53 protein-coding genes (2 of these 53 running past the window's edge) are annotated in these 57671 nt (G+C 69.4%); 40 read left to right on the forward strand and 13 right to left on the reverse strand.

The window, feature by feature from the left end; genetic code table 11:
* Together ACIPVN_RS14545 and ACIPVN_RS14550 are read left to right on the forward strand one after the other, a co-directional pair.
* Positions 1-849, forward strand: the end of a protein-coding gene (locus ACIPVN_RS14545; RefSeq protein ID WP_400444156.1) for a hypothetical protein. It extends 1137 nt beyond the left edge of the window; 849 of the gene's 1986 nt are visible here — the last part of the coding sequence; the start codon falls outside the window, past its left edge; its stop codon occupies positions 847-849.
* A gap of 43 nt (positions 850-892) precedes the next feature.
* The gene (locus ACIPVN_RS14550; RefSeq protein ID WP_400444159.1) at positions 893-1903 is read left to right on the forward strand and encodes a hypothetical protein; all 1011 of its coding nucleotides are present in this window, start codon (positions 893-895) and stop codon (positions 1901-1903) included.
* Here ACIPVN_RS14550 and ACIPVN_RS14555 read toward each other — a convergent pair.
* Positions 1833-2444: a flavodoxin family protein gene (locus ACIPVN_RS14555; protein WP_400444161.1), complete on the reverse strand. Its 612-nt coding sequence runs from the start codon at positions 2442-2444 to the stop codon at positions 1833-1835. The genes ACIPVN_RS14550 and ACIPVN_RS14555 overlap by 71 nt on opposite strands.
* A 109-nt stretch (positions 2445-2553) precedes the next feature.
* Here ACIPVN_RS14555 and ACIPVN_RS14560 point away from each other — a divergent pair, with 109 nt between their 5' ends.
* A complete protein-coding gene (locus ACIPVN_RS14560; RefSeq protein WP_400444163.1) occupies positions 2554-2757 on the forward strand; it encodes a hypothetical protein in 204 nt (67 codons plus the stop codon).
* A 21-nt stretch (positions 2758-2778) separates the two neighbouring features.
* Here ACIPVN_RS14560 and ACIPVN_RS14565 read toward each other — a convergent pair whose 3' ends face one another.
* From ACIPVN_RS14565 to ACIPVN_RS14575, 3 genes are read right to left on the reverse strand one after another with little or no spacing between them, the layout of a single operon-like run.
* The gene (locus tag ACIPVN_RS14565) at positions 2779-3381 is read right to left on the reverse strand and encodes a GNAT family N-acetyltransferase (RefSeq protein WP_400444166.1); all 603 of its coding nucleotides are present in this window, start codon (positions 3379-3381) and stop codon (positions 2779-2781) included.
* Positions 3382-3389: 8 nt separating this feature from the next.
* Positions 3390-3770 carry an ImmA/IrrE family metallo-endopeptidase gene (locus tag ACIPVN_RS14570; RefSeq protein ID WP_400444169.1) on the reverse strand — a complete coding sequence of 127 codons (381 nt, stop codon included), beginning with the start codon at positions 3768-3770 and terminating at the stop codon, positions 3390-3392.
* 7 nt (positions 3771-3777) lie between these two features.
* A complete protein-coding gene (locus ACIPVN_RS14575) occupies positions 3778-4155 on the reverse strand; it encodes an XRE family transcriptional regulator (protein WP_400444172.1) in 378 nt (125 codons plus the stop codon).
* A 94-nt stretch (positions 4156-4249) separates the two neighbouring features.
* Between ACIPVN_RS14575 and ACIPVN_RS14580 the strand changes: the two genes are divergently transcribed.
* From ACIPVN_RS14580 to ACIPVN_RS14595, 4 genes are read left to right on the forward strand one after another with little or no spacing between them, the layout of a single operon-like run.
* On the forward strand, positions 4250-4477 hold the full coding sequence (locus ACIPVN_RS14580; protein WP_400444175.1) for an XRE family transcriptional regulator: 228 nt from the start codon (positions 4250-4252) through the stop codon (positions 4475-4477).
* Positions 4478-4517: 40 nt separating this feature from the next.
* Positions 4518-5447: an aldo/keto reductase family oxidoreductase gene (locus ACIPVN_RS14585; RefSeq protein WP_400444178.1), complete on the forward strand. Its 930-nt coding sequence runs from the start codon at positions 4518-4520 to the stop codon at positions 5445-5447.
* A 14-nt stretch (positions 5448-5461) separates the two neighbouring features.
* Positions 5462-5848, forward strand: a complete 387-nt coding sequence (locus tag ACIPVN_RS14590; protein WP_400444181.1) for a PLDc N-terminal domain-containing protein — start codon at positions 5462-5464, stop codon at positions 5846-5848.
* Position 5849: 1 nt separating this feature from the next.
* Positions 5850-6866: an epimerase gene (locus tag ACIPVN_RS14595; protein WP_400444184.1), complete on the forward strand. Its 1017-nt coding sequence runs from the start codon at positions 5850-5852 to the stop codon at positions 6864-6866.
* On the opposite strand, the gene ACIPVN_RS14600 is transcribed toward ACIPVN_RS14595, so the two are convergent.
* Genes ACIPVN_RS14600 through ACIPVN_RS14610 form a run of 3 tightly spaced genes read right to left on the reverse strand, consistent with a single transcriptional unit; the run spans position 6779 to position 9621 of the window.
* Complete coding sequence (locus tag ACIPVN_RS14600) at positions 6779-7789, reverse strand: epimerase (RefSeq protein ID WP_400444186.1); 1011 nt, start codon at positions 7787-7789, stop codon at positions 6779-6781. The two genes, ACIPVN_RS14595 and ACIPVN_RS14600, sit on opposite strands and share 88 nt — an antisense overlap.
* Complete coding sequence (locus tag ACIPVN_RS14605) at positions 7786-8415, reverse strand: DUF4166 domain-containing protein (protein WP_400444189.1); 630 nt, start codon at positions 8413-8415, stop codon at positions 7786-7788. Before ACIPVN_RS14605 ends, ACIPVN_RS14600 begins: the two co-directional genes overlap by 4 nt.
* A 9-nt stretch (positions 8416-8424) precedes the next feature.
* Entirely contained in the window at positions 8425-9621 is a 1197-nt protein-coding gene (locus tag ACIPVN_RS14610) for an ROK family protein (protein WP_400444190.1), read from the reverse strand.
* A 116-nt stretch (positions 9622-9737) separates the two neighbouring features.
* Here ACIPVN_RS14610 and ACIPVN_RS14615 point away from each other — a divergent pair, with 116 nt between their 5' ends.
* From ACIPVN_RS14615 to ACIPVN_RS14655, 9 genes are read left to right on the forward strand one after another with little or no spacing between them, the layout of a single operon-like run.
* Entirely contained in the window at positions 9738-10844 is a 1107-nt protein-coding gene (locus ACIPVN_RS14615) for a Gfo/Idh/MocA family protein (protein WP_400444193.1), read from the forward strand.
* 51 nt (positions 10845-10895) lie between these two features.
* Positions 10896-12389, forward strand: a complete 1494-nt coding sequence (locus ACIPVN_RS14620; RefSeq protein ID WP_400444196.1) for a GMC oxidoreductase — start codon at positions 10896-10898, stop codon at positions 12387-12389.
* Between the two features lie 28 nt (positions 12390-12417).
* On the forward strand, positions 12418-13740 hold the full coding sequence (locus tag ACIPVN_RS14625) for an extracellular solute-binding protein (RefSeq protein WP_400444199.1): 1323 nt from the start codon (positions 12418-12420) through the stop codon (positions 13738-13740).
* An 8-nt stretch (positions 13741-13748) separates the two neighbouring features.
* Positions 13749-14717, forward strand: coding sequence for a carbohydrate ABC transporter permease (locus ACIPVN_RS14630; RefSeq protein ID WP_400444202.1), 969 nt, complete (start codon positions 13749-13751; stop codon positions 14715-14717).
* Complete coding sequence (locus tag ACIPVN_RS14635) at positions 14714-15541, forward strand: carbohydrate ABC transporter permease (protein WP_400444205.1); 828 nt, start codon at positions 14714-14716, stop codon at positions 15539-15541. Before ACIPVN_RS14630 ends, ACIPVN_RS14635 begins: the two co-directional genes overlap by 4 nt.
* Before the next feature lie 34 nt (positions 15542-15575).
* Positions 15576-16520: a sugar phosphate isomerase/epimerase family protein gene (locus tag ACIPVN_RS14640; protein WP_400444208.1), complete on the forward strand. Its 945-nt coding sequence runs from the start codon at positions 15576-15578 to the stop codon at positions 16518-16520.
* A gap of 4 nt (positions 16521-16524) precedes the next feature.
* Complete coding sequence (locus ACIPVN_RS14645) at positions 16525-17499, forward strand: sugar phosphate isomerase/epimerase family protein (protein WP_400444211.1); 975 nt, start codon at positions 16525-16527, stop codon at positions 17497-17499.
* Positions 17496-18503 carry a sugar phosphate isomerase/epimerase family protein gene (locus ACIPVN_RS14650; RefSeq protein ID WP_400444214.1) on the forward strand — a complete coding sequence of 336 codons (1008 nt, stop codon included), beginning with the start codon at positions 17496-17498 and terminating at the stop codon, positions 18501-18503. The genes ACIPVN_RS14645 and ACIPVN_RS14650 overlap by 4 nt, the downstream gene beginning before the upstream one ends.
* Positions 18500-19774, forward strand: coding sequence for an MFS transporter (locus ACIPVN_RS14655; RefSeq protein ID WP_400444217.1), 1275 nt, complete (start codon positions 18500-18502; stop codon positions 19772-19774). Before ACIPVN_RS14650 ends, ACIPVN_RS14655 begins: the two co-directional genes overlap by 4 nt.
* On the opposite strand, the gene ACIPVN_RS14660 is transcribed toward ACIPVN_RS14655, so the two are convergent.
* Genes ACIPVN_RS14660 through hrpA form a run of 4 tightly spaced genes read right to left on the reverse strand, consistent with a single transcriptional unit; the run spans position 19755 to position 26706 of the window.
* Positions 19755-20729: an NYN domain-containing protein gene (locus ACIPVN_RS14660; protein WP_400444220.1), complete on the reverse strand. Its 975-nt coding sequence runs from the start codon at positions 20727-20729 to the stop codon at positions 19755-19757. The genes ACIPVN_RS14655 and ACIPVN_RS14660 overlap by 20 nt on opposite strands.
* 2 nt (positions 20730-20731) lie before the next feature.
* Positions 20732-21754, reverse strand: a complete 1023-nt coding sequence (locus ACIPVN_RS14665) for a Gfo/Idh/MocA family protein (protein WP_400444222.1) — start codon at positions 21752-21754, stop codon at positions 20732-20734.
* A gap of 40 nt (positions 21755-21794) precedes the next feature.
* Positions 21795-22736, reverse strand: coding sequence for a zinc-binding alcohol dehydrogenase family protein (locus tag ACIPVN_RS14670; protein ID WP_400444225.1), 942 nt, complete (start codon positions 22734-22736; stop codon positions 21795-21797).
* Positions 22737-22755: 19 nt separating this feature from the next.
* Positions 22756-26706 carry an ATP-dependent RNA helicase HrpA gene (hrpA, locus tag ACIPVN_RS14675; RefSeq protein WP_400444228.1) on the reverse strand — a complete coding sequence of 1317 codons (3951 nt, stop codon included), beginning with the start codon at positions 26704-26706 and terminating at the stop codon, positions 22756-22758.
* A gap of 44 nt (positions 26707-26750) precedes the next feature.
* Here hrpA and ACIPVN_RS14680 point away from each other — a divergent pair, with 44 nt between their 5' ends.
* From ACIPVN_RS14680 to ACIPVN_RS14705, 6 genes are all read left to right on the forward strand, one after another.
* The gene (locus tag ACIPVN_RS14680; RefSeq protein WP_400444231.1) at positions 26751-27941 is read left to right on the forward strand and encodes a heparan-alpha-glucosaminide N-acetyltransferase domain-containing protein; all 1191 of its coding nucleotides are present in this window, start codon (positions 26751-26753) and stop codon (positions 27939-27941) included.
* Positions 27938-28774: an aldo/keto reductase gene (locus ACIPVN_RS14685; RefSeq protein ID WP_400444234.1), complete on the forward strand. Its 837-nt coding sequence runs from the start codon at positions 27938-27940 to the stop codon at positions 28772-28774. The genes ACIPVN_RS14680 and ACIPVN_RS14685 overlap by 4 nt, the downstream gene beginning before the upstream one ends.
* Before the next feature lie 89 nt (positions 28775-28863).
* Positions 28864-29433, forward strand: coding sequence for an FMN reductase (msuE, locus tag ACIPVN_RS14690; protein ID WP_400444237.1), 570 nt, complete (start codon positions 28864-28866; stop codon positions 29431-29433).
* Positions 29434-29602: 169 nt separating this feature from the next.
* Complete coding sequence (locus tag ACIPVN_RS14695) at positions 29603-30619, forward strand: hypothetical protein (protein WP_400444240.1); 1017 nt, start codon at positions 29603-29605, stop codon at positions 30617-30619.
* Positions 30616-32427 carry a thioredoxin domain-containing protein gene (locus tag ACIPVN_RS14700; protein WP_400444242.1) on the forward strand — a complete coding sequence of 604 codons (1812 nt, stop codon included), beginning with the start codon at positions 30616-30618 and terminating at the stop codon, positions 32425-32427. The genes ACIPVN_RS14695 and ACIPVN_RS14700 overlap by 4 nt, the downstream gene beginning before the upstream one ends.
* A gap of 9 nt (positions 32428-32436) precedes the next feature.
* Positions 32437-33807, forward strand: coding sequence for an amino acid permease (locus ACIPVN_RS14705; protein WP_400444245.1), 1371 nt, complete (start codon positions 32437-32439; stop codon positions 33805-33807).
* A 15-nt stretch (positions 33808-33822) separates the two neighbouring features.
* Here ACIPVN_RS14705 and ACIPVN_RS14710 read toward each other — a convergent pair whose 3' ends face one another.
* Entirely contained in the window at positions 33823-35394 is a 1572-nt protein-coding gene (locus ACIPVN_RS14710; protein ID WP_400444248.1) for a dolichyl-phosphate-mannose--protein mannosyltransferase, read from the reverse strand.
* A gap of 22 nt (positions 35395-35416) precedes the next feature.
* Between ACIPVN_RS14710 and rsmI the strand changes: the two genes are divergently transcribed.
* From rsmI to ACIPVN_RS14765, 11 genes are all read left to right on the forward strand, one after another.
* A complete protein-coding gene (gene rsmI / locus ACIPVN_RS14715) occupies positions 35417-36238 on the forward strand; it encodes a 16S rRNA (cytidine(1402)-2'-O)-methyltransferase (protein WP_400444251.1) in 822 nt (273 codons plus the stop codon).
* An 8-nt stretch (positions 36239-36246) separates the two neighbouring features.
* Positions 36247-36933 carry a class I SAM-dependent methyltransferase gene (locus tag ACIPVN_RS14720; protein WP_400444254.1) on the forward strand — a complete coding sequence of 229 codons (687 nt, stop codon included), beginning with the start codon at positions 36247-36249 and terminating at the stop codon, positions 36931-36933.
* 43 nt (positions 36934-36976) lie between these two features.
* The gene (locus ACIPVN_RS14725) at positions 36977-38077 is read left to right on the forward strand and encodes a LacI family DNA-binding transcriptional regulator (protein ID WP_400444257.1); all 1101 of its coding nucleotides are present in this window, start codon (positions 36977-36979) and stop codon (positions 38075-38077) included.
* A gap of 110 nt (positions 38078-38187) precedes the next feature.
* A complete protein-coding gene (locus tag ACIPVN_RS14730) occupies positions 38188-39852 on the forward strand; it encodes an ABC transporter substrate-binding protein (protein ID WP_400444259.1) in 1665 nt (554 codons plus the stop codon).
* Positions 39849-40829: an ABC transporter permease gene (locus ACIPVN_RS14735; RefSeq protein ID WP_400444262.1), complete on the forward strand. Its 981-nt coding sequence runs from the start codon at positions 39849-39851 to the stop codon at positions 40827-40829. The genes ACIPVN_RS14730 and ACIPVN_RS14735 overlap by 4 nt, the downstream gene beginning before the upstream one ends.
* Positions 40826-41740: an ABC transporter permease gene (locus ACIPVN_RS14740; RefSeq protein ID WP_400444265.1), complete on the forward strand. Its 915-nt coding sequence runs from the start codon at positions 40826-40828 to the stop codon at positions 41738-41740. The genes ACIPVN_RS14735 and ACIPVN_RS14740 overlap by 4 nt, the downstream gene beginning before the upstream one ends.
* Entirely contained in the window at positions 41737-43461 is a 1725-nt protein-coding gene (locus ACIPVN_RS14745; RefSeq protein ID WP_400444267.1) for an ABC transporter ATP-binding protein, read from the forward strand. Before ACIPVN_RS14740 ends, ACIPVN_RS14745 begins: the two co-directional genes overlap by 4 nt.
* Before the next feature lie 43 nt (positions 43462-43504).
* On the forward strand, positions 43505-44674 hold the full coding sequence (locus ACIPVN_RS14750) for a glycoside hydrolase family 1 protein (protein WP_400444711.1): 1170 nt from the start codon (positions 43505-43507) through the stop codon (positions 44672-44674).
* Positions 44675-44707: 33 nt separating this feature from the next.
* Positions 44708-46294: a molybdopterin-dependent oxidoreductase gene (locus ACIPVN_RS14755; protein ID WP_400444269.1), complete on the forward strand. Its 1587-nt coding sequence runs from the start codon at positions 44708-44710 to the stop codon at positions 46292-46294.
* Between the two features lie 30 nt (positions 46295-46324).
* The gene (metG, locus tag ACIPVN_RS14760; protein ID WP_400444272.1) at positions 46325-47902 is read left to right on the forward strand and encodes a methionine--tRNA ligase; all 1578 of its coding nucleotides are present in this window, start codon (positions 46325-46327) and stop codon (positions 47900-47902) included.
* 2 nt (positions 47903-47904) lie between these two features.
* A complete protein-coding gene (locus ACIPVN_RS14765; RefSeq protein WP_400444275.1) occupies positions 47905-48777 on the forward strand; it encodes a TatD family hydrolase in 873 nt (290 codons plus the stop codon).
* Here the strand turns inward: ACIPVN_RS14765 and ACIPVN_RS14770 are convergent.
* Positions 48756-50039 carry an MFS transporter gene (locus tag ACIPVN_RS14770; protein WP_400444278.1) on the reverse strand — a complete coding sequence of 428 codons (1284 nt, stop codon included), beginning with the start codon at positions 50037-50039 and terminating at the stop codon, positions 48756-48758. The genes ACIPVN_RS14765 and ACIPVN_RS14770 overlap by 22 nt on opposite strands.
* Positions 50040-50094: 55 nt before the next feature.
* On the opposite strand from ACIPVN_RS14770, the gene rsmA reads away from it, so the two are divergent.
* The 7 genes from rsmA to ACIPVN_RS14805 all read left to right on the forward strand — a co-directional run.
* Positions 50095-50955, forward strand: coding sequence for a 16S rRNA (adenine(1518)-N(6)/adenine(1519)-N(6))-dimethyltransferase RsmA (rsmA, locus tag ACIPVN_RS14775; protein ID WP_400444281.1), 861 nt, complete (start codon positions 50095-50097; stop codon positions 50953-50955).
* Positions 50952-52019: an L-glyceraldehyde 3-phosphate reductase gene (gene mgrA, locus ACIPVN_RS14780; protein WP_400444284.1), complete on the forward strand. Its 1068-nt coding sequence runs from the start codon at positions 50952-50954 to the stop codon at positions 52017-52019. The genes rsmA and mgrA overlap by 4 nt, the downstream gene beginning before the upstream one ends.
* Before the next feature lie 4 nt (positions 52020-52023).
* The gene (locus tag ACIPVN_RS14785; protein ID WP_400444287.1) at positions 52024-52956 is read left to right on the forward strand and encodes a 4-(cytidine 5'-diphospho)-2-C-methyl-D-erythritol kinase; all 933 of its coding nucleotides are present in this window, start codon (positions 52024-52026) and stop codon (positions 52954-52956) included.
* 113 nt (positions 52957-53069) lie between these two features.
* Complete coding sequence (locus ACIPVN_RS14790; RefSeq protein WP_400444290.1) at positions 53070-54101, forward strand: LacI family DNA-binding transcriptional regulator; 1032 nt, start codon at positions 53070-53072, stop codon at positions 54099-54101.
* A 153-nt stretch (positions 54102-54254) separates the two neighbouring features.
* Positions 54255-55775, forward strand: coding sequence for a multiple monosaccharide ABC transporter ATP-binding protein (gene mmsA / locus ACIPVN_RS14795; protein ID WP_400444714.1), 1521 nt, complete (start codon positions 54255-54257; stop codon positions 55773-55775).
* Positions 55772-57127, forward strand: coding sequence for a multiple monosaccharide ABC transporter permease (gene mmsB, locus ACIPVN_RS14800; protein ID WP_400444293.1), 1356 nt, complete (start codon positions 55772-55774; stop codon positions 57125-57127). Before mmsA ends, mmsB begins: the two co-directional genes overlap by 4 nt.
* A gap of 59 nt (positions 57128-57186) precedes the next feature.
* Positions 57187-57671: the 5' end (the start) of a substrate-binding domain-containing protein gene (locus tag ACIPVN_RS14805; RefSeq protein ID WP_400444296.1), read on the forward strand. Its footprint extends 634 nt past the window's final position; only the first 485 of its 1119 coding nucleotides appear in the window; the start codon lies at positions 57187-57189; the stop codon falls past the right edge of the window.

Below are 57671 nucleotides of genomic sequence, written 5' to 3' on the forward strand. Positions count from 1 at the left end.
CTGGTGAAGACCGTGACTCCGACCACCGCGGCCGTGGGCGACACGGTCGTATACGACTTCGCGGTCACGAACGACGGCGACCTCCCGGTCGACGGCCTGGCGATCGACGAGACGGCGTTCTCGGGTTCGGGCGAGCTCGGCGAGATCGTGTGCCCCGTCACAGCGCTGGCGGTCGGCGAGAGCACGACGTGCCAGGCGCCGTACGAGATCACGCAGGCCGATGTCGATGCCGGCGGGGTGAGCAACGAAGCCGTCGCGACGGCGCTGATCGCCGACACCACGGTGTCGTCGGCATCCGCCGCGTCGACCGCTCTCGTCGCGGTCGAGGGCGAATCCGCTCTCGCCGTGACCAAGACCGTATCGGTACCGACCGCCGCGGTCGGCGACGACGTGCTCTACACGCTCACCGCGACGAACACGGGCGCCATGACCCTCTCCGACGTCACGCTGACGGACACCGATTTCTCGGGGTCGGCTCCGCTGGGAGACCTCGACTGCGATACGGCCGCACCCGTGACGCTCGCCCCCGGCGACGTCCTCACCTGCACCGTGTCGTACGAGGTGCGCGCCGCCGACGTCGGCACGCTGACCAACGGCGCGGCCGGTTCCGCCGTCGACCCCGATGAGAATCTGCTCACCGGGACGGCATCCGCCGCCGTGACCATCACCGCACCCGTCACCCCCGGTGACACGACCCCGCCCGCGACCGGCGGGAACGCGGCCGGCCAGGCCGGCGCCGGCCTCGCGATCACCGGAGGCGACGTGCCCTGGTACGCCGCCGGGTTCGGGGTGATGCTGCTGCTCGCGGGAGCGGCGACGATGGCGGTGCGCCGCGCGCGCCGGAGCTGATCGCAGGCGCGGCACGGGGCGGGCTTGATCCTAGGCTTGTCCCGTGCTGCGCCGTCCGCTCTTCTGGGGAGTCGTCCTCCTCGCCACCGCCCTCGCGGCGACCCTGGCCGGCGATGACCTGAGCTTCTTCCCGTTCCTCCTCATGCTGGTGGGCGGGTGGTGCTTCGGCTTCGCCTTCGTGGGCCTGACGTTGCGGATGCCGCCCCGCACGGGTGTTCCCCTGCACATCGGGGTCGCGGTCGTCCTCGCCGCATTCATGATCGTCGTGGTCGAGTTCGCCGGCCCCTGGCTCGGAACGCTGCCCGAACCGGTGCGCGCGGTCGTGGTGGTGCTGCAGATGTCCGCGATCCCTGCGGCGGGATGGATCTGGCTCGGACTGCTCTCACGCGTGACCTCGGCGATGGGCCATCGGGATTCCGCGAAGCGTCCCCCCGCCGTTCCGCGCACCTGGGAGCGTGCGCCCAGCGGCGACGGCTCGGAGCTGCACGTCGAGGCGGTAGAGATGCGTATGCGCGCGCTGACCCTGGCGATCATCGGGATGGTGGTACCGGCCGGGCTCGTGGCGTTCGTGCTGATGGTCGCGTTCGACGATCTCGCGATGAGGCTGGGGCCCCGTATCGTGATCGTCGCGCTGGGCCTGATCGTCGGGTTGCCCGTGTACGTCGTGTTCACCGCCCTCGCACGGCGTCGGTCCGTTCCCACCGTCATCGCCTTCGGAAACGACGAGCTGCGCCTCGCGGTCGGCTCGGTGCACCATCGCATCGCCTATCGCGACCTCGACCATCTGCTCTGGAGACCGCGCAGCGACTACGCGCGCATCGAGGTGCGCGCCGACGGCGTCGACCTGTCTCTGCTCCTGGGGCTCGTGAAACCTGCGCGCGGCGTGGAGCGCGGGCTGCCGGATCTGCCGAAGCGCGTGTTCCGGCGTCTGGAGCTCTCAGGGCTCTCGGTCGAGCGCTCTCGCCGTGACGAGGTGGTGACGTTCAGCCGGCCGGGTAGGCGCTCACCTTCAGAGCGCGGGCGAGGTGGGCGGCGTTCCGCGTCGCGGTCGTGATCGTCTCGACGACCTTCTCGGGCGTCTCGTCGAGATCCTTGTAGTCGACACCCTGCATCGCTTCGCCGTTCCAGTAGACCGATGCCTGGGCGGGCACCGTGTACCCGACGTCGTTGAGCGACTGGAAGAGGATCGCGGCGATGTGGTGCGCACCGTCCTCATTGCCCACGATTCCGGCGATCGCGACCTTGTCGAAGAGGATCGGGCGCCCCTCGGCATCCGTTTCGGCGAGCTCGGCATCGAGGCGCTCGAGCACCCGCTGGGCGACGCTCGAGTGCTGCCCCATCCACGTCGGGGTCACGAGCACGAGGATGTCGGCACCGAGCACCTTCTCGCGGATGGCCGGCCATTCGTCGCCGTCGCCCATGTCGGTCTCGACGCCCGGCTTCACGGCGATGTCGACGGCGCGCACCAGGTCTCCGGTGACCCCGTGGTCGGCCAGCGCGTCGAGGATCTGCGTCGCGAGCAGGTCGGAGCTCGATTCGGCGGGGGAGGGCTTGAGCGTGCAGGTGATGGCGAGGGCGGTGAGCGCGGTGTCCATGATCCCGAGTAGACCAGCGGATGCCGGGCACGCGAAGGGGCTTCCGCTGAGCGGTGCCCTGCGCTACGGACGGTAGGCTGGAGGGGCGGCCGCTACGACAGGAGATCCCGTGATCCTCAGCTTCATTCTCTTCCTGATCCTCTTCCTCGGAGGGATCTACCTCATGGCCTTCGCGCAGACCGCCGAGGACTACCAGGCGATCATCTTCGTCGCGGGGCTCCTGATCACGATGCTGTCGCTGGCCTTCGTGATGCGCGAGCGCGGCTCGGCCACGCGGCGCTCGAAGAACTGGTCGGGCCCGTCCACCGACTGACCCGGATCAGCGCCGGCGCCCTCAGGCCCGGCGCGACAACCGCATCTCGAGGTTCGCACGCACGGCGGGCCACTCCGGCTCGATGATCGAGTATTCGACGCTGTCACGGAGTGCGCCGTTGCGGTAGCGCGATATCGCGCGCATGACGCCGTCCTGCTTGGCGCCGAGGCGCTCGATGGCCGCCCGGGACTGGAAATTGACCCACTGGGTCGTGAGTCCGACGCGGAAGACGCCGAGCGTCTCGAAGGCGTGGCGCAGCAGCAGCAGCTTCGACTCCGCGTTCGTGCCCGTGCCGTGGGCGGACGGGCGGTTCCACGTGTACCCGATGTGCAGGCGCGGCACGTCTGCGGCGAGGTCGTAGTAGGAGGTCATGCCCAGGACACGACCGGCCGCGTCGACGGCCACGAACGGGATCATCTCGCCCTTCGCGCAGAGGTCGAGCCGGCGGTCGATCTCCGCGGCGACGCCGTCGGGCGCCGGCACCGAGGTGTACCACGCAGCCTGCCAGAGATCGCCCTCTTCGACCGCCTCGATCAGGGCGTCGCGGTACGACGGGTCGAGAGGTCGCAGCTCGACGAGGCGGCCGGTGAGAGTGACGGGAGCGGGCGGAGCGAGGAAAGCCATGTGCTCATTCAATCAGCGCGCCGCAGGAGCGCCTGGTACGCGGCGACGAGCTCGACGGTGACGTCGAGCTCGAACGCGAGACTCGCCGGATGCGGCCCGCGGAGATGCTCGGCGGCCGCGTACGCCTGCGGGGAGATGAGGAGGCGCGCGGCCCACGCATCGGCCTGACGCTCCTGGCGGGCGCGCAGGCGCGTGTGCGTCGTCGGCGCGTGACGCAGCGTCGCGTGCCCGAGCTCATGGGCGAGGACGCTGCGGGTCGTGCGGGCGCTCATGCCGGGTTCGACGCGGATGATGCTGCGCGCTGGGTCGAAGCCTCCACGCGTGGGCCCGGAGCGTTCGACGATGCGCAGACCGCGCTCCTCGGCGAGGCGGAGGAGCTGCGGGTCCATGTCGTTCCTACGAGTAGAGGTCGTCGGTGTCGCGATCGTGCGGGAGCGAGGAGTCGAAGGCGACTTCAGGGACATCCTGGCCGAGGGGTGCGACATCGGAACGGGGGCGCAGGGGCGTGATCGTGGCGGGGCTGCTCGCGGTGTCGGCGCTCAAGCGCTCTTCCGCACGTGCGAGGACGAGATGCGGGGCGACGTTGATGATGGCGCAGACGGTGTAGACGACCGGTACGGGGATCGCGCGCTTGCCGGTGACGTAGTTGTCGAGCGCGCTCCGCGCGACTCCCGCATCGCGCGCCATGGCGGCGATGCTGCTCCCGGCCGCGGCGATCTCGGCTCGCAGTTGACGACCCACGGCCGCGTTGAACAGCTCCGCTGATGTCTTCACACGAGTCACGATAGCACCGCCATGGCTGCAGTATGCCGTCATATTGGACACATGCGGTGTTGCATGTCGTCAATCGGGAGGATACTGTCTACGTGTGACGGCAGATGATCGACAATTGGTAGCATCCGCGATCGTCTCCGCCCTGCGCGAGAGCCAGCGCTCGAAGAGATGGCTCGCCGCGCAGTCCGGGATCGCCTACTCCACCCTACGTCGCAAGCTCGACGCGCAGGCCGACATCAGCGTCGTCGACCTGGCCCGCATCGCCGAAGCGCTCGATCGCTCGCCGGCATCCCTCCTCCCCGACCTGAGCTCGGGCCGCTGACCACTGACGCGGGCGCCCGCTGCCGCGATATCGTGGCGCCATGAAGACCGTGCCTTTCGGAACCACCACCGCACCCGCCGTCGTCGCCGGGATGATGCGCATCGACGACAAGGACGACGCCCACATCCGTTCGCTGTACGACACGGCGCGCGCCGCCGGGATCGATTTCTTCGACCACGCCGACATCTATGGCGGACGCATGCACCACTGCGAGTCCCGGTTCGCCGCCGCCCTGCGCCTCACGGCGGCCGAGCGCGATGAGATCGTGCTGCAGACCAAGTGCGGCATCGTGCCGGACAAGGGGATGTTCGACTTCTCGTACGAGCACATCGTCACCCAGGTCGAGGGATCGCTGCGTGCGCTGCGCACCGACCGCCTCGATGTGTTGCTGCTGCACCGCCCGGACGCGCTCGTCGAACCCGAGGAGGTCGCGCGCGCGTTCGACGAGCTCGAAGCCGCGGGCAAGGTGCGGGCATTCGGGGTGTCGAACCACACGCCGCGCCAGATCGACCTGCTGCGCACCGCTGTGCGCCAGCCGATCGTCGCGAATCAGCTGCAGCTCTCGATCACGCACGCGCCCATCATCGCCCAGCCGATCGCGATGAACATGGCGGCCGAGGAACAGAGCGTCGTGCGCGACGGCGGGGGGATCGTCGAGTACTGCCGCATCAACGGCATCACGGTCCAGGCGTGGTCGCCGTTCCAGGGCGGCTTCTTCACCGGCGTCTTCCTCGGCAACCCGCAGTACGCCGAGCTGAACGCGGTCATCGGCCGGCTCGCCGCCGCGCACGGCGTGACGCCTATCGCGATCGCGACGGCGTGGATCATCCGTCATCCGGCGCGTATGCAGGTCGTGCTCGGCACCACGACGCCCGAGCGAGTGACGGATGCCGCGGCCGGCGCGGACGTCGAACTCAGCCGCGAGGAGTGGTACGAGCTGTTCCGGGCTGCCGGGCACCTGCTTCCCTGATCTACTCTGAGTTCATGCCGTTCCTGTTCACGATCCTCACCATCGCGCTGACGATCGGCGCGGTGGTCGACATCGTGCGGCGCGATGACTCGCAGGTGCGGTTCCTGCCCCGCCTCGTCTGGCTGATCGTGGTGATCCTGCTGCCCCTCCTCGGAGCGCTGCTCTGGTTCGGCCTCGGTCGGGACTACGGCGACGCGGGGATCGCCATCCCGCGTCTGCGGCGGGCCCCTCGCACGGCGCCGTCGGCGGGTGCCGCGGCACCCCCGGCGCCGCCCCGCGACACCCGCACGACCGAGCAGCAGATCGCCGACCTCGACCGCGAGATCGAGGAGTGGCGCCTGCGCCAGGAGATCGAGAAGCGTAGGAATCAATCCGACGAACACGGCCAGGACGGAGTCTGACATGACGGGGTCCGATCGGGTGAAGCGTGCCGTCATCGGCGGCGGCAGCGGATTCGTGGGCACGGCGCTGACCCGGGCGCTCGAGGACGACGGCTACGCGGTGAGCGTGATCGGCCGCCACGGTCCGGACGCCCGCTGGGACGACCCCTCGTCGATCCTGCGCCTCGTCGACGGCGCGGACCTGGTCATCGGCCTCGCGGGCAAGAGCATCAACGCACGGTTCACCGATCGCAATCGCGAGGAGATCCTGCAGTCGCGCGTGGACACGACCCGCGCGCTCCACGACGCCATCGCGCGAGCCGAGCATCCGCCCGCCGTCTGGATGAACGCGTCGAGCGCAGCGGTCTACCGCTACGCGCTCGACCGTGCGCAGACCGAGGCCGACACCGAACGCGACACCGGTTTCCTGCCGGACGTGACCCGGGCCTGGGAGACCGAGCTGTTCCGGGGCGATCTGCCGTCGACGAGGCGCGTGGCGCTGCGGATCACCTTCGTGGTCGGCGACGGTCCCGCGCCGGCTCTGCTCTTCCGCCTCGCTCGTTTCGGCGTCGGCGGGCCGCAGTTCGACGGCTGGTGGTTCCCGCACCGGCGCTATCGCGGTATCGGCCCGCACCCGACCGAGCCGCGGAAGCCGCTGGGACGGCGGTCCCGTGGGCATCAACGGTTCAGCTGGATCCACATCGACGACCTCGTGGGTGCCGTGCGGTTCATCCGCGACGATGCGGGCATCTCGGGCGCGGTGAACATGTCGGCACCGGGGGTCGTGGAGAACCGCGGTCTGATGCGGGCGCTGCGCCGTGTCGTCGGGATGCCGATCGGGCTGCCCTCGTGGCGGTTCATGCTGGAGCCGGCGATGTGGGTGCTGCGCGCCGAGCCGGATCTGGTGCTCAACAGTCGGTGGATCGCTCCCGGAGTGCTCGTGGACGCCGGCTACTCCTTCGCCTTCCCCGAGCTGGAGCCGGCGCTGCGCGACGTGCGAGAGAAGGATTCGCGGACCGCGCCCTCGAGCTCCGGATAGGCGAAGGCGAATCCGGCGGTCGTCAGCTTCTCGGGGATGACCCAGCGGCTCTTCAGGACCAACTCGGTCTCGGTGCGGATGCCGACGGCGCCGAGTTCGAGCATCCATCGGGGGAGCGGCGGCCCGAAGCCGACGCCGAGCGCTCGGCGCACGGTGGCCATGAACCCGGCGTTGTCCGAGGGGTTCGGGGAGGCCGCGTTCACCGGGCCCTCGATCGAGGGGCTGACCTCGAGGAAGTCGATGATCCGGGCGACGTCGTCGACGTGCACCCAGCTGAACTTCTGCGTGCCGTGGAGTGCTCCCGGGAAGTGGCCGGTACCGGCGGCACGGCGCGCCCGGCTGACGGGCCAGCGACCGTCGTGCTGTGCACCACCCAGCCCGAGTCGCGCCAGGCGTTCGAGGGGAGCGAGCACACCGCCGTGCCCGAGCACGATGGCGCTGCGCAGCGCGACCCGTCGGGTGCGCGGCAGATCATCGGCGAACAGAGCGCGTTCCCAGGCCTTCGCCACTTCCACCGAGAAACCGGCGCCGAGATCCCCGGATGACTCGGTCATCGGTCGATCCTCGGCATGGCGGTAGATCGTCGCGGTCGAGGAGTTGATCCACAGGGGCGGCGGGGCCGTCGCCCCGGCGATCGCCGAGCTCAGCGACGAGGTGGTGTCGAGCCGGGACCGGAAGATCTCGGCACGGTTCTCCGGGGTGTATCGGCAGTTCACGCTCTTGCCGGCCAAGCCGATCACGAGGGACGCGCCGTCGACGGCGCGATCGATCGCGCGCTGGTCGCCCCAGGTGATGTCTGCTCCGGATCGCGAGATCGTGATGACCTCCCGTCCGGCGGATCGCAGGCGGGGAACGAGGTGCCGGCCCATGAACCCCGTGGAGCCGCCGATGACGACGGGGCCGGGGGGAAGGGGCGCGGTCATGCGGTGTCGCTCTCGATCGCGTAGTCGAAGTAGCCGGTGTACTCGTAGACGCGACCGAGGAGCGGCGCGTCGATCGTCATGTTCACGTGGTGCTGCTCCCGACCGTCGTCCCAGCGTTCGACGAGCGCGATGCGTGGACGCACGATCCGCGGAGCGGCGATGCGCAGTCGGCCGAACCGCATCCCGACCCGCCGGATGGTGAGCACGACCGCGCCGTCCCGCACATCGATGTCGAAGGTGGTCACGACGGTGCGGTGCGGACCGATCTCGTTGCGGAGGATGCGGTTCGCGCCGAGCGAGACGGTGTCGGGCATGACCCAGGTGCGGCCGGGGAGGTCGAGATATCGTACCGCGACGGCGGTGCCGCCGATCGTGCGGTTCTCGATGCGGAACGGCACGTCGCGCTCCCACCCGGCGAAGGCGACGCCCAGGGCTTCTGCGATGCGGAACACGGGCCGGAGCCAGCGATGCCGCGACCCGGCCCGGGTGAAGACCCCGGTGCCGATGCCGACGTGGCCCTCCGGGATCGTGCGGAAGTACCAGGCGGTCTTCGGGTGGAGCTCGGAGATGCGCTCGCCGAGCGCGCGCTCATAGGGCGATGCGGATGCGGATTCCGGCGCTGTCACCCGGCCACACTATCGGGACGACGCCGCGACGCGCGCGTCGACGTTGGCGGGGGAGAGCACCTCGCGGGCGACCATGATCGCCGCGCCCAGCACCGCGGCGCGCTCCCCGGTCGGGGACTGCACGATGGCGAGGTGCTGCGTGGCGAGGGGGATCGAGCGGCGGTAGACGACCTCGCGGACGCCGGCCAGCAGGTGTTCGCCCGCTCGCGCGATGCTGCCGCCGAGGACGACGATCGACGGGTTGAGCAGGTTCACGACGGTGGCGAGCACCTCGCCGACGTCACGGCCGGCCTGGCGCAGCGCTTCGATCGCCGCGGTGTTTCCCGCTCGCACCAGCTCGGTCACGTCTCGGCTGGTCTCGGCGTCGATGCCCTGCGCGCGCAGCGACGCGGCGATCGCGCTGCCGCTGGCGAGGTCCTCGAGGTCGCGCTCCTCGTCGGCGGCGTGCGTGGACTCGGCTGAGTGGGGCACGCGGACGTGCCCCATGTCGCCGGCCGAGCCCTGCGCGCCGCGTTGCAGCCGGCCTCCCGCGATGATGCCGGCACCGATACCGGTGGCCACCTTCACGAAGATGAGATCGGTGGTGTCGGGGAAGCTGGTGGTCTGCTCGCCGAGGGCGAGCACGTTCACGTCGTTGTCGACGAGCACCGGCACGTCGAACGTGCGCTGCACGTACTCGGGAATGTCGAAGCGGTCCCATCCCGGCATGATCGGCGGGTTGTAGGGGCGGCCGGTGGAGTGCTCCACCGGGCCGGGCACGCCGATCCCGACGCCGACGAGCGCGCTCGTCGGCGTCTCGAGGTCGGAGAGGAGGCTCTCGGCTTCGACGAGCATCCGATTCAGCACGGGCTCGGGGCCGCCGGCGATGTCGAGCGGATGCGTGGTGGAGCCGAGGATCCTTCCGCCGAGGTCGGCGATGGCGACCGTGGCGTGGGAGGCGCCGAGGTCGACGGCGAGGACGAGGCCCGCGCGCGGGTTGAAGGCCACGCGCGACGGGGGTCGGCCGCCGGTGGAGGCGGCCTCGCCTGCGGCGACGAGCAGTCCGGCGGAGAGGAGCGCATCGACGCGCGCCGACACGGTGGAACGGGCGAGGCCGGTGAGATGGACGAGGTCGGCCTTGGTGCGGGCTTGACCGTCCAGCAGGAGCTGGAAGATGTCACCCGCGCCCGTCGAGGCGTTCGGGAGGTTGCGTTCCGCATCACTCATAGGGGTCAGTAAATCACAGGACTTCCATTGCTCAGCCGAAGGAGATCTGACGCGTAAGAAAAATCTTTTGACGAAGATCTAGCAAAAGTGGGAGCGCTCGTGTCAGAATCATCGACATGACAACGGACGTCACAGCTACCGGCGTCGGGACGATCCGATCCGGATTCCTCGGCGGAGGATTCATGGCCCAGGTGCACAGCCGCGCAGCGCGCGCCGCCGGTGCCGCCACCGCAGTGCTCGCGAGTTCCTCGCGGGAGCGGGCCGTCGCCGCCGCCCAGGACCTCGGGATCGAACGCGCCGCCGATGATCTCGCCGAACTCCTCACCCAGGGCGTGGACGTGGTGCACGTGTGCACGCCCAACGCCACCCACGCCGCCTTCGCCCGTGCGGTGATCGAGGCGGGCGTGCACGTGATCTGCGAGAAGCCGCTCGCCACCCACGTCGACGACGCGCGCGCCCTCGCGGCCGCGGCCGCCGAGCACGGCGTGGTCGCCGCGGTGCCCTTCGTCTACCGGTACCACCCGATGGTGCGGGAGGCTCGCGCACGTGTCGCCGCCGGCGAGATCGGCGACCTCCTCACGGTGGACTGCGGATACCTGCAGGACTGGATGCTCCTGCCCGGCGACGACGACTGGCGCGTGACCTCGGCCGACGGCGGACCCTCGCGCGCGTTCGCCGACATCGGCTCGCACCTGTGCGACCTGCTCGAGTTCGTCGCGGGGGAGCGGATCGTGCGCCTCACCGCCCGTACTCGTCGCGTCTACGCCGAGCGTGCCGGGCGCGCCGTCACCAACGAGGACGCCGTGTCGATCCTCGTCGAGATGGAATCGGGTGCGATCGGCACCCTCTTGATCTCTCAGATGGCCGCCGGCCGCAAGAACTCCCTCACCCTCGAACTTCACGGTGCGCAGGCGAGCATCCGCTTCGACCAGGAACGCCCGGAGGAACTGTGGATCGGGGAGCGCGAGGGCAGCAGGCACCTCTTCCGCGACCCGCAGACCGCTCACCCCGGAGTCGCCCGGTTCTCGGCCGTTCCCGCCGGTCACGCGCAGGGCTATCAGGACGCCTTCAACGGTTTCGTCTCCGACGCCTATGCGGCGATCCGCGGTGAGGAGCCCGACGGCCTGCCCACCTTCGACGACGGGGTGCGCGCCGCTCAACTCACCGAGGCCGTGCTGATCGCCGCCGACGAGCAGCGGTGGGTCGATACCCCCGCACGCTGACCGCCGGCACTCGCCCGTCTCCTGATTCAACGCAGAACAGAAGGAACACAGATGACTGACAGCTTCGACCTCGTGATCGTCGGTACCGGTCCGAACGGCGCGATCATCGCGCAGCAGGTGCACCGGCAGGTGCCCGAGGCCACGATCCTGGTGCTCGAAGCCGGCCGCGAGATCACCTCCGTGCCGGGCGAGCACCTCGTCGAGGCCGACGAGAGCGCGATGAACGCCTCGTACGACGACCTCATGCGCCGCGCGCGCCAGATCGAGTACGTCAAGGACGCGGTCTCGATGAGCGCGATCGAGGGGGACGGCTGGGATCCCGAGTCGTCCGGCGTGTTCCCCGCCGCGTTCTTCGGACACAACTTCGCCGCCTTCCCCGGGGCATCCGTGGCCTGGAACATCGGGGGGATGGGTGTGCACTGGACGGCCGCGACCCCCTGGCCCTACGCCGAGGAGATCCCCGCCTTCCTGCCGCGTGCGGAGTGGGATGCCGACCTCGAGACGGCGCGCGGTCTGCTGCGCACGTACGTCGGTCCCCTCGTTGCGGGCGTGCCGAACCCGTTCGAGAAGCCACTTTTCGCGGCCCTCCGCGAGGCCGTGCCGAGTCCCGATCCCGCTCGCGAGTTCGGGTACATGCCCATGGGCGGCGTGCCGCGCGTCGGCGAACCCTTCGCGCGCACCGGTCCGCGGGACATCGCCCCCTTCGTGTTCGACGGCAGCGAGCCGAACGTCACGCTGCGCAGCGGCGTGCTGGTGCACCGGATCGACCACGACGGCTCGCGTGTCACGGGCCTCGCCTACCGCGACCTCGTCACCGGCGAGGAATCGACCGCGCGGGGCGCGCAGGTGCTGATCGCGGGAGACGCGCTGCGCACTCCGCAGCTGCTCTGGGCCTCCGGCATCCGCCCCACCGCCCTCGGCGCCTACCTCAACGAGCATGCGACGATCGATGGCGAGGTCGACATCGACGCCTCCCGCTTCGGCCTGACGGATGCCGACATCATCCAGCCGCCCGCGGGGGAACCGTTCATCGGCTCGTTCTGGAGCCCGTCGATCGGTGCCGCCCGCCCCGCGCACGGCCAGCTCATGGAGCGCGAGTTCGAGGGGCGCCACAAGCTCAGCGTGGGCTGGTACTGCGCCACCGAGATCCGCGCCGAGAACCGCATCGAGTTCTCCGACGAGCTGACGGATGCCCTCGGTATGCCGCACATGACCGTGCACTTCTCGTACTCCGGCGCCGACCTCGAGGAGATCCGTCGCACCCAGGAAGTGCAGCGGACGGCAGCGGCCGTGATCGGGGACTTCCCGACCGAGGACCGCGAGGTGCAGCCCCCCGGGGCATCCCTGCACTACACCGGCACCGTCCGGATGGCCCCCGACGACGACGGCACGAGCGTCGTCGACACCGACGGCCGTGTCTGGGGCTTCGACAACCTCTATCTCGCCGGCAACGGCGTGATCCCGACCGCGTTGACATGCAACTCGACGCTCACCGGAGCCACGCTCTCGGTGCGCATCGCGCGCGCGGTCGCCGCTTCCCTCTGACCCTGCAGTACCCCTACCCACCAAGGAGATGATCGCGATGCACTTCCACACCACTTCGCGACGCCGGGCGACGATGCTCGGAATCGCGCTGGTCACGTCCAGCGCCCTGCTGCTCACCGGCTGCGGCCGCGGCGGCGACAGCGGCGGCGGCGACGCCGGCGCATCCACGAAGGTCGACGACAAGCCTGCGACCGGAACCCTGGAGATCTGGACGCAGGGCGCCGACGGTGCCGAACTGCCCCAGATGTTCGAGGAGTTCACGAAGGACAACCCCGACGTCGAGATCAACATGACGCAGATCCCGGAAGCGGAGTTCGCGTCGAAGATGACCGCGGCGATCACCGCGGGCACCGTGCCCGACCTGATCTACGCGTTCACCGAGACGCAGTCGTCGCTGATCTCGACCGGAGGATTCGACGCCGTGCCCGACGGCCTCGTCGACCCCGACGACTTCTTCGAGGTCATCTGGGACAACTCGGTCTACGACGACGTCGCCTACGGTGTGCCGTGGTATGCCTACGCCGACATGGTCATCTACCGCACCGACCTGGCCGAGGCCGCGGGTGCCGAGGCTCCCACCGACTGGGACAGCCTGCGCACCTTCGGCGAGGACCTCAAGGCCTCCGGTGTCGAGTGGCCGCTCGCGCTCTACGCGGCCTACGACTCGTACACCGCCCGCCAGCTGCTGACCTTCGCGAAGCAGAACGGCGGTGGGTTCATCTCCGACGACCTCTCGACGTGGACGATCAACTCGCCCGAGAACGTCGAGGCGCTCGAGTACTGGGCGGGCCTGATGGCCGACGGCCTGGCCTCGCCCGACGGCCCCGCCTTCCTCGACACGGTCTCGTGGTCGACCACGGGCAAGAACGCCGCGATCATCGACGGCGGGCCCTGGTTCGTCGGCTGGTTCGACGACGCGAACGGAGAGGGCTGGGCGGACGAGCACCTCTCGCTCACCACGATGCCGGTCGGCCCCGACGGCGACGCCGCGACCACGGTCGGCGGCGGCAGCTGGTTCGTGCCCTCGGACTCCGAGAACAAGGACGCGGCCTGGAAGTTCGCCCGCTTCATGTCGGAGCCTGAGAGTCAGGTCAAGTGGTTCGAGATCTTCAAGAACATGCCGGCCGTGAAGTCGGCGTGGGACGACCCGGCGCTGGCCGGGGACCGCCTGCTGCAGACGGTCGAGGCCGGTCTCGAGACCGGCGTCACCCTGCCGAAGGTCTCGACCTGGAGCCAGGTGGGCACCGTGATCGGTGAGCAGATGGAGAAGGTCGTGCGCGGCGGAGTCTCGGCGCAGGACGCTCTCGACGAGGCTCAGGCGCAGGCCGAGTCCATCGGGACGGGTAACTGACCGCGATCATGTCCACCACTGCGACCCGCACCATGGTCACCTCGGGGGCGTCCTCGCGACGCCCCCGAGGCACCGGTCCTCGACGGATCAGGAAGGTGCACGAGGGATCGCGGGCCGAAGCCACCACCGCGTGGCTGTTCCTCGCCCCGTTCCTCGCGATCTTCCTGCTCTTCACGGGCATCCCCGCCGTGCTCGCGATCGGGGCGAGCCTGACCGACATCAGCGCCCGCGACATCCGCGATCCGTTCAATGTCAACTTCACCGGATTCCAGGGCTTCGTCGACATCATCAACAACCCCGGATTCCAGAGCGCGTTCCTGAACACCGTGATGTTCGTGGTGATCTGCGTGCCGATCAGCATGGCCCTCGGCCTCGCCCTGGCGCTCATGCTCAACAACGGCATCCGTCGTCTGCGCAACTTCTTCCGGGCTGCGGCCTACGTGCCGGTGATCACCAACATCGTCGCCGCCGCCGTGATCTGGCAGTACGCCTTCTCGATCACGGGGCCGGTGAACACGACGCTCACGGATCTGGGTCTCGGGGCGCCGAACTGGCTCGGCGAGCCGGGCTGGGCCGTCACCACCGTCGTGATGATGGGCGTGTGGCGCACGACCGGAACCTGCATGATCCTCTTCCTCGCCGGCCTCCAGGCCGTACCGGAGGAGATCTACGAGGCCGCCCAGACAGACGGAGCGGGCGCCTGGCGCCGGCTCTGGTCTATCACGCTGCCGCTGCTGCGCCCGACGACACTGCTCGTCACGGTGCTGCAGACGGTCTCTTTCCTCAACATCTTCGAAGAGCCGTACCTGCTCACCAAGGGCGGCCCGCTCGGATCCACCAAGTCGATCGCCGTCTGGGTGTACGAGCAGTTCGGGTTCGGCAACGTCTCCGCCTCGATGGCGGGATCGGTGCTGCTGCTCGTGCTCGTCGGAATCGTCGCGATCGTCCAGTTCAGAATCCTGAGGCCGAAACATTGAAAACTCTGTCTCCGACGCGTCAAGCGCTGAACTACACGGCGCTCACCGTCATCACCGTCTTCATGCTCCTGCCCTTCGTCTGGGTGTTCTTCGGATCGTTCAAGACGCAGGCCGAGTTCCTCGGCAACCCGGGGGCGTGGTTCCCGGAGTCCTTCCAGATCCAGAACTACATCCAGCTGTTCGCCGACCGCGGCTTCGGCACCTACATGCTCAACAGCATCGTGGTCTCGAGCGTGGCGATCGTGGGCAACGTGCTCTTCAGCGCGATGGCCGGGTATGCGCTCGCGAAACTGCGCTTCCGCGGACGCGGCCTCGTCTTCCCGCTCGTGATCGCGTCGATGATCGTGCCGTACGTGGCGCTCTTCGTGCCGCAGTTCGTGATCGTCGTGCAGATGGGCCTGGTGAACTCGCTCATCGCGATCATCCTGCCGGTGCTCGTGCTGCCGCTGTGCGTGTTCATCATGCGGCAGTTCGCGCACGGCGTGCCGTTCGAGCTCATGGAGGCAGCGCGCCTGGACGGAGCGGGGGAGAGCCGGATCTTCTTCCGGGTCTTCCTGCCCCTTACCGGCCCCGGCCTCGCGACCGTCGCGATCCTGTCGTTCCTCACCTCGTGGAACAACTTCCTCTGGCCGCTCGTCGTCGCCCAGTCGCAGGACACCTACACCGCGCCGGTCGGCCTCTCGGTCGCGTCGCAGGCCTCCAACACCATCTCGTTCGGTCTGCTGCTGGCCGGCGCCATGGTGGTGCTGCTGCCCATCCTCATCCTGTTCCTCTTCCTGCAGAAGTACTTCATCCAGGGCGTCGCCGCCACGGGGCTGAAGTGACCGCCCCGACGTGCCCCTCGAAAGGACCCCTCCCATGGCCGTGAAGGACCTGAAGTTCGCCCTCAATGCGATCCAGTGGATCAACGTGAAGGAGGACCCGGAAGACCTGGAGAGCGCGAGCCTGTGGCGCTTCGCCGATCCCGCGTTCGTCGCCGAGTACCCCGGTGTGCTCCGAGAGATCCGGGATGCCGGGTTCGGGGCGACGATGATGGAGGTGCTCGACACGCAGACCCTGCAGAACTATGCGGCGATGGTACGGGAGTCGGGGCTGACCCTCGCCCCGGGCTACGTGCAGGTGCCGCTGGCGAGCGACCACGGCGGCCGATTGGAGCGCGGCACCTTCGAGCGCATCCACTGGTTCGACGCCGTGCGTCGCAAGGCCGAGGAATCGAACTACTTCGGGATCGGCACGATCTTCCTCGCCGCCGAGGTCGACCAGACGGCGATCCGCTGGCAGAAGCCGGCCATCGGGGCCGACTTCTCGCAGGATCGCCTCGACGAGCTCACCGATCTGATCGACGAGGCCGTCGACGTGCTGAACGCCGAGGGCGTGAAGCCCGGGCTGCACAACCACGTCGGCACGTGGATCGAGACGCAGCACGAGTACGAGCACGTGCTCAACGCGATCGACGCGCAGCGCCTTGGCGCGGCCTTCGACATCGGCCACCTGGAGTGGGCGGGCATCAGCGCGAAGGATGCCATCGCGCGCTGGGCTGACCGCGTGCAGGATCTGCACCTGAAGGATCTCGACCTCGAACTCGCGCGGCGCAGCCGCGAGGAGGGCCTGAGCTACGAGCGGGCGACCGACCTCGGACTCTACCTCGAGCCCGGGCTCGGACAGGTCGACCTGCGGGGCACGCTCGAGCAGCTGCCCGAGGGGTGGGACGGCTGGGTGATCATCGAGGTCGATCGCGCCAGCATGGACCCGGTCGCCAGTGCCCACCACACGGCCCGCTGGGTCGCCGAGATCACGGAGTGACACGATGGCGCTCACCAGGGATCACTTCTCGCTCAACACCCTCCAGTGGATCACCGTGTCGCTCGGCGACTCGACGGGCGACCCCGGCAGCGTCGGATGGGAGTTCGACCGACCGAGCTTCCTCGCCCGCCAGCCGACCGTGCTCGGCCAGGTGCGCGACGCCGGGTTCTCGTCGGTCATGCTCGAGGTACTGCCGACCCAGACGCTGCAGTCCTACGCCCGCGTCGTCGCGGACTCCGGGCTGAAGGTCACACCGGGCTACGTGCACATCGGACTCCCCGAGGAGTTCGGGCGCGACCACACGGGTGACGACGAGGCGCACTTCCGCTGGTTCGACGGCATCCGTCGGCGGGCCGAGGAGTCGCTGTACCTGGGTCTCGACCGCGTGTTCCTCGCGGCCGACATGGCCCCGGGGCGACCCCGCATCGACGAGGCGGCGGCCTCCGGTCACGCCTTCGACGCCGCGCGGCTCGATCGGGTCGTGAACGTCATCGGCGAGGCGGCGGAGGTGCTCACGGCCGAGGGCGTGACGCCCGCGCTGCACAACCACGTCGGCACGTGGATCGAGACCGAGGCCGAGTACGACCACGTGCTGGACGCGATCCCGTCGTCGCTGCTGGCCGCCGGGCCCGACATCGGGCACCTGGCGTGGACGGGTACGGATGTCGTCGCCTGGGTGGCCGCGCACTCGGACCGCATCTCGGACCTGCACGTGAAGGACATGGACCTCGCCCTGGCGAAGACGGCGCGCGAGAAGAAGACGCCCTACTTCGACGTCATGGCCGAGCGCTTCTTCCTCGAACCCGGCCTGGGCGACGTGCCGATCCGCGAGGCGCTCGCCGAGTTGCCGGACGATTTCGGCGGTACGGTTCTGATCGAGGTCGACAAGCCCAGCATGGAGCCGTTCGAGAGCGCGAAGACGAGCTGGGCGTGGATCGCCGAGAACTACCCCGCAGCGCCAACGGAGGCACAACGATGAGCACGCATCCCGTCACCCTGTTCACCGGCCAGTGGGCCGATCTGCCGTTCGAGGAGGTGGCCCGGCTCGCCGCCGAGTGGGGCTACGACGGGCTGGAGATCGCGGCATCCGGAGACCACCTCGACCTGCGGCGCGCCGATGAGGACGACGCCTATGCGGCATCCCGCCTCGAGATCCTCGACCGCCACGGTCTGCAGGTCTTCGCGATCTCGAACCACCTCGCCGGCCAGGCCGTGTGCGATGCGCCGATCGACTTCCGTCACCAGGCGATCCTCCGCGACTACGTGTGGGGCGACGGCGACGCCGAGGGCGTGCGGCAGCGCGCCGCCGACGACATGAAGCGCGCCGCGCGCGTGGCCCGCAAGCTCGGCGTCGACACCGTCGTCGGGTTCACCGGGTCGTCGATCTGGCCGTACGTGGCGATGTTCCCGCCGGTGCCGGAAGAGGTGATCGACGGCGGATTCGAGGACTTCGCCGCCCGTTGGAACCCGATCCTCGACGTTTTCGATGCCGAGGGCGTGCGGTTCGCGCACGAGGTGCATCCGAGCGAGATCGCCTACGACTACTGGTCGTCGGTGCGGGCGCTCGAGGCGATCGACCATCGTGAGGCCTTCGGCTTCAACTGGGACCCCTCGCACATGATGTGGCAGAACGTCGACCCGGTCGGGTTCATCGTCGACTTCGCCGACCGCATCTACCACGTCGACTGCAAGGACACCCGGCTGCGGCCGCACAACGGACGGGCGGGCGTGCTCGGCTCGCACCTCCCCTGGGGCGACCCGCGGCGCGGCTGGGACTTCGTCTCGACCGGGCACGGCGACGTGCCCTGGGAGGATTCTTTCCGCGCGCTCGATGCGATCGGGTACACCGGTCCCATTTCGATCGAGTGGGAGGATGCCGGCATGGATCGTCTGCACGGCGCCGCCCGGGCCGTCGAGTACGTCCGATCGCTGCTGTGGCCGAAGCCCACGGCCTCGTTCGACGCCGCGTTCAGCAACCAGTGAGTTCCTGGCGCGATCGCTTCACGCGCGAAGCCCTCACGCGATCGTTCGCCGCGCTGCGCATCCGGGACTACCGCCGGTGGAGCATCGCGCAGTTGCTGTCGGCGGCGGGCGGCGCCGCGTCGCAGATCGCGATCGCGTGGCTCGTGGTCGAGCTCGGGGGTGATGGGCTCGCGCTCGGCGCCGTGACGGCGTGCATGATGGTGCCGACGCTCGCCCTCGGCCCGTTCATCGGACTGCTCGTGGATCGCTACTCGCGGCGCTCGGTACTGCTGGTGACGGCCGTCGCACAGATGGCGGTGGCCGCTGTGCTCGCGGCGCTCGCCTTCGGCGGGGCGCTCGAGATCTGGATGCTGATGGCGCTGTCGCTCGCGCACGGTCTCGCGTTCGCCGCCGACAATCCGGCGAGGCAGCTGCTGGTGCTCGACCTCGTCGGGCGCGAGCGGGTCACGAGCGCGGTGAGCATGAACGAGGTCATCATCAACGGCGCGCGCGTGCTGGGCCCCGCGGTGGCGGGGCTGCTGCTCGTCTTCGCGGATCCCGCGTGGTGCTTCGTCGTGAACGCCCTGGTGTTCGTGCCGTCGATCGTCGTGCTGCTGACGCTGCGGATGCGGTCGCGGCCGACGTCGGATCCGGTGGTCGAGGAATCGGCCGCGCCCGACCCGCCGTCGACGGGTGCCTGGCGGTTCGTGGCGCACACGCCTCCGGTGCGGCAGACGCTCCTGCTCGCCGTGTGCGCGGCGGCCGGGTACAACATCGCGGTCGTGATCCCCCTGATCGTCGCCAACGTCTTCCGCGCCGACGGTGGCACCTACGGACTGCTGGCCGTCGCCTTCGGCCTGGGGGCGCTACCCGGCGCGTTCTTCTCGGCCACCGGGCCGACCACACCACGCGGCGGGGAGGTGCGGATGCTGGCGGCGCTGATGGGTCTGGCGGTCGTTCTGTCGGCGGCGGCACCGATGCTGCCTCTGCTGTTCATCGGTCTCGCTCTGGTCGGGGCGATCGTGATGTGGTTCATCGCGCGCGCCAACGCGCTGGTCATGCTGTCGACCCCGACGCCGACCCGCGGCCGGGTGATGGGCATCTGGGCCATGGCACTGCCGGGGTCGACGGTCGTGACCGGCGTGCTCGTGGGTGCGCTTGCACAGCTCACCGACCCGCGCCTCGCCTACGCCGTCGTCGGTGGAGTCACCGTCATCGTGGCCGCTCTGTCGTGGCGCGCGCTCGGCCGTCACGACGAGAACGGGGAGGGGATCAGCGGTCGCGCAGCCTGACCAGGCGCTCGTGCCCGGTCTCTTCGAGCTCGGCGATGTCGTCGCGCGACTTCAGGAAGTCCGAGAACGAGCGGTACCCGAGTCCCTTCTCGCTGAACGACGGATCCATGCGGCGCATGTGCGTCTTGACCGCCGAGCTGTGCAGCCACTCGTCGGCATCCGCCTTGTCGTGCCCCAGGCGCAGCGCGCGCTCGAGCAGCTGCGTCGCCTCGTTCTGCGGGTCGATCACGGGCTCGGGCGGCGGTGCGGTCGGAGTCGACTTGGCACGGCGGGATCGGGTGCTCTTCTTGACCGTATCGGTCGGGGCCTCCGCCGCGGGCTCGGCCTCCACCTCGGCTGTCTCGGCGGGAGCGGCGACGACCTCGGCCACCGGGGCGCTCTTGACGGGACGGTGCACGCCGGGCAGCGAGTCGTAGGCCTCGAACTCGTCGCAGGCCGCCGCCAGGGACTTCGCCGTGGAACCCGCGACGCCGACGCCGATCACGTACCGGCCGAGACGCTTGCAGCGCTGGGCGAGCGGCACGTAGTCGCTGTCACCGGCGACGATCACCACGTGCGTGAGGTCGGGCAGGCGGAACATGTCTTCGACTGCATCGACCGCGAGCCGGATGTCGGCCCCGTTCTTCGCGTAGGCGGCGGCCGGGAACAGCTGCACCAGGTCGACCGCGCGGGCGACGAGCTGCGAGCGGTAGACCGCATTCACCGGCGACGACCAGTCCGCGTAGGCGCGGGTGAGCACGAGCGTGCCGAAGGAGGCGGCGTAGTCGATGATCGCGCCGACCTCGATCATCGCGAGGCGCAGGCGCTCGGCGACCTCGGGATCGTTCGGGTTCTCGCTGATGCGCTGACGGTCCTTGCCGTAGGCATTGCGTCCGTGCACCCGGTCGTACCAGGAGATGACGATGTTGTCGAAGTCGAGGTAGACGGCGACGCGGATGTCGGCGGGCTCGGCCATGATCAGGCCTGCTCGCCGGTCGACTCGCCGGTCGACTCGCCGGGGTAGCGGACGCCGATCTGACGGCGGATCTCATCGAGCGCGCCCATGATCGCGACGGACTCGGCGAGCGGCAGGATGTCGCCGGCGAGGTTCCCCTCGCGCACGAGGCGTTCGGCGGCGAGAGCCTCGAACTGCATGCCGCGGCCGCCGGCCTCGGGGTCGAGACGCCCATCGAACTCCTCGAGCACCGTGCCCTCGGGGTCGATCACGCGCAGCACAGACGGCGACCAGAAGAAGCGATCGATCTCGATGCGGGCCTTCGTGCCGAGGACCGTCGCGCGGTTCGGGCCGGCGGTACGCGACGACGAGAGCGTGGTCGAGACCGCGCCGCCCTCGTGGGTCATGACGGTCGCGACCTCGGCGTCGGCGCCGGTCTCGACCAGACGCGCGACGCTGTGGATGCTGGTGGGCGCGCCGAGGATGTCCCAGACGAACGAGATCGGGTAGATCGCCAGGTCGAGGAGGGCGCCCCCGCCGAGCTCCAGCGCGTTCAGGCGATGCTCGGGGTCGGACGGCAGCAGCTGCGTGTGGTCGGCGCTCACCGAGCGCACCTCGCCGAGGATGCCGGAGGCGACGATCTCACGCGCGCGGATCATGTGGGGCAGATAGCGGGTCCACATCGCCTCGGTCGCGAGCAGCCCGCGCTCGGTGGCGAGGGCCTGCAGGTCGGCGGCCTCGGCCTGGTTCAGCGTGAAGGCCTTCTCGACGAGCACGTGCTTGCCGGCCTCGAGTGCCAGACGTGCGTTCGCGTGGTGCATCGGGTGCGGAGTCGAGACGTAGATGATGTCGACGTCGGGATCGGCGACGAGAGCCTCGTAGGACGGGTGGGCGTGCGGGATGTCGAAGCGGGCGGCGAAGGCATCCGCCGATTCCTGCGAACGCGACCCCACGGCCACCAGGTCGAGACCCGCGGCGCGCAGGTCGGAAGCGAACGAGCCGGCGATGCCGCCCGTCGCGAGGATTCCCCATCGAAGACCAGTCATGTCCCCAGCGTAGAGGGTATGACCGACGCGCGACTGTGCCCTACGGCACCAGCACGATCTTGCCCGCGACGTGCTGCTCGACGAGCTCGTGCGCCCGGGCGGCCTCGGCGAGGGGCAGCTCGGGTCCGAGTTCGATCACGAAGTCGCCACTCGCGAGGAGTTCGATGGTCTTCGGCAGCGCCTCGGCGCGCCAGGCCTGCTCCTCATCGGTCAGAGGGACGGGCGAGCCGCCCGAGAAGGCGCGGATGCCGAAGGATGCGGCATCCGGTCCGCGCACGATCGTGCCGATGCGGTCGCGGTCGGCGACGAGCGCGAGCGACACCTCGATGGCCTCGTCGGTTCCGGCGCCGTCGAAGACGACGGTGACATCCGAGGGCGCGACTTCGCGGACGCGCTCGAGCAGGCCGTCGCCGTAGGCCACGGGGATCGCACCGAGCTCGCGCAGCTGCGCGTGGCGCGACGGGCTGGCGGTCGCGATCACGGTCGCGCCCCACGCCACGGCGAACTGCACGGCCGCCTGGCCGACGGCGCCGGAACCCGCGTGCACGAGCAGCACGTCGTCGGGGCCCACGGCGAGCGAGCGCAGCACCTGGTAGGCGGTGCCGGCGGGGATGCCGATGCCGGCGCCCTCCGCGGCGGTCACCGAGTCGGGCAGGAGGGCGAGGTTCTCGGGGTGCACGAGCAGGGCGGATGCGTAGGTGCCGTGCGCATCGCGGATCGCGACCCGGTCGCCGACCGAGAAGCCCTCCACGCCGTCGCCCACCTGATCGACGACGCCGGCGCCGTCGAAGCCGACCGGGCGGGGCTCGGTGATGGGCGGGGAAGGGCGGCGCCCGCCGCGGATCTTCGCATCGATCGGGTTGACACCCGCAGCCTCGATGCGCACCACGATCTCGCCGGGTCCGGCGAGGGGATCGGGCACCTCGGTGAGGTGGAGGACGTCGGGGGAGCCGATTTCGGTGTAGACGATCGCGCGAGCCATGGATTCAGGCTACCCGGCCCTACTTCCCCGCAAGGGTCTTCATGATGCGTTGCGGCGACACGGGCTGCGCGGTGCCGAGGCGCTGGGCGAACACGCTCACGCGATACTCCTCCAGCAGCCACCGGGTCTCGACGAGCGAGGGTGCGGCACCGCGGGGGAGCGGGATCGTGCCCCCGGCATCCTCGAAAGCCTTCGCCATCCGTTCGTACTCGCTCATGCGCGTGCGGTCCTTGCCGGGTTCGGACGCGAGGGTCTTCAACCGATCGACCATGCCGCTCAGATAGCGGGGGAAGTGCGCGATCCGGTCGACGCCGGCGGCCGACACGAAGCCCGCATGCAGCAGTCCCGAGAGCTGCGTGCGGATGTCGTTCAACGGCCCGAGGAGGGCGAGGGAGTTCTGCGACTTGATGCCGCGCTCGACCTCGCGCGACTGCGTGAGGATCCGCGCGACGAGTGACACGCACGCGAACAGCTCGTCGACGAGCGCGGCCGACACGGCATCCCGCACGCGGACGAAGTCTGCCTCGGTGCGCACGATGCCGACACCCCCGGTCGCTGAGCCTGTCGAAGCGTCGATCACCTTGCGCGCCACGGCCGCACGGCAGTCCTCGATGAGGGCGGCCGCCGATGGGTACGGCGACGCCGCGAGCGCGAGCTTCTCCTGGCTGGTGAGGTGCTGCTGCACGTACGACGACGGCGAGGGCACGGCCAGCAGCACGAGGCGCAGCACGCCGTCGCGGGTGGCGTCGGCCGCGGCATCCGCCGACGACTCCACGCGCACCGCGACGGTCTTGCCCTCGTCGACGATCGCCGGGTACCCGCGCACGACGCCACCGGCGACGCGCGTATCGAGCACCTCGGGAAGATCGCCGAACGTCCAGGCGGTGAGACCCGCCTGCTCGATCGGCCCCCGAGCGGAGGCCGCGGCCACCGCCTCGGAACCGCCTCGTGCCCGCGGTCCGCGCTCGGGCTTCGCGATCGAGCGCGCGACGCTGCTCCGCGCACGGTCGGAGAGGTCGGCCTGCAGGGTCGCGAGATCCCGGCTGGAGCCCGCCACGCGCCCGCGGTCGTCGACCGCGCGGAAGTTCATGCGCAGGTGCGCGGGCACCCGCTCGTCTTCGAAGTCGGCGGCCGAGACGAGCTGGTTCGCGAGCGGCTGGATCAGACGGGCGAGCGCCTCCTTCAACGACCCGCTCGGGCGACCGTCGTGGTCTTCCGGTCCCTGGCCCGCGAGTTCGGCGCCGAACTTGTCGGCCCAATCGGCGGCGGGCACGACGTGGCGGCGGATCGCCTTGGGCAGCGCGCGCAGCAGGCCCGTGATGAGTTCGGCGCGCAGACCCGGCACCTGCCAGTCGAAGCCGGTGTCGTCGATCTGCGCGAGCAGGGCGAGCGGCACGACGACGCTCACGCCGTCGTCGGTGGCGCCCGGCTCGAACCGGTAGGCGAGGCCGAGCACCTGGTCGCCCTGCGTCCACCGGGTGGGGAACTCGCTCTGCGAGGCCCGCCCGTCGTCGTCGATCAGGTCGGCCTCGCGCATGACGAGGAGCTTCGGCGTCGTCGTCAACGCCTCCCGCCACCAGGACTCGAACGATCGCACGTCGAAGACCTCGGCCGGGATGCGCTCGTCGTAGAAGCGGAACACCGCCTCGTCACCAGCGAGGATGTCGCGGCGGCGCTCGCGCTCCTCGAGCTTCTCGAGACGCTTGCGCAGCTCGGCGTTGCTGCGCCAGAACGCGCTCACACGCTTGTCGATGCGGCTCGGATCCCACTCGCCCTCGACGAGCGCGTGCCGCACGAAGAGCTCGCGCGAGGCCGCGCGGTCGATGCGGGCGAACTGCACGCGGCGGCGCGGGATGATCTCGAGTCCGAACAGCGTCACCTTCTCGTAGGCGACAGCGGCTCCGGCATCCTTCGACCAGTGCGGCTCGGTGACCTGGCGCTTGGCGAGGTCGCCCGCGAGCGGCTCCGCCCAGGCCGGATCGATCGCGGCGACGGTGCGCGCGAAGGTGCGCGAGGTCTCGACGATCTCGGCGGCGATGACCGCGCGCGGGCTCTTCTTGCGCAGACCCGATCCCGGGAAGATCGAGAAGCGGATGCCGCGCGCTCCCCGGTACTCGGCGATGCGGCGACCCTTGTCCTTCGCGGGTGCGTGCGACTTGCCGGCGGGGGCGGTGCGCTCGTCGAGGAGTCCGATCTGCGAGAGGAGCCCCGCGAGGATCGCCCGGTGGATCGCGTCGGGGTCGCTGCTGCCATCGCCCCGCGGCTCGGAGCTCTTCACCAGCGTCTTCAGCTGGCGGTGCACGTCGAACCACTCGCGCACGCGCACGTAGTTGAGGTGCTCGGCGCGGCAGAGGCGGCGGAACGCGCTGGATCCGAGCTCGCGCTGCTGCTCGCGCAGGTGGTTCCAGAGGTTGAGCAGGGTGAGGAAGTCGCTGGTCGGGTCGACGAAGCGCGCGTGCAGCCGGTCGGCCTCGTCGCGGCGCTCCTCCGGTCGCTCGCGGACGTCCTGGATCGTCATCCCCGACACGATCGGCAGCAGATCGTGCGTGACCCCGTGGCGCCCGGCCTCGATCAGCATGCGGGCGAAGCGCGGGTCGATCGGCATGCGCGAGATGTCGCGGCCGATACGTGTCAGGTGGGGGGTCGCAGCACCCGGTTCCTGAGCCTGTCGAAGGGCCACGGCGCTCAACTCGGTGAGCAGGTCGAACGCCGCCTTCACGCCGCGCGAGTCGGGCGGTGTGAGGAAGGGGAAGTCCGAGATGTCGCCGAATCCGAGCGACAGCATCTGCAGGATGACGGAGGCGAGCGAGGTGCGCAGGATCTCGGGTTCGGTGAACTCCGGCCGCTTGGCGAAGTCCTCCTCGGAGTACAGGCGGATCGCGATGCCGTCGCTCGTTCGACCGGCGCGTCCGGAGCGCTGGTTCGCGGATGCCTGCGAGATCGCCTCGATCGGCAGGCGCTGCACCTTCGATCGGTTGCTGTAGCGCGAGATGCGGGCTGTGCCGGTGTCGATCACGTAGCGGATGCCGGGAACCGTGAGGCTCGTCTCGGCGACGTTCGTCGCGAGGATCACGCGGCGTCGCGCACCCGCGACCCGGCTGCGCTCGAACACGCGGTGCTGCTCGGCGGCGGAGAGGCGTCCGTACAGGGGGAGCACCTCGGTGGGGGAGCGGTCCTTCGAATACGCGCCCCGCACCGCGTCGGCGGCGTCGCGGATCTCGGCTTCGCCGGGGAGGAACACGAGCACGTCGCCGGGCTCTTCGCGATCGAGTTCGCGGAGGGCCGCGACGATCGCGGAGACCTCGTCCTCGGGCCCTTCGACCGGCTCAGGACCCGCGGGAGCGGCATCCGCATCGTCATCGCCGTCGGCGACGAGCGGACGATAGCGAATCTCGACCGGGTACGTGCGCCCCGAGACCTCGATGATCGGCGGAGTAGCGCCCGGGCGCGAGAAGTGCTTCGCGAAGCTCTCGGGGTCGATCGTCGCCGAGGTGATGATCACCTTGAGGTCGGGGCGTTCGGGCAGGATGCGCGCGAGGTAGCCGAGCAGGAAGTCGACGTTGAGGGAGCGCTCGTGCGCCTCGTCGATGATGATCGTGTCGTAGCGGGTGAGCAGCCTGTCGCGGTGGATCTCGTTGAGCAGGATGCCGTCGGTCATCAGCGCGATGCGGGTGTCGTCGGACACCTTGTCGGTGAATCGCACCTTGTAGCCGACGAGGGTGCCCAGCTCGATCTGGAGCTCCTCGGCGACGCGCTCGGCGATCGTGCGCGCGGCGAGGCGTCGCGGCTGCGTGTGCGCGATGCGTTCGCGCCCGAGTTCGAGGGCGATCTTGGGGAGCTGCGTCGTCTTGCCCGATCCCGTGGCACCGGCCACGATCACGACCTGATGGTCGCGGATGGCGTCGGCGATCTCGACCCGGGCCGCGCTGACGGGCAGCTCCGGGGGGAAGGAGATCACGGGAGAGGACATAGCCCTTCATCGTATGCCGACCTCGACCCCCTACGATGCATCGGGTGACCACCGTTCCGCCTTCCCTCAGCGCTCCCGTTCGCTGGTTCCGCGAGTTCGGCCGCCCGCCGCGCATCCTCGGCCTCGACGTGGCCCGCGGCCTCGCGATCCTCGGCATGGCCGGAGCGCACATCGGCGACACCCCGGTTTTCGACTGGACCGACCCGACGACCTGGACCGATCTCGTGCACGGACGCTCCTCGATCCTGTTCGCGGTTCTCGCCGGCGTCTCGATCGCCCTGATGACCGGTCGTAGCGCCTTGCCCGACCCGGAGCGGCTGCCGAGCATCCGACTGAGCCTCGTCGGTCGGGGCGCCGTGATCTTCCTCATCGGTCTCGCGCTCGAGTTCTTGAATACTCCGATCGCGGTGATCCTCACCCTCTACGGGCTGCTCTACGTCGCCGTCATCCCGTTCCTGCGGTGGAAGCCCTGGCAGCTGCTCCTCGGAGCCGGCGTGCTCGCGCTGGCGGGGCCCGCGCTGCTGGCGTTCCTCGGCGCGGTCACGCTGAATCCGTTCGGGGCGGGCATCGGTTTCGTGCTCTACGGCAGCTATCCGATCACGGTGTGGATGGCGTTCGTGCTCGGCGGCATGGCGCTCGGGCGGGTGCACGTCGCAACCGTGCGCACCGCGGTGATCGCCCTGGCCTGCGGCATCGCACTGGCGATCGTCGGCTACGGTCTCGGCGCTGTCGGGAGCGATGTCGTGCGCGGCGTCGAATCCGGCGCGTCCTTCGAAGATCCGCCCGCGTCGGGGTGGCCGGGCTATGCCGATGCGCTCGCACAGGCGGACCCGCTCGGATCTGTGCTGCACGCGATCTTCGCCGTCGAGCCGCACAGCGGTGGCACCGCCGAGATCCTGGGCTCGGGCGGCTTCGCCCTCGCCGTGATCGCGCTGTGCCTGCTGCTCAGCCGTCCGCTGCGCTGGCCGCTGCTGCCGATCGGTGCACTCGGTTCCATGCCCCTGTCGGCATACAGCGGACACGTGCTGGCGATCGCGCTGATCACCGGACCCGGCGGGTACTACACGAGCAACGTCTTCTGGGCCGTGCTCGCAATCGGAATGCTGCTCATCACGACCGCGTGGTCGGTCTTCGTCGGCCGGGGGCCGCTCGAGCGCCTGGTCGGGTTCGCCGCACGCAGAATGGCGGAGGTTCCGGCCCGTCCCGAGATCACGCGTCCTAGGCTGGATGCATGACGATTCCCTCCCTCGAACTGAACGACGGCTCCTCCATCCCCCAGCTCGGCTACGGCGTCTTCAAGGTGCCGGCCGACGAGACCGAGCGCGCGGTGAGCGAAGCGCTCGAGATCGGCTACCGCCACATCGACACCGCCGCGATCTACGGCAACGAAGAGGGCGTGGGCGCGGCGATCGCGGCCTCGGGCATCGCTCGTGACGAGCTCTACATCACCACGAAGCTGTGGAACGATCGCCACCACGACGACGAGCCCCGCGCCGCGATCGGCGAGAGTCTCGACAAGCTCGGCCTCGAGAAGGTCGACCTGTACCTCGTGCACTGGCCGACCCCCGCCAAGGACGACTACGTGCACGCGTTCGCGAAGCTCATCGAGCTGCGCGAGGCAGGCCTGACCCGCAGCATCGGCGTCTCCAACTTCCTCGTGCCGCACCTCGAGCGTGTGGTCTCCGAGACCGGCGTCACGCCGGCCGTGAACCAGATCGAGCTGCACCCGGCGTACCAGCAGCGCGAGGTCGTGGCCTGGTCCGACGCGCACGGCATCAAGATCGAGGCCTGGGGCCCGCTGGGCCAGGGCAAGTACGACCTGTTCGGCACTCCGGCGATCGCGGACGCTGCGGCGGCCCACGGCGTCACCCCCGCGCAGGCGGTGCTGCGCTGGCACCTGCAGAAGGGCGTCATCGTGTTCCCGAAGTCGGTGCGAGCGGAACGCCTGCGCGAGAACCTCGACGTCTTCGGGTTCGAGCTGACGGATGCCGAGATCGCCGCGATCGACGCCCTCGACCCGCTCGACGGCTCGGGCCGGGTCGGTGCGCACCCCGACGACGTGAACTGATCCCGTCGCGGATTCCGCCGCAATCCACAGATGACGCCCCGTGTCGCCAGCCCGCGACACGGGGCGTCTTCGTGGGTACCGTCGAGGACATGACAGCTCCCTACCGCGTCGTCGCCGTGTCCGGGTCGCTCCACGAGCCCAGCAAGACGACCGCCCTCGTCCGCGCGATCGCCGCCGCCGTGGCCGAGCGCACGGCGGTCGAGGTCGAGGTCATCGAGCTCACCGACATCGGCCCCGACCTCGCCGGTGCCCTGAGTCGCGATCAGCTGCCGGCCCGGGTCGAGGAGAAGCTCGTCGCGATCGAGCAGGCCGATCTGCTGATCGTCGGCAGCCCGGTCTACCGCGCGTCTTTCACGGGACTGTTCAAGCACCTGTTCGACTTCGTCGGGCAGTACGAGCTCGTCGGCAAGCCCGTGCTGCTGGCGGCCACGGGCGGCGGCGAGCGTCACGCTCTCATCATCGAGCACCAGCTGCGCCCGCTGTTCGCGTTCTTCCAAGCGCTCACTCTGCCGATCGGCGTCTACGCGAGCAACACCGACTTCGACGGCTACGAGATCAACTCCGATGTACTGCGCTCGCGCATCGACCTCGCCGCCGACCGTGCGCTGCCGCTGGTGAACTACGCCGCCTCGCAGCCCCTCGCCGCTCTCGCGATCTGAAAGAGTAAAGCCCCGGGCGCTTGTCTGAGACAGAGGCGACACCGGGGCGTTCTCCACAAGGGTACCATCAGGTCGCATGCCACGCTCTTATTCAGCGGACGTGATCTGCTCGCACCTGTCCGCTCCGAGGCTTGCGCCGTACCTCGAGCGATCTGACTCGGATGCCGACATGGCACTCTCTCTGTACGAGTGGAGCGCGCGAATGTCATCCGCGTCGTTCGAGATCGTCGCCCACCTTGAGGTCCTGCTCAGAAACGCTCTCGATCGCACGCTCGCGCAGCATCAGGATGAGGCGGCTCGGGGCATGCCGTGGTTCCTTTGCAGGCCACCCGCTAACGAAGAGATCGCGGCGGCGGTCGAAGTGGTGCGGGATCGCCTGCGTCCGCTCGGTCGTGACTCGCGGCATCAGATTGTAGCCGGGCTCTCCTTCGGATTCTGGTCGGGGATGCTCGGGCGTCGGTATGAGGACCTTTGGCGAGCGGCACTTCGACATGCCTTCCCAGGATCTTCAGGGGCAAGGAAACAGGTGGCGGCCGAGGTCGAAGCCATCCGTAAGTTCCGGAACAGGCTCGCGCATCACGACTCCATGCTGAACATAGACATTCCTTTCGAAATCAGACGTGTTCAGCGGGTTGCCGCATTCATCGGAACCGATGCCGCGGCCTGGTTGGCCGACATCGACCGTACGGGCGAGATCTACGCCGAGCGTCCGCATAGCCCTCTCGACACCGTCGTCGTTCCGGCCCGAGATGCGTGGTCGTTCTACGAGTCGCATTTCGCTTATGTCTGCCAGGCAGGGCGCTGGTTCCAGCCGGTGGAGCGGCTCGCCTTCTACGCGGAGCAAGAGATCAAGTCTGCGGTTCCTCGGGTCGTGCATCGACGGGACAATGTTCAGTGGACCGAAGCGGAGGCCGAAAGACTTGCCGCTTCCGCAGATCGGAACGACCGAAAGATTGCCGCCGTCATCCGAGCATCGCTCGTGACAGGACGAGCATCGGGAGTCAATCAAGTCTTTCTCCTCACCCGGCCCGGTGATCCGGATCACCGTCAACTGACGCATCCACTTGTCCATGCAACGAACGGGCGAGGTAGCGGATACGTCCGTCGGCAGCGATACGTCTCACTACACGCGCTGGAGACGGCTACGACGACAGCGGACATTTCGACCGAAACGAACACAGCATGACCAACCGGCTCGCCGACACGCTCAGTCCCTACCTCCGCGCGCACGCCGAGAACCCCGTCGACTGGTATCCGTGGGGCGAGGAGGCGTTCGCCGAGGCGCAGCGCCGCGATGTGCCGCTGATGATCTCGATCGGGTACTCGACGTGCCACTGGTGCCATGTGATGGCGCGCGAGTCCTTCGCCGACTCCGAGACCGCGGCGGTCGTGAACCGAGACTTCGTGGCGGTGAAGGTCGATCGAGAGGAGCATCCCGAGGTCGACGGAGCGTACATGGCCGCGGCATCCGCCTTCACCCAGAATCTCGGGTGGCCGCTCACCGTCTTCGCGACCCCGCGCGGGCGCACGTTCTTCGCGGGCACCTACTGGCCGCCGGAGTCGCGCCCGCCCATGCCGTCGTTCCGCGAGGTGCTCGCGGCGGTGCAGGAGGCGTGGACCCAGCGGCGGGCGCAGGCCGAGGAATCGGCGGATGCCGTCACCGAGGCGCTCGCGCGCGCCGCCGAGACCACGCCGTCAGATGTGCCCGATGCCGCGGCGCTCGCCCGGGCCGCGTCGATGATCGCCGACCGCGAGGATCGGCAGCACGGCGGTTTCGGGGGCGCACCGAAGTTCCCCGTTGCGACGGTGCTGCGATTCCTGCAGGCGCCGCTCGTGCGCCGTGAGAACGCGCCGGCGGCGGAGGCGGGGAGGCGCGCCCTCTCCGCGATGGCCGCGAGTGATCTGCGGGACGACGTCGAGGGCGGGTTCTTCCGCTACGCGACGCAGCGCGATTGGACGGTGCCCCACTACGAGCGGATGCTCACCGACAACGCGCAGCTGCTGGAGGTCGCCCTGGACGACCGCGATGACGCCACCGCGCGCGGGATCGCCGGGTTCCTCGTCGACGTCCTCGGGCGGGAGGGCGGCGGGTTCGGAGCCGCCCAGGACTCCGAGTCGTGGATCGACGGCGAGCGCAGCGAGGGCGGCTACTACCTCCGGGATGCCGCCGGACGTCGAGATCTCGAACCCCCGGCCGTCGACGGCAAGGTGATCACCGGCTGGAACGGCCTCGCGATCGGCGCGCTCGCACGTGGGGGTGCCGCCCTGGGCGAGGCATCGTGGATCGCCGCCGCCCGGCTGGCGGCGGATGCCGTGCTCACCACCAACCGTGACGCCGGCGGTGCGCTCGTGCGCGCGTCGCTCGACGGCGTCCCGTCGACGGCCGTCGCGACGCCCTCCGACCTCGGTCTTCTCGCCGATGGCCTCTTCGCGCTCGCTCTCGCGACGGGTGAGGCGACGTGGGCGAGCACCGCACGGGGCATCGTCGATCGCGCCCTCGACGGCATCGCCGGCGATCCGCTCCTGAGCGCGCAGGGCATCGCCTCGTCTCCCGATCAGACCGATGGCGACCTGCCCTCCGGCCCCGCGGCACTCGCCCAGGCCGCGCTCACCGCGTGGCGCCTCGGGGCCGGGGAGCGGTACCTCGACGCAGCCGCCTCCGTGGTGCACGCGTACGCGGCATCCGCCCTGGCCCAACCGTTCGCCCACAGCAGTCTGCTGCGCGTCGCGGCCGGTCTCGTCGACCCGCCGCGGCAGATCGTCGTGGTCTCCGACGAACCGGCGGGCGCACTCGCCGTGGCCGCCCGCCACGCGGATGCCGACGTGGTCGGCGTCGTGTCGCCGGCGCAGGCCGAGGCGTTCGCCGCGGCCGGGTTCGAGCTCTTCGCCGGTCGTTCGGGTACGCCGGGCGTGGCCTACGACTGCCGCGGCTTCGTGTGCCTGCTGCCGGTGAGCGAGCCCCACGAATTGTCGCGTGAGAGGGTGGCCGTCTAGGGTGGCGCGGTGACCGACTCCGCCCCCACCGCCCCCGCCACCGCATCGACATCGTTGAAGCCGGGGCTGACGCGCCGTCAGATCTCGATGATGGGGCTCGGCAGCGCCATCGGTGCCGGTCTCTTCGTCGGCTCCGGGCAGGCGATCGGTCTGGCCGGTCCCGCCGTGCTGATCTCGTACCTCGTGGCCGGTTCCATCGTCGTGCTGGTGATGGCGATGCTCGCCGAGATGGTGGCCGCGCGCCCCAGCTCCGGCGCCTTCAGCTCGTACGCGCAGGACGCGATGGGGCGCAGTGCCGGCAGCGCGGTGGGATGGATGTACTGGATCCAGCTGGTGGTCGTGATCGCCGCCGAGGCGACGGGCGCGGCGGGGATCGTCGCCGGCTGGGTGCCCGCCGTGCCCGCCTGGGTGTGGGTGCTGCTGTTCGTCGCCGCGTTCACCGCCATCAACCTCTTCGCGGTGAGCGGATACGGGCGCTTCGAGTTCTGGTTCGCGGCGATCAAGGTGACCGCGATCATCGTCTTCCTCGTGATCGGCGTCTGCGCGATCCTCGGGCTGTTCCCCGGGGTTCCGGCCACCGGCATCGCGCATCTCTTCGACGAGGGCGGCTTCGCCCCGAACGGCGCCGCCGGTATCGCCGCTGCCCTGCTCATCGTCCTCTTCGCGTTCGGCGGCACCGAACTCGTCGCGATCGCCGCGGCGGAATCGGCCGACCCCGGCCGCAGCATCCGCCGGATCGTGCGCCAGGTGCTGGTGCGCATCCTCGTGTTCTACCTGGGCTCGATCTTCGTGATCGTCGCCGTGCTGCCGTGGAACACCCCGGCCGTGCTCGACGGGCCGTTCTCGGCGGTGCTCGCCACCCTGCGCCTTCCCGGTGTCGACCTGGTGATGTCGATCATCGTCGTCGTGGCGCTGCTGTCGGCCATGAACGCCAACATCTACGGCGCCTCGCGGATGGTGTTCTCCCTGGGGGAGCGCGGCCTCGCACCGCGCGCGCTCACGCGCACCACGACGAAGGGGGTTCCCCGGATCGCCGTGGTCGCCTCGGTCGCGTTCGGCTTCGTGGCTGTGGGGCTGAACTGGGCGTTCCCCGACGTCGTGCTCCCGGTGCTGCTGAACGTGGTGGGTTCGACGCTGCTGGTGACGTGGGCGGCCGTCGCGGTGTCGCAGATCATCCTGCGCCGCCGGGCCGAGCGCACGGGCGCCACGCTGCCGATCCGCATGTGGGGCTTCCCCTGGCTGTCGTGGCTGTGCGTCGCCCTGATCGCCGGTGTCGTCGTGCTCGCGGCGTTCGATGCCGCAGCCCGCACACAACTGCTTCTCACGGCCGGTCTGACTCTGGCGCTCTGGGTCGTCGCACGCCTCGCGAACAGGAGCTGACCTGCGGGGTCCGGCTCACACCCAGCCGGGCAGCCAGTTGTGCACGAGCCAGAACGGGTACGGCACGCTCATCCCGACCCACGACGGCAGGAAGAAGATCGACACCAGCACGGCGAACACCAGGAAGAGGATCACGGTGCGCTCACCGGACTGCCGTCGGTGCAGGGGATCGTCGCGCCGACCGGCGATCGTGCGCAGCGTGAGGGCGAGCGCGATCACGAGGAACGGCATCATGACGACTGTGTAGAACTGGAAGATCGTGCGCTCGGGGAACAGCAGCCACGGCACGTACGTCACGGCGAGGCCGACGAGCGGGATGCCGATCTCGGCACCGACCGGCTGCCACAGCACCCAACCGCGCACGAGCCGGTAGAGCAGGTAGACGGATGCCGCGACTCCGGCGTACCAGATCAGCGGGTTCGGGATCGACGAGATCACCGCGATGCAGTGGTCGGTGCCGCACGGGCCGGGGTCGCTGTCGACCCAGACGGCGGTGGGGCGCAGGAGGAACGGCCACTCCCACGCCGGGCTCGCGTAGGGGTGCCCGCGGGTGAGTCCGACATGGAATCCGAGCATGGACTGGTGGTAGTTCCACAGGGCGATCAGCGGGTTCGGGTCGCTCTGCCGGTCGTAGCCTCCCGCGGTGACCAGCCACCCGGTCCAGCTGACCAGGTAGGTCGCGAGGGCAGGGAACACCAGCAGCACGAACGAGACCGGACCCTGTCGGAAGACCGCGTCGGACGGCCAGACCACGACGCCCGCGCGGCGTCGCGCGAGAGCATCCGTCACCACGACGTACAGGCCGAAGCCCGCGAGCGCATACAGACCCGACCACTTCACGGCGGAGGCGGCGCCGAGGGCGACGCCCGCCGCGATCAGCCAGGGGCGCCGCCACAGGATCGGCCCCCAGAGCGGCTCGGGTCGGTCGGGATCGCCGCGTTCGAGCAGCGGGATCGTGCGGCGCCGGTCGAGCAGCACGAAGAGGACGCCCAGGAGCACGAAGAAGGTCAGCGGGCCGTCGAGCAGGGCGATGCGGCTGAGCACGATGCTCAGGCCGTCGATCGCGAGCAGGAACCCGGCGACGGTCGCGACGACGGTCGATCCGGTCAGCACGCGTGCGATCAGGTAGACCAGCAGCACGGAGGCGGTGCCGAGGATGCCGGTGGCGAGACGCCAGCCCAGGCTGTCGTCGGGTCCGCCGCCGGCCATGCCCAGGGCGATCAGCCACTTGCCCAGCGGCGGGTGGACGATGAACGAGCCCTTCTCCGACAGGGGGAGATCCTGGTTCGCGATGAACGCCTCGTTCGCGCCGTCGCCCCAGGTGCCCTCGTATCCGAGCGTCCACAGCGACCAGGCGTCCTTGACGTAGTACGTCTCGTCGAAGGCGAGCTCGTGCGGATGCCCGACGTTCACCAGTCGCAGGAAGGCCGCGAGCAGCGTCACGGTGAACGGCGCGAGCCAGTTCAGGATGCTGTTCCACTCCGGATCGAGCAGCAGACGGTCTCGGGTGCGACCCCACCAGGTCGTGCGCTCCGCGTGTGCGGGCGGGTGCACAGGCGGCGCGGGAGCGGGATCGGGCGACGTCACGGGTACAGCCTAGGCTGGGCGGGTGATCATCCTCGCTGCGACCCCGATCGGAAATCTCGGCGATGCCTCGCGCCGCCTCATCGAGGTGCTCGAGAACGCGGAGGTCGTCGTGGCGGAGGACACTCGCACGACGCAGAAGCTGTTGAAGGCGCTCGAGATCACCAACCGGCCGCGCCTGATCGCGCTGCACGATCACAACGAGAAGCAGAAGGCCGCCGAGCTCGCGACCCTCGCGATCGAGACCGACGTCGTCGTCGTGAGCGACGCGGGCATGCCCACCGTGAGCGATCCCGGATACGGGCTCGTGGCCGAGGCGGTCGCCCAGGGCGTCACGGTCACCGCGATCCCGGGGCCGAGCGCCCCGCTGATGGCACTCGCGATCTCGGGCCTGCCCACCGACAGGTTCACGTTCGAGGGGTTCCTGCCCCGCAAGCCCGCCGAGCGCCGCACGACGCTGCGGGCGCTCGCCTCCGAGCCGCGCACGATGGTGTTCTTCGAGTCGCCGGCCCGCCTCGCCTCGGCGCTCGCCGACATGGGGGCGGCCTTCGGCGACGACCGGCGCATCGCCGTCTGCCGCGAGCTCACCAAGTTCTACGAGGAGGTGCGCCGGGGAACGGCCGCCGAACTCGTCGCCTGGGCCGAGGGCGGCGTGAAGGGTGAGATCGTCGTGGTCGTCGAGGGGGCGCCGCGTCGCGATGCCTCGCCCGAGGACGCGCTCGCGCAGGTGCAGCGGCTCGTCGCCGACGGCATCCGCCTGAAGGATGCCGCCTCGGAGGTCGCCGGACTCACGGGGCTGTCGTCGCGCGACCTGTACCAGGCCGCGCTCGCCGCGAAGAAGGGCTAGCCACGCGCATGTCGGATGCGGTCGCGTCGGAGGCAGTCACATCGGACAGCGTGATCGCCGCGGCGTACGCCGCGCGCGCCGAGGAGTACGTGAGTGTGCTCGGCGAGATCGAGCAGATGAATGCCGCGGACCGCGCGACCATCGCGGCCTGGCGCGACTCCACGACGGGAACGCTGCTGGATGCCGGCAGCGGGCCGGGGATGTGGACACGGTTCCTCGGCGGCGGCGGCGGCGGCGCGCGCGACGAAGGCTGGCGCCACGTCTGGGGCCTCGACGTCACCGAGGCGTTCGTCGCCTCGGCCAGGGCGCGCTTCCCGGAGACGACCTTCGCGGTCGGATCGTTCCGGGACATCCCCGCACCGGATGCCTCGCTCGGCGGCATCCTCGCCTGGTACTCGCTGATCCACACCCCGCCCGCCGAGGTGCCCGCCGTGCTGGCGGAGTTCGCGCGGGTGCTCCGGCCCGGCGGGAGTCTGCTGATCGGTTACTTCGACGGCACCGCACGCGAGGCGTTCGCGCACCGGGTGACCACGGCGTACTTCTGGTCGGCCGAGGCTCTCGGGGCGCTGCTCGTCGACGCGGGCTTCACGGTGGTGTCGGCCGAGCGCCGTGATCGCCGGCCGGGCGAGGCGAGCTCGCGCCCGCACGGTGCGCTGACCGCGGTTCGGCGCACCTCGCCGGGTACCCTGGCCTGACGCCCCGGCGCCGGGGCGCGACCACCAGGACGGAGCAATCATCGTGAGCAGGTCCGTGACCGTCTACGACGTCGCCGCGCGCGCCGGAGTCTCGATCGCCACGGTCTCACGTGTGCTGCGTTCGCCGGATGCCGTCCGCCCGGCGACGCGCGAACGGGTTCACGAGGCGGTCTCCGAACTCGGGTACGTGCCCAGCGGCAGCGCGCGCGGACTCGCCGAGCGTCGCACCGGGGTGCTCGGCCTCTACTTCCCGAGCTTCGACGCGGCCGAGGAGGCGCCGGATCTCGACGTGTTCGCCGACGACCCGGTATCCGTCCCGCCGTTCACCCTGGCGCACGACGACGGCGAGGTGCACCCGACGTCGCTCTTCCTCGACGAGGTGCTGCGCGGGGCCGAGCTCGAGGCGTGGAAGCGGGGCTTCGTGCTCATGATCGGGGTGGGCCGTGACGACCCCGACCGCTCGACGGTGCGCGACATGGCGGGTCGCGTCGACGGGCTCGTGGTGCTCGCGCGGAGCGTGCCCGACGCCGTTCTCGCACGCCTCTCGCGGCGCATCCCCGTCGTCGTCCTCTCGGGCCCGCCGCGCGGCGACGACTACGACCACGTGACGGTGAGCAACGCCGAGGCGATGGGCGAGCTCACCCGGCACGTGCTCGCGCAGGTGCCGGAGGGTGCGCTCGTGGCGTTCCTCGCCGGCCCCGAGGACTCGCCGGACGGCGGTGAACGCTGGGAAGGATTCTCCCGGGCGGCGCGTGAGGCGGGTATCGAACCGGGTGCCGTGACGCTGGTGCGCGGCGACTTCACCCGCGCATCCGGGCGTCGAGCAACGGAGGGGCTGCTTGCCGGGGGAACACCCGACGCTCTGATCGCGGCCAACGACCAGATGGCACTGGGCGCGATCGACGTGCTCCGCGACGCCGGGTTGCGGGTGCCGGAGGACGTGCTCGTGACCGGGTTCGACGGCATCGAGGCCGCGGCGCTCTCGCGACCGGCGCTGACCACGATCCGGCAGCCGATGATCGACCTCGGGCGCGCGGCCGTGCAGGTCCTCGCGCGCCGGTTGGAGCATCCGGATGCGCCGCCTGCGGTAGTGCGCCTGCCGCTGCAGATCCTGCTCCGGGAGAGCTCTCAGCGCCCCTCCTGACCCGTCCGGTGGGAAGCCACCCCCTTGCGCAACCGAAATGTATGCGCTTACAGTGGCTAATCGAGGGGCCATCGGGCCCTTCCATGACGACGACGACATGAGGTGGACGCGTGGCGAAGACGCACTTGCTCCGACGCTGGCGCAGGACGGTGGTGGTCGCGCTCGCGGCGGCGGCCGTGGCGCTGAGCGGATGCAGCATCCAGATCACATCCCAACCCGATCCCACGATCGGCGACGACACGATGCTGATCAACGCCGACCACGGCAACCCGTTCTTCACCCGGAACTTCAACCCGTACCTGACCAACACGCGCACGGCGTCGCGGTGGATCTACGAGCCGCTCATCCTGGTGAACCCGCTCGACGGCGAACTGAACCCGTGGTTGGCGACCGAGTGGTCGCAGCCCGATGCGAAGACGATCATCATGACGATCCGCGACGGCGTCGAGTGGAGCGACGAAGAGCCGCTCACCCCGGATGACGTCGCATTCACGTTCCAACTGCTGAAGGACGAGCCCACGCTCGACATCAAGGGCGCCTGGCAGCACATCGAGAGCGTCGAGACGCAGGGAGATGATGTCGTCTTCCACCTGCTGAGCGAGGATGCCCCGTCGCTGTCGATCATCGGGCTCACGATGATCGTGCCCGAGCACCTCTGGTCGGACGTCGAGAACCCGGGCACCTATCGCAACGAGGAGCCGGTCGGCACCGGGCCCTTCGTGCTCGGCAACTACAACGACCAGCAGTACTCGATGGATCGCAACCCCGGCTACTGGCAGGCCGACTCGATCGAAGTCGAGCACATCGTCCTGCCCGCCACGAACAACCAGCTCGACACCGTCAGCCGCGGCTACGACTGGGCGTACGCCTTCATCTCCGATGTCGAGGGCACGTGGGGAGCGGCGAGCGAGCACAACTCGTGGTGGTTCCCGCCGGGCGGTGTGATCGCCCTCATGCCGAACCTCGAGGTGGCGCCCTTCGACGACGTGAACGTGCGGCGCGGTATCGCCCTCTCGCTCGACCGCGAGGAGATCGCCGAGACCGCATCCGAGGGGTACATGGAGCCCGCCGGCCAGACCGGCCTCATCCTGCCCAACCAGGAGAAGTACCTCGACCCGTCGATCCCCGACTCCGGCATGATCACGCAAGACACGGATGCCGCGCTCGCGGCGTTCGAGGAGGCCGGGTACACCCTCGACGGCGATCGTCTCGTCGGCCCCGACGGCGCGCAGCTCGAGTTCGCGCTCACGACCGCGAACGGCTTCACCGACTGGACCCGCGCGGCGCAGAGCGTCCAGAGCCAGCTCGCCGCGGTGGGCGTGAAGGTCACGTTGAAGCTGCCGCAGCCGGCCGGGTACCAGAGCGCCATCAGCAATGGCGACTTCGAGATGGCGATCGGGGGCATGGGCAACGGCGATGCCTACCAGGCCTACAACAACCTGCTCTCGAGCGAGTTCTACGTGCCCTCCGGGGAGCCGACCGCGAACAACTTCGAGCGCTACCGCTCGGACGAGGCGGACGCCCTGTTGCTCGAGTACCGCGAGACGGTCGATCCCGACCGGCAGGCCGAGATCGTGCGCGAGCTGCAGAACATCGTCTACGACGAGATGCCGGTGATCGGCCTCTACTACGGCGGCATCTGGGGTCTGTTCAGCGATGCGAAGTTCACCGGCTGGCCCACCGCGGAGGACCCGTACATGATCCCGCAGAACTACGATTCGGCTCCGCTGATGATCTTCACGAAGCTGAAGCCCGTGAAGGAGGACGACCGATGAAGTACCTCCTGCAGAAGCTCGGCCTGTTCGTGCTCACACTGTGGGCCGCGATCACCCTGAACTTCTTCCTGCCGCGTCTCATGCCCGGATCTCCGGCCGATGCGGCGATCGCGAAGCTCTCGCAGAACGGACCGGTGTCCGACGCGACCCGGGCCGCCATCGAAGCCCAGCTCGGCGTGCCTGGCGGGTCGCTGTGGGACCAGTACGTGGCCTACCTCGGTCAGGTCGCGACGCTCGACTTCGGCGTCTCGTACACCTTCTATCCGCAGTCGGTGGCGAGCATGGTCTCGACCGCACTGCCGTACACGATCGGACTCGTCGGGATCGTCACGATCCTCGCCTTCGTGGTCGGTACGCTCATCGGCGTCGCGGCCGCCTGGCGCCGCGGCACCTGGCTCGACTCGCTGCCGACGCTGACGGGTTCGTTCCTCAGCACGTTCCCCTACTTCTGGACGGCGCTGCTGCTGCTGTTCTTCCTCGGCTACGTGCTGCACTGGTTCCCCACGACCGGCGCCTACTCGGCGACGACGACTCCGGGTTTCACCTTCGAGTTCATCGGCGATCTCGCCCGGCACGCGGTGCTGCCCGCGCTGACGATCCTGCTCACGTCGCTGGGCGGATGGATCATCGGCATGCGCAACGCCATGATCAACACGCTCGGCGAGGACTACATCACCTTCGCCGAGGCGAACGGTCTCCACGGGCGCACGATCGCGGTGCGCTACGCGGCGCGGAACGCGATCCTCCCCAACCTCACCGGTTTCGGGCTCACGCTCGGGGGCGTGGTGGGCGGGTCGATCCTCGTCGAGCAGGTGTTCGGTTATCCCGGCATCGGGTACCTGCTCTTCAACGCCGTGATCGGGCAGGACTACCCGCTCATGCAGGCGCTCTTCCTGATGATCACCGTGAGCGTGCTCATCGCCAACTTCCTCGTCGACATCCTGTACGGCGTGCTGGATCCAAGGACCCGCCGATGACCTCCACCATGAACGTCAAGATCCCCTCCGATCGCATCGCGCAGCCGAACCGCTGGCGTTCGGTCGGCCGCATGCTCGGCACGCTGTGGTCGAACGGCAAGGCCCGTATCGGGCTGTGCCTGCTCGCCTTCTTCGTGCTGGTGGCCGTGTTCGCCCCGCTCCTGGCTCCCTACGGCGCGAAGGAGAACGGCTTCGAACGCAACGCGGATGCCTCGGCCGCGCACTGGCTGGGCACCACCGCGGCCGGCGAGGACGTACTGAGTCAGCTGATCTACGGCGCGCAGGTCAGCCTGCTGGTCGGCTTCGCCGCCGGCATCCTCTCGACCATCGTCGCCGTGCTGATCGGTCTCAGCTGGGGATACATGCGCGGGTTCTCGGGCGAGGTCGTCGGCTTCGTCGTGAATCTCTTCCTCGTGATCCCCGGCCTGCCCCTGATGATCGTGATCGCCGCCTACCTGCAGAACGGCGGCATCCTGATGATCATCGCGGTGATCGTCATCACCGGCTGGGCGTGGGGAGCGCGTGTGCTGCGCAGCCAGACGCAGTCGTTGCGCGGCAACGACTTCGTGGCCTCGGCGCAGTTCTCGGGCGACAGCCCGGCACGCATCGTGTTCCGCGAGATCCTGCCGAACATGACCTCGATCATCGCCGGCACGCTCTTCGGGGCGGCCACGGCGGCGATCCTCGCCGAGGCGGGCCTGGAGTTCCTCGGTCTCGGCGACTCGAGCATCGTCAGCTGGGGCACGATGCTCTACTGGGCGCAGAACTCCAACTCCCTGCTCACGGGCCAGTGGCTGCTGTTGTTCGCCCCCGGTCTGTGCATCGCGCTGCTCGCGCTGAGCCTCACACTCATCAACTTCGGCGTGGACGGAATCTCCAATCCGCGCCTGCGGGAAGGAAAGGGGCGATGACCGCCATGACCGTGTCAGAGACGAGCGAGACCCCGATCCTCCTCGAGGTCGAGCAGTTGTCGGTGGAGTACGCCTCGCCCGGCGCCGAACCGGTGCAGGCCGTGCACGACGTGTCGTTCACGCTGCGGCAGGGCGAGTTCGTGGGACTGGTCGGCGAATCGGGTTCGGGCAAGTCGACGCTCGGCTTCGCGCTGACCCGGTTGCAGAAGCCCCCGGCGCGCATCAGCGGAGGACGGATCCTGTTCGACGGCGCGGACATCCGCGACCTCGACGCCGAGGCTCTGCGCCGCCAGCGTCAGGGAGGGTTCGCGATGGTGCTGCAGTCGGGCATGAACGCGCTGAACCCGGTCCGCACGGTCGGCCACCACTTCGCCGACATCTTCGCCGCGCACGGTCACGTGCCGCGCGACGACCGCGACGCCCGCGCCCGCGAGCTCGTCGCGAAGGTGGGACTCGACCCGGCCGTGCTCGCTCGCTACCCCGGCGAGCTGTCGGGCGGCATGCGTCAGCGGGCTTCGATCGCCCTCGCCCTGTCGCTCGAGCCGCAGCTCATGGTGTTCGACGAGCCGACGACCGCGCTCGACGTGCTCGTGCAGCACGCCGTCATGGACACGATCCGCGACCTGCAGCACGCGGAGGGGTTCACGGCGATCCTCATCAGCCACGACCTCGGCATCGTGCTCGAGGCCACCGACCGCGTCATGGTGATGCACGAGGGCCGCATCGTCGAAGATGCGGCGAGCGCCGACATCCTGCACTCCCCGCAGGACGAGTACACGCGCATGCTGCTCAGCCACTACGCCGATCCGCGCGCCGAGACCCTCTCGATCCCCGGGTTCGTGGATGCCGGCACGCGCCGACGCGAGGGGCGCACGCGATCCGACGTGACGGAGACGCTGCCGACGGTGTCGCAGCGCGAGACGCGACGGGCCGATGCGGCGATCGTCGTCGACCGCGTGAGCAAGCGCTATCCCGCTCCGCGTCGCGGGCAGGATGCCGTCACCGCGGTCGACGACGTGTCGTTCCGGCTGGAGCCGGGGGAGGCCCTGGCGCTCGTCGGCGCCTCGGGCTCGGGCAAGTCGACGATCGCGAAGCTGCTCACGGGCATCGAGAAGCCGACCGCGGGCACGGTGCGCTTCGGCGAGACCGACGTCGCGTCGCTGCGCCGCCGGGGTCTGCGCGATCTGCGCAAGGACGTGCAGATGGTCTTCCAGGATCCGTACGCCGCGCTCAACCCGCTGCACACCGTCGAGTACGCGCTCAGCCGGCCGATCCGCAACTACACGCCGTTGCGCGGGGCGGAGGCGCGGGCGCGCGTGCTCGAGCTGCTCGAGACGGTCGGACTCACCCCTGTCGAGCAGTTCGCGGCGAAGCTGCCGCACCAGCTGTCGGGCGGTCAGCGCCAGCGCGTCGTGATCGCGCGGGCTCTCGCGAGCGATCCGCAGGTGCTGATCGCCGATGAGCCGGTGTCGATGCTCGACGTCTCGCTGCGCGCCGGTGTGCTCGCCCTGCTCGAGGACCTGCGCGAGCGCTGGGGCATCAGCATGCTCTACATCACGCACGATCTACTCAGCGCCCGCCTCGTGACCGAGAACATCCTCGTGCTCAACCGCGGCCGCGTCGTGGAGCGCGGCGAGACCTCGCAGGTGCTGCAGCATCCCGAGGATCCCTACACGGTCGAGTTGCTCGACGCCGTGCCCAACCCCTCGCGTTCCCGATAGACGCCTCATGACGACCGAACACCCCCTCATGAAAGGAGCATCCGTGCTCGCATTCCCCGACGGCTTCCTCTGGGGTGCCGCGACCGCCGCGCACCAGGTCGAAGGAAACAACACGACCAGCAACTGGTGGCGCATGGAGCACGCGCCGGACTCGCCGATGGTGGAGCCATCCGGAGACGCCGCCGACCACCTGCACCGCTACCCCGAGGACATGCGGCTGCTCGCCGACGCGGGGCTCAACTCGTACCGCTTCTCGCTCGAGTGGGCGCGGATCGAGCCGGAGCGCGGGTTCGTCTCGCGCGCGATGCTCGACCACTACCGGCGCATGATCGACACCGCTCGCGAGAACGGTCTCGATCCGACGGTCACGCTGATGCACTTCACGGTGCCGGAGTGGTTCCAGCGCGACGGCTTCTGGCGCGCGGATGACGCGGTCGACCTCTTCTCGCGCTACGTCGAGACCGTGCTGCCGATCCTCGACGGCGTGCGGTACGTGTGCACGATCAACGAGCCGAACATCGCGGCCATGCTCGCGGGCGGCGAAGACGCATCGAACCTCGTGGCCTACGGCCTGCCGAACCCCGATCTGGCGGTCGCCGACACCCTGCTCGACGCCCACCGCCGCGCCTCCGAGATCGTGCACACGGTCTCGGGCGCCCAGGCGGGGTGGACCATCGCCACCCAGGCGTTCCATTCGACCGGCGAGCCCGGTGCCGACGAGATGCTCGCTCAGTACGGCGATCCGCGCGACCACTGGTACCTCGAGCAGTCCGCGGGCGACGACTTCGTGGGTGTGCAGGCGTACACCCGCACCTTCATCGGTCCGGAGGGGCCGCTGCCGGTCTCGCCCGATGTCGAGACCACCCTCACCGGATGGGAGTTCTTCCCCGAGGCGCTCGAGCTGGGTGTGCGCAGCGCCTGGGAGCGCAGCGGGGGAGTGCCGGTGATCGTGACCGAGAACGGCATCGCGACCGACGACGACACCCGTCGCATCGCGTACACGCAGGGGGCGCTGGAGGGACTGCACCGGGCGATCTCCGACGGCATCGAGGTGCGCGGCTACCAGCACTGGAGCGCGCTCGACAACTACGAGTGGGCGAGCGGCTTCGCCCCGACGTTCGGGTTGATCGCGTTCGATCGCGAGACGTTCGCGCGCACACCGAAGCCCTCGCTCGCGTGGCTCGGCGAGGTCGCGCGCCGCAACGCCCTCTGAGTTCCGCGGCCCGGGGCGGCGTACCATCGGGAGATGACGCAGGCGATGCCGCAGACGCTCGACGGCCGGGAGCCTCGTGCCCGTGATGATCGGGCACGGGGCGACCGCGTCGGCGCGGCGGCAGCCGGGCTCGCCGCGGCCACGCTCGGCGTGGGGGCCGGAGAGCTCGTCGCCGCCTTCATCGCCCCGGAGGCGAGCCCGTTCGCGGTGATCGGCGGCGGTCTGATCGACCTTGCGCCCGCTTGGGCCAAGGACACGGCGATCGCCCTGTTCGGAACCGGTGACAAGGTCGCCCTGCTCGTCGGCATCGGTGTCGTCCTCGCCGGCCTCGCGGCGCTGGCCGGCATCCTCGAGCGTCGCGTCCCGGGCACGGGGGCGGCGCTGCTCGGCGCACTGGGCGCGGTCGCCCTGGCCGTGGCTCTGACGCGCGCGAATCCGGGCCCGTACGCGTGGGTGCCCGGGATCGTGGCAGGGGGGATCTCGGCGATCGTCGTGCGGCTACTGATCCGCGGGCTCCGCCCCGTCGCGGGATTCGCCGTCGACCCCGACGATCGCCGTCGTTTCCTGCTCTGGACGGGTGGTGCCGCGGCTGCCGGAGTGATCGCCCTGATGATCGGGAACGTGGCTCGGAGCGCCTCGCGCTCGATCGAGATGGTACGGAAGGCCCTCACGCTGCCGACGCCGATGACCGCCGCGGCGGCGGTGCCGAGCGGTGCCGAGCTCGATCTGCCGGGCCTGGCTCGCGTCGTCACACCGACCGAGGAGTTCTACCGCATCGACACCGCCCTCGTGGTGCCGCGGGTCGATCCCGCCGACTGGTCGCTCCGCATCCACGGCATGGTCGATCGTGAGGTGGTGATCACCTGGGACGAGCTGCTGGCGCTGCCGATGACCGAGTCGTACGTCACGCTCTCGTGCGTGTCGAACGAGGTGGGCGGCTCGTTGATCGGCAATGCCCGCTGGCTCGGCCACCCGCTGCGCGGACTGCTCGCCCGCGCCGGGGTGCAGTCCGACGCCGACATGGTGCTCTCGACCTCGGCGGACGGGTTCACCGCCTCGTCGCCGATCGAGGCGCTCACCGACGATCGCGATGCGCTCCTCGCGATCGGTATGAACGGCGCTCCCTTGCCCCTGGAGCACGGCTTCCCGGCGCGGATGGTGGTGCCGGGGCTCTATGGATACGTGTCGGCGACGAAGTGGGTCACCGAGCTCGAAGTCACGCGCTTCGACCGCGCGATGGCGTATTGGACCCCGCGCGGATGGTCCGACCACGGCCCGATCAAGCTGCAGTCGCGCATCGACGTGCCGCGTGCTGGACGGACCGTCGCGCCGGGGGAGACGATGATCGCGGGCATGGCGTGGTTTCCGCACACGGGCGTCACGGGCGTCGAGGTGCGCATCGACGGCGGGCCGTGGCAGGCTGCCGATCTCGCGGCCGGGATCTCCGACGACACCTGGGTGCAATGGAGCACGCCGTGGTCGGCGCAGGTCGGTGAGCACAGCATCGAGTGCCGGGCGATCGGTGCCGACGGCGACACGCAGACCGAGCAGCGCGCTGCCCCCGCACCCGACGGCGCCCAGGGCTGGCACCGCGTCGACGTGACGGTGGGACCGGCGTAACGTCGCCCTGCGGGCACCTAGAATCGATCCATGCCCGCAGGCGAATCGTTCTACATCACCACGCCCATCTACTACCCCTCCGACGTGCCCCACATCGGTCACGGGTACACCTCGGTGGCGGTCGACACGCTCGCGCGCTGGCACCGCCAGGCAGGCGACGACACCTGGATGCTGACGGGCACCGACGAGCACGGCCAGAAGATGCTGCGTGCGGCGGCGGCGAACAACGTCACCCCGCAGGAGTGGGTGGACAAGCTCGTCACCGAGGCGTGGTTCCCCCTGCTGAAGACCCTCGATGTCGCGAACGACGATTTCATCCGCACGACGCAGGAGCGCCATGAGGAGCGCGTGAAGAAGTTCGTCCAGGCGATCTACGACCGCGGCTACATCTATGCCGGCGAGTACGAGGCGCTGTACTGCGTGGGCTGCGAGGAGTTCAAGCCCGAGTCCGAGATCCTCGACGGGACGGGGCCCTTCGAGGGCCTGAAGGTCTGTGCGATCCACTCCAAGCCCCTCGAGCTGCTGCAGGAGAAGAACTACTTCTTCAAACTCAGCGAGTTCCAGGACCGTCTGCTCGAGCTCTACAAGGACCAGCCCGACTTCATCCGCCCGGAGTCGGCGCGCAACGAGGTCGTCTCGTTCGTGCGCCAGGGTCTCAAGGACCTTTCGATCTCGCGGTCGGCGTTCGACTGGGGCATCGAGGTGCCGTGGGACGACGCGCACGTCATCTACGTGTGGGTCGACGCACTGCTCAACTACGCGACCGCGGTCGGCTACGGCGACGACGACGCGAACTTCGAGCGGCGCTGGCCGGCCTACCACGTGGTCGGCAAGGACATCCTGCGCTTCCACGCCGTCATCTGGCCGGCGATGCTGATGGCCGCGGGCGTCGACGTGCCCCAGGGCGTGTTCGCGCACGGCTGGCTGCTGGTCGGCGGCGAGAAGATGTCGAAGTCGAAGCTCACCGGCATCGCGCCGACCGAGATCACCGACGTCTTCGGCTCCGACGCGTACCGCTTCTACTTCCTGTCGGCGATCGCCTTCGGCCAGGACGGCTCGTTCTCGTGGGAGGACCTCGCGGCGCGCTACCAGGCCGAGCTCGCGAACGGCTTCGGCAACCTCGCTTCGCGCACGACCGCGATGATCGAGAAGTACTTCGAGGGGATCGTGCCGCCCGCGGGCGAGTACACCGAGAAGGATCTCGCGATCCAGCAGATCGTGGCGGATGCCGCGACGAAGGCGGATGCCGCGATCGAGCAGTTCCGCATCGACGAGGCGATCTCGTCGATCTGGAAGATCGTCGACGCGCTCAACGGGTACATCACCGAGAACGAGCCGTGGGCGCTGGCCCGCGACGAGGCGCAGCGCGAGCGGCTCGGCACCGTGCTCTACACGTGCGCCGAGGGTCTGCGCGCCCTCGCGGTGCTCCTGTCGCCGGTGATGCCGCAGTCGACCGAGAAGCTCTGGGAGGCGCTCGGCGCCGGAGACGACCTGGGTCGCCTGCAGGATCAGCCGATCCGAGAGGCGGGAGCCTGGGGCAAGCTCCAGCCCGGCACGAGCGTCAACGGTCTCGCGCCGCTGTTCCCGCGCGTGGAGACGACCGCCTGAGCATGACCTACGTGCAGCAGCGAGACGGCGACGGGCGCAAGGATCTGCGGTATCCGACGGCTCCCGAGCCGCTGGCGGTGGCGGTGTACGACAACCACGCCCACCTCGACATCGTCGACGGCGATGAGCCGCTGACGCTCGGCCAGCAGCTCGATCGAGCGCAGGCGGTCGGGATCGCCGGAGTCGTGCAGTCCTCCGGCGATATCGAGTCGTCGCGATGGGCGGTCGACGCCGCGGCATCCGATCCCCGCGTGCTCGCGGCGGTCGCGATCCACCCGAACGACGCGCCCACCTACGCCGAGGAGGGGCGCCTCGACGAGGCGATCGCGGTGATCGACGAGCTCGCCGCGCACCCGCGCACGCGGGCCGTCGGTGAAACCGGTCTCGACTTCTTCCGCACCGAGCCCGAGCGTCGGGGTCCGCAGCACGCCTCGTTCGAGGCGCACATCGCGATCGCGAAGAAGCACGGCATCGCGATGCAGATCCATGATCGCGATGCGCACGACGCGGTGCTCGAGACGCTCACGCGGGTCGGCGCGCCCGATACGACCGTGTTCCACTGCTTCTCGGGCGACGATGCGATGGCCCGTGTCTGCGCGGACGCCGGGTACTACCTGTCGTTCGCCGGCAACGTGACGTTCAAGAACGCGCAGAACCTGCGCGATGCGCTGAAGGTCACGCCGCTCGACCGCATCCTCGTCGAGACGGATGCCCCGTTCCTCACTCCCGTGCCGCTGCGCGGTCGGCCGAACGCCCCCTATCTCGTGCCGATCACGGTGCGCTTCATGGCCGCCGAGCTCGATCTCGAGGTCGACGAGCTCTGCGCGCGGATCGCCGCGAACACGCGGCGGGTCTACGGCTCGTTCGACTCCTGAACCGGGTCGTCCTGTGAGACCGGTTTCGCGCTGACGATCGCGCTGATCGGCTTCCAGACGAACAGCAGTGTCAGTGCCGCCCCGGCGAAGGCGAACCACCACGGGGCTGTGAGGCCCCAGATCTCGGCGATCACGCCGCCGAGGGCCTGGCCGATCACCATGCCCCCGAAGACCCCGACCATGTTCACGGAGGCGACGCGGCCCTGCAGTGCGGCGGGCACGAGCCTCTGGCGCACGGTGGTCGAGATCGTGCCCCAGACGAAGGCATAGGCGCCGAAGAAGAACATGATCACGAGCGCCACCCATCCCACGGTGGTCAGCGCGAAGGCCAGGTGCATGAGCACCTCGAGCGTCAGCACGATGCGCATGAGGCTCGCGAACGAGATGTGCCGCTCCAGCCACCCAAAGCTCAGCGTCGCGAGGATGCCGCCGACGGCCGAGGCCGTGGTGAGCGCCCCGTAGCCCACCGCGCCCATGTGCAGGTGCTCGGTCGCATAGAGCACGAGCACACCCCAGGGGGCGGCCCAGGTGACGTTGAAGAGCAGGATGATGAGCACCAGCATCCGCACCGGAGGGTTGCGCCACAGCCAGCGCAACCCCTCGGCGATGTCGGTGTGGACGGGAGGGTGGGCGGTCGAGCCGCCCTCGCTGCTCTCGCGTGGGGGCACCGGGGTGCGGGCCAGGCGCGAGATCAGGACGACGGCCGCGAGCACGCAGACGATCTCGACGAGGAAGGGCCAGGCGCTGCCCGCGGCGAAGAGGAAGGCGCCGAGCGGCGGGCCGGCGAACTGGTTGGCGACGAGATAGCCCGCCTGGAGCCGCGCGTTGCCGATGCCGAGATCCGAGGGGCGTACCAGCATCGGCAGCAGCGTGCTGCCCGCGGTGTCGACGAACACCTCGGCCGTGCCGTAGAGGAAAGCCACCGCGAGCACGATCCAGATGTTCGCGGTGCCGGTGACGAGGAAGACGCACAGGGCGGCGAGCACGACGGCTCGAGCGGCGTTGGCGAGCATCACCAGGCGGCGGCGGTCGAAGCGGTCGGCGATCGCTCCCGCGTGCAGACCGAACAGCAGCCAGGGGAGGAACTGCAGGATGGCACCCGCCGCGACGAGGATCGGCGAGGAGGTCATCGAGGCGATCAGCAGGGGAGCGGCTGCGAGAGCGACGCCGTCGCCGACGTTGCTGGTCCAGGACGACGCCAGCAGCCACGGGAAATCGCGCCCCATGCGGCGCGGGGCGACGAGTTCTCCGAGGGTGGGCACCACCTGAGAGTACTGGGAGCCGGGGACATCGTCCGCCGTGGGGGAGAATGGAGCAATGACCGTCACCCTGCTCGGCGCCACCGAGATCCGCCGCCTCGCCGCCGAGCTCGACGTCACCCCCACCAAGAAGCTCGGCCAGAACTTCGTCGTCGACGCCAACACGGTGCGCAAGATCGTGCACGCCGCGCGCGTGCAGCCGGGGGAGCGGGTCGTCGAGGTCGGACCGGGCCTCGGGTCGCTGACGCTCGCGATCCTCGAAGCAGGGGCGAAGGTCACGGCGGTCGAGATCGATCATCGTCTCGCCGCCCGCCTGCCGCAGACGGCCGCGGAGCGCGGCGTTCCCGAGGGGATGCTGACGGTCGTCGATGCCGACGCCCTGCGCATCACCGAGCTGCCCGGGGAGCCGACCGTGCTCGTCGCCAATCTCCCTTACAACGTCTCGGTGCCCGTGCTGCTGCACTTCCTCGAGAACTTCTCGTACCTGCAGCGCGGCGTCGTGATGGTGCAGGCCGAGGTCGCCGAGCGCCTCGCCGCGAAGCCGGGATCGAAGATCTACGGCTCCCCGAGCGTCAAGGCCGCCTGGTACGGCGACTGGAAGCTCAGCGGAAACGTCTCGCGTCAGGTCTTCTGGCCGGTGCCCAACGTCGACAGTCTGCTGGTCGGCTTCGACCGCTCCGAGGGCGAGCGGGGGAGCGAGGACGAACGTCGTCGCACCTTCCAGATCGTGGATGCCGCGTTCAACCAGCGCCGCAAGATGCTGCGGCAGGCGCTGTCGGGGATCTTCGGCAGCTCGGCCGCGGCGTCCGAGATCCTGACCGCCGCCGGTGTCGCTCCGACCGCCCGAGGTGAGGATCTTACGGTCGATGACTACCAGAGGATCGCCGCTCAGGCCGCAACGACTAATCTGGCACCGTGACCGACTCCCCCCGCTTCAGCCCGAACGTCCCCGAACTGCACCGCCCGTACGCCGCCGCCGAGGGCCGCTACGGCGAGTTCGCCTATCGCCAGGTCGGCTCGTCCGGTCTGTACCTGCCGCCGATCTCGCTCGGCCTGTGGTGGAACTTCGGCGACAACATCCCGCTCGACAACCAGCGCGCACTGCTCCGCCACGCCTTCGACCGCGGCATCACGCACTTCGACCTCGCCAACAACTACGGCCCGCCCTACGGCTCGGCCGAGAAGAACTTCGGCCGCATCTTCGCCGAGGACTTCCGTCCGTACCGCGATGAGCTGATCATCTCGTCGAAGGCCGGCTGGGACATGTGGCCCGGGCCCTACGGCGACTTCGCGAGCCGCAAGTACATCCTCGCCAGCGCCGAGCAGTCGCTCACGCGCATGGGCCTGGACTACGTCGACATCTTCTACTCGCACCGCGTCGACCCGGTCACCCCGATCGCTGAGACGGTCGCCGCGCTCGACACCCTCGTCCGCCAGGGCAAGGCGCTGTACGTGGGGATCTCCTCGTACAGCGCCGAGCGCACGGCCGAGGCCGTCGCCGTCGCGAAGGAGCTAGGCACGCCGCTCGTCATCCACCAGCCCGCCTACTCGATCCTCAACCGCTGGGTCGAGGACGGCCTGAACGACACCCTCACGCAGAACGGTCTCGGCGCGATCGCGTTCACCCCGCTCGCCCAGGGCCTGCTCACCGACAAGTACCTCGGCGACGGCACGGCCGATCGCGCGCAGAAGCGCGGCTCGCTGCCCGAGGGGCGTCTGAGCGACGAGGCCGTGCAGACCCTGCGCGATCTGAACGACGTGGCGAAGGAGCGCGGGCAGTCGCTCGCCCAGCTCGCCCTGCAGTGGACGCTGCGCAACCCGGTCGTCGCCTCGGCGCTGATCGGCGCCTCGCGCGTCTCGCAGCTCGACGAGAACGTCGCCGCGGTGAACGGTCCGGAGTTCACCTCCGAGCAGCTCGCCCGCATCGACGCGCTGTCGGGCACGGTCGACGTCAACCTGTGGGCCCAGTCCTCGGAGCTGTGAGCCGATGAGCTCCGCCGCGTCCGTCGATCGGGTGCACGTCCGCGCCCCGGGGAAGATCAACGTCTTCCTCGGGGTCGGCGGGCGCCACGACGACGGATATCACGCACTCGCGACGGTCTTCCAGGCCGTGTCGCTGTACGAGGACGTGATCGCCCGCGCGGCGGACGATTTCTCGGTGACGGTCACGGGAGCGGTGGACGCGGATGCCGTCCCGCTCGACGATCGAAACCTCGCCATGCGCGCGGCGAAACTGCTCGCCGCCGCCGCCGACTACCACGGCGGCGTGGCGCTCGAGATCCGCAAGAGCGTGCCCGTCGCCGGCGGCATGGGCGGGGGGTCGGCGGATGCCGCGGCCGCCCTCGTGGCGTGCGATGCGCTCTGGGGCACCGGATGCTCGCTCGCGCGACTGCACGAGCTGGCCGCGCGTCTCGGGGCCGACGTGCCCTTCGCCCTGCACGGTGGCACCGCTGTCGGCACCGGACGCGGCGATGAGCTCAACCCGGCGCTGGCCCGCGGCCGGTTCGACTGGGTGCTGGTCACGAGCGACGAAGGCCTCTCGACGCCCGTCGTGTACGAGCAGCTCGACCTGCTCCGCGAAGAGGCGGGCGCACTCGCCGACGATCCGCCGCTGAGTCTCGATGTGCCCATCCCCGTACTGCAGGCGCTCCGCTCGGGCGACGCGGTCCAGCTCGCGGCGAGCCTGCACAACGATCTGGAGGCGGCGGCGGTGCACCGACGCCCCGACCTCGAGGAGACGATCCGGCGCGGCATCCGCGCGGGTGCGCTCCACGGCATCGTGTCGGGGTCCGGGCCCACGGTCGCCCTCTTGTGCGGCGATCCGGAGTCCGCGCAGGCGGTGCAGACCGCGCTGCAGCAGGCGGGTCGCGAAGCGCTCCACGTGCACGGCCCCGTGCCGGGCGCGCGCATCCTCGTCTGACCCGATTCCCGACCCGCCCTCCGTGCTCGCGCTAGGCGCTTTCGAGCGCTCAGGGTCATAATGAGTTTACGATGTGACCGTGCACATGAGGGTGCACATGCAAGGAGGCCGTGATGTCCACTGCCTCCGAGCGCGCCCGGATGCCGAGCATCCGCGATGTCGCCCGTCTCGCCGGTGTCTCGCATCAGACCGTCTCCCGTGTGCTCAACGATCATCCGAGCATCCGGCCCGAGACGAAGGCGAAGGTGCTCGACGCGATCGCCGTGCTCGACTACCGGCCCAACCTCGCCGCCCGCGCACTCGTCACGAGCCGATCGAACATGCTCGGCGTGCTCTCGGCCACGATCGGGGAGTTCGGGCCGACCTCGTCGATCGCGAGCATCGAGGATGCCGCGCGCGAGGAGGGGTACTCGGTCTCGACGCTCAACCTCGCAGCGACCACGCCCGAGGCCATCGGCAGCGCCGTGCGTCAGCTCGCCCGTGAACAGGTCGACGGCATCGTGGTGCTCGCGCCGCAGGTGCGCGTGTTCCACGTACTGCGGGGGATGGCCGTCGACTTCCCGTTCGTGACGCTGCAGACCGCGTCGGGGTCGGACGGGGTGAGCCTGTCGGCGGACCAGGTCGCGGGAGCGAAAGCGGCCACCGAGCATCTCATCCGCCTGGGACACAGCGACATCCTGCACCTGGCCGGTCCGCAGGACTGGATCGAAGCGGAGTCGCGCATGCGCGGATACCTCGACGGTCTGCGCGAGGCCGACCTGCCGACGTTCCCGCCGATCCGTGGCGACTGGACCGCGGACTTCGGCTACTTCGCCGGGCAGGAGCTGTCGCGTCGGCGGGACTTCACGGCGGTGTTCGCGGCCAACGACCTCATGGCGATCGGGCTCATGCACGGGTTCCGCGATGCCGGGGTGCGCGTTCCCGACGACATCAGCGTCGTGGGGTTCGATGACGTACCGGTGGCCGCGCACGTGGCGCCGACCCTGACCACGGTGCACCAGGATTTCCCCGAACTGGGCCGCCGTGCGGTGAAGATCCTGCTCGCGCAGATCCGCGGGGAGCAGGCTCCGCAGTTCGGTCCGATCCAGACCACGGTGCGTGATCGCGAGTCCGCGGGGCCCCATGCGCCGCGCAGGTCACGGTAGCGACACGAAAATCCGTGCCGGACTTGACAGGTTCGATATGCCGGAGTTGTATGTACCAATGTGAACGGTCACATCGAAGGTGACCGCACGTCGCGAGGAAGATCCGTGAGCACCACAGCAACGTTGCCTACCGTGTCTGGCCCCATCCTGGAGATGCGAAACATCACCAAGGAGTTCCCGGGTGTCAAGGCTCTCGCCGACGTCTCCATCACCGTCCGCGCCGGCGAGATCCATGCGATCTGCGGCGAGAACGGTGCCGGGAAGTCGACGCTCATGAAGGTGCTGTCGGGGGTGTACCCGTACGGCACCTACGACGGAGAGATCCTGCTCTACGGCGAGGAGCAGCGCTACAAGGACATCGCGGCGAGCGAAGCCGCCGGCATCGCGATCATCCACCAGGAGCTCGCGCTCATCCCGGAGCTCTCGGTCACGGAGAACATCTTCCTCGGCAACGAGATCCGCCGGTTCGGCACGATCGACTGGCAGGCCCAGACCCAGCGTGCGACCGAGCTGCTGGCCCGCGTCGGCCTGAACGAGGACCCCGACGTCGCCATCAAGACGCTCGGCGTCGGCAAGCAGCAGCTCATCGAGATCGCGAAGGCGCTCAACAAGGACGTCAAGCTGCTCATCCTCGACGAGCCCACCGCCGCGCTCAACGAGAACGACTCCCAGCACCTGCTCGACCTGATCCTCGGCCTGAAGGCCAAGGGGATCGCGTCGATCATCATCAGCCACAAGCTTAACGAGATCGAGCAGATCGCCGACGAGATCACGATCATCCGCGACGGCCGCACGGTCGAGACCCTCGACATCTCGCGCGGCGAGATCAACGAGGACCGCATCATCCGCGGCATGGTCGGTCGTTCGCTCGAGAGCCGATACCCCGACCGCACCCCCGAGATCGGCGAGGTGTTCTTCGAGGTCAAGGACTGGTGGGTGCAGCATCCGACCGTCTCCGAGCGCATGGTCGTCAAGGGCTCCAGCCTCAACGTGCGCCGCGGCGAGGTCGTCGGCATCGCGGGTCTCATGGGCGCCGGTCGCACCGAGTTCGCGATGAGCATCTTCGGACGCTCGTACGGTACGTATCTCGGCGGGACCATGGTCAAGGACGGCCAGGAGATCTCGCTGCCCGACGTGGCATCCGCCATCAAGCACGGTCTCGCGTACGTGAGCGAGGACCGCAAGGTCCTCGGCCTCAACCTGCTCGACACCATCAAGCGATCCGTCGTCGCCGCCAAGCTCTCCAAGATCACCAAGCGCGGCGTCGTCGACGACCGAGCGGAGTTCGCGGTCGCCGAGCAGTACCGCAAGGCGCTGCGCATCAAGACGCCCTCGGTCGAAGAGGGCGTCGGCAAGCTATCGGGCGGCAACCAGCAGAAGGTCGTCCTCGCCAAGTGGATGTTCACCGACCCCGATCTGCTGATCCTCGACGAGCCCACCCGCGGCATCGATGTCGGCGCGAAGTACGAGATCTACGCGATCATCAACGAGCTCGCGTCGCAGGGCAAGGGAGTGATCGTGATCTCCAGCGAGCTGCCCGAGCTCCTCGGCATCTCCGACCGCATCTACACCGTCTTCGAAGGTCGGGTCACCGACTGCATCCCGGCCGACCAGGCGACACCCGAGGCCCTCATGCGCAGCATGACCTCCGCTACCCAGAAAGCAACCGCATGACCACCGAGACCACGACCGCGAAGCGCGGGTTCCACTTCAAGGACATCACCAAGATGTTCGGCGGCGGCGGAACCTCGACGCTGCGTCAGTTCGGAATCCTCGGCAGCCTGATCGTCATCATCGTGCTGTTCGAGATCCTGACGCTCATCCGCAACGGGCCCAACGGCGCGACGCTGACCTCGGGCAACCTGATCAACGTCATCAACCAGTACTCCTTCATCCTGATCCTCGCGATCGGCATGGTGATGGTCATCATCATGGGGCACATCGACCTCTCGGTCGGATCCGTGGCGGCCTTCACCGGGATCATCGTGGCGAAGGCCATGCAGGACTGGAACCTCCCCTGGCCGCTCGCGATCCTGCTCGGCCTTGCCGTGGGTGCCGCGGTCGGCGCCTGGCAGGGCTTGTGGGTCGCCTACGTCGGAGTGCCGGCGTTCATCGTGACGCTGGCCGGCATGCTGCTCTTCCGCGGCTGGCAGCAAGTCATCGGCGACTCCCAGACGATTCCGGTCCCCAAGGGCTTCCAGATCATCGGCACCGGATACCTGCCCGAGATCGGCCTGCCTCTGCCCTTCAACATCCCGACCATGCTCCTCGCGCTGGTCGGTGTGGCGTGGCTCGTCTTCTTCGAGATCCGCACGCGTCGTGCCCAGCACAAGATGGGTTCCGAGAGCGCCCCGCTCTGGGTGAGCGTGACCAAGGTCGTGCTGATCTCGGCCGTCGTGCTCATCGCCGCGTGGATGTTCGCGACCGGCCGCCCGGGTACCAGCTTCCCCGTGCCCGGCATCATTCTGCTGGCCCTCGTCATCCTCTACACCTTCGTCACCAGCAAGACGGTGTTCGGTCGTCACATCTACGCCGTCGGCGGCAACCGCCAGGCCGCGCGCCTGTCGGGCGTCAAGGACCGCTGGGTGGACTTCTTCGTCATGATGAACATGTCGATGCTCGCGGCTCTCGCAGGAATGATCTTCGTCGCCCGCTCGCAGGCCTCCGGCCCGAACGACGGTACCGGTTGGGAGCTCGACGCGATCGCCTCGGTGTTCATCGGTGGCGCGGCCGTCGCCGGCGGTATCGGAACGGTGATCGGCTCGATCATCGGTGGACTCGTGATGGCCTTCCTCAACAACGGCCTCGCCCTCCTGGGGCAGGGGTCGGACGTCGTCGCCATGGTCAAGGGCATCGTCCTGCTCCTCGCTGTCGGCATCGACGTCTGGAACAAGCAGCAGGGTCGTCCCTCGCTCATCGGTTTCATGACACGCCGGTTCGGCCGTCAGGTGGATCCCGCCACCGAGACCTTCGAGCCCAACAAGACCTACCAAGCCCCACCCGTCGACAAGACGAGCGGAAAGTAGGGGTCGGATCGCGTGGCCCACGCGCGTTCGGACCTTCACACACCAGAGAAAGAGATCACATGAAGAAGATCCTTGTTTCGGCGACAGCGCTTGTCGTCGCGGGCGCCTTCGCCCTCACCGGCTGCTCATCGGAGCGCGGCGGTGACACCGGATCCGGCAGCGGCGAAGAGGCCTCCGGCTTCGAGGCGGGCTCGACGATCGGTGTCGCGCTCCCCGACAAGACGTCGGAGAACTGGGTTCTCGCCGGCAAGCTGTTCACCGACGGGCTCGAGGCCGCCGGCTTCAAGGCCGACGTGCAGTACGCGCCGTCGAGCAACACGGTTGCCGAACAGCAGAACCAGATCCAGGCGATGGTGCAGAACGGTGCCAAGGTCGTCATCATCGGTGCGAACGACGGCAAGCAGCTGGCCACCCAGGTGCAGGCGGCCAAGGATGCCGGTGCGTACGTTATCGCGTACGACCGTCTCATCGAGAACACCGAGGCTGTCGACTACTACGTCGCCTTCGATAACTTCAAGGTCGGCCAGCTGCAGGGGCAGGCGCT

Source organism: Microbacterium sp. NPDC090003 (assembly GCF_044748385.1).
Taxonomy (GTDB): domain Bacteria; phylum Actinomycetota; class Actinomycetes; order Actinomycetales; family Microbacteriaceae; genus Microbacterium.

Bases quoted from the DNA above. Each gene is read 5' to 3' on its own strand.
- ACIPVN_RS14700 (WP_400444242.1), top strand. From the start codon at position 30,616: ATGACCAACCGGCTCGCCGACACGCTCAGTCCCTACCTCCGCGCGCAC.
- ACIPVN_RS14665 (WP_400444222.1), bottom strand. From the start codon at position 21,754: ATGACTGGTCTTCGATGGGGAATCCTCGCGACGGGCGGCATCGCCGGC.
- ACIPVN_RS14765 (WP_400444275.1), top strand. From the start codon at position 47,905: ATGACCTACGTGCAGCAGCGAGACGGCGACGGGCGCAAGGATCTGCGG.
- ACIPVN_RS14570 (WP_400444169.1), bottom strand. From the start codon at position 3,770: ATGGACCCGCAGCTCCTCCGCCTCGCCGAGGAGCGCGGTCTGCGCATC.
- ACIPVN_RS14740 (WP_400444265.1), top strand. From the start codon at position 40,826: ATGACCTCCACCATGAACGTCAAGATCCCCTCCGATCGCATCGCGCAG.
- hrpA (WP_400444228.1), bottom strand. From the start codon at position 26,706: ATGTCCTCTCCCGTGATCTCCTTCCCCCCGGAGCTGCCCGTCAGCGCG.
- metG (WP_400444272.1), top strand. From the start codon at position 46,325: ATGCCCGCAGGCGAATCGTTCTACATCACCACGCCCATCTACTACCCC.
- mmsB (WP_400444293.1), top strand. From the start codon at position 55,772: ATGACCACCGAGACCACGACCGCGAAGCGCGGGTTCCACTTCAAGGAC.
- ACIPVN_RS14790 (WP_400444290.1), top strand. From the start codon at position 53,070: ATGTCCACTGCCTCCGAGCGCGCCCGGATGCCGAGCATCCGCGATGTC.
- ACIPVN_RS14685 (WP_400444234.1), top strand. From the start codon at position 27,938: ATGACGATTCCCTCCCTCGAACTGAACGACGGCTCCTCCATCCCCCAG.
- ACIPVN_RS14645 (WP_400444211.1), top strand. From the start codon at position 16,525: ATGGCGCTCACCAGGGATCACTTCTCGCTCAACACCCTCCAGTGGATC.
- ACIPVN_RS14610 (WP_400444190.1), bottom strand. From the start codon at position 9,621: ATGAGTGATGCGGAACGCAACCTCCCGAACGCCTCGACGGGCGCGGGT.
- ACIPVN_RS14720 (WP_400444254.1), top strand. From the start codon at position 36,247: ATGTCGGATGCGGTCGCGTCGGAGGCAGTCACATCGGACAGCGTGATC.
- ACIPVN_RS14745 (WP_400444267.1), top strand. From the start codon at position 41,737: ATGACCGCCATGACCGTGTCAGAGACGAGCGAGACCCCGATCCTCCTC.
- ACIPVN_RS14585 (WP_400444178.1), top strand. From the start codon at position 4,518: ATGAAGACCGTGCCTTTCGGAACCACCACCGCACCCGCCGTCGTCGCC.
- ACIPVN_RS14670 (WP_400444225.1), bottom strand. From the start codon at position 22,736: ATGGCTCGCGCGATCGTCTACACCGAAATCGGCTCCCCCGACGTCCTC.
- ACIPVN_RS14615 (WP_400444193.1), top strand. From the start codon at position 9,738: ATGACAACGGACGTCACAGCTACCGGCGTCGGGACGATCCGATCCGGA.
- ACIPVN_RS14600 (WP_400444186.1), bottom strand. From the start codon at position 7,789: ATGACCGCGCCCCTTCCCCCCGGCCCCGTCGTCATCGGCGGCTCCACG.
- ACIPVN_RS14695 (WP_400444240.1), top strand. From the start codon at position 29,603: ATGGCACTCTCTCTGTACGAGTGGAGCGCGCGAATGTCATCCGCGTCG.
- ACIPVN_RS14650 (WP_400444214.1), top strand. From the start codon at position 17,496: ATGAGCACGCATCCCGTCACCCTGTTCACCGGCCAGTGGGCCGATCTG.
- mmsA (WP_400444714.1), top strand. From the start codon at position 54,255: ATGCGAAACATCACCAAGGAGTTCCCGGGTGTCAAGGCTCTCGCCGAC.
- ACIPVN_RS14555 (WP_400444161.1), bottom strand. From the start codon at position 2,444: ATGGACACCGCGCTCACCGCCCTCGCCATCACCTGCACGCTCAAGCCC.
- ACIPVN_RS14735 (WP_400444262.1), top strand. From the start codon at position 39,849: ATGAAGTACCTCCTGCAGAAGCTCGGCCTGTTCGTGCTCACACTGTGG.
- ACIPVN_RS14595 (WP_400444184.1), top strand. From the start codon at position 5,850: ATGACGGGGTCCGATCGGGTGAAGCGTGCCGTCATCGGCGGCGGCAGC.
- ACIPVN_RS14640 (WP_400444208.1), top strand. From the start codon at position 15,576: ATGGCCGTGAAGGACCTGAAGTTCGCCCTCAATGCGATCCAGTGGATC.
- ACIPVN_RS14630 (WP_400444202.1), top strand. From the start codon at position 13,749: ATGTCCACCACTGCGACCCGCACCATGGTCACCTCGGGGGCGTCCTCG.
- ACIPVN_RS14625 (WP_400444199.1), top strand. From the start codon at position 12,418: ATGATCGCGATGCACTTCCACACCACTTCGCGACGCCGGGCGACGATG.
- ACIPVN_RS14755 (WP_400444269.1), top strand. From the start codon at position 44,708: ATGACGCAGGCGATGCCGCAGACGCTCGACGGCCGGGAGCCTCGTGCC.
- msuE (WP_400444237.1), top strand. From the start codon at position 28,864: ATGACAGCTCCCTACCGCGTCGTCGCCGTGTCCGGGTCGCTCCACGAG.
- ACIPVN_RS14565 (WP_400444166.1), bottom strand. From the start codon at position 3,381: ATGGCTTTCCTCGCTCCGCCCGCTCCCGTCACTCTCACCGGCCGCCTC.
- ACIPVN_RS14785 (WP_400444287.1), top strand. From the start codon at position 52,024: ATGAGCTCCGCCGCGTCCGTCGATCGGGTGCACGTCCGCGCCCCGGGG.
- ACIPVN_RS14660 (WP_400444220.1), bottom strand. From the start codon at position 20,729: ATGGCCGAGCCCGCCGACATCCGCGTCGCCGTCTACCTCGACTTCGAC.
- rsmA (WP_400444281.1), top strand. From the start codon at position 50,095: ATGACCGTCACCCTGCTCGGCGCCACCGAGATCCGCCGCCTCGCCGCC.
- ACIPVN_RS14590 (WP_400444181.1), top strand. From the start codon at position 5,462: ATGCCGTTCCTGTTCACGATCCTCACCATCGCGCTGACGATCGGCGCG.
- ACIPVN_RS14620 (WP_400444196.1), top strand. From the start codon at position 10,896: ATGACTGACAGCTTCGACCTCGTGATCGTCGGTACCGGTCCGAACGGC.